This is a genomic window from Rahnella sp. BIGb0236 (assembly GCF_004364755.1).
GTDB classification, from domain to species: Bacteria; Pseudomonadota; Gammaproteobacteria; order Enterobacterales; family Enterobacteriaceae; genus Rahnella; species Rahnella victoriana.
The window spans coordinates 203,436-261,106 of record NZ_SOAO01000007.1 but is presented as its reverse complement, the minus strand read 5'-3'; the positions used below and the strand labels follow the sequence as shown (position 1 = coordinate 261,106).

The following is a 57,671-nucleotide window of genomic DNA, read 5'->3' as shown; positions in this document are numbered from 1 at the left end:
CATTCCTGCGTTGTGGAACAGTAAAATGAAGGAATATCTGGGCATCGACACCGTCGGTAACTACCGCGACGGCTGCATGCAGGACATTCACTGGACCGACGGCGGCTTCGGTTATTTCCCGACCTACACCCTCGGCGCGATGTATGCCGCACAGTTATTCCAGACCGCCAACAAAGCCATTCCGACCTTGCAGGATGACATCGTCCGCGGCGACCTGACCGCGCTGTTCCAGTGGTTGCAGCAAAACATCTGGCAGCACGGCAGCCGGTTCACGACGGATCAGCTGATGAAAAACGCCACCGGCGAGACACTGAATCCGGCGTTCTTCCGGGCGCATCTGGAAGGGCGATACTTGTAGGGAATAGCCTTAAGGTCAAGGTCAAGACCGTGGGTTGCCACCCACACTGGCCTTAAGGTCAAGACCGTGGGTTGCCACCCACACCGGCCTTAAGGTCAAGACCGCGGGTTGCCACCCACACCGGCCTTAAGGTCAAGACCGTGGGTTGCCACCCACACCGGCCTTAAGGTCGAGACCGTGGGTTGCCACCCACACCGGCCTCAAGAGGCGCCTATCGCCGCGCCTCTTAAGAATCTCCGGCTCTTTCACTGCGCGCTACCGCTGAAGGCTATGTTTCAGAAAGTCATGTGATAGCCGCAAAATCCCGCCGCTGCGCGGTACCCTCCCATCGGGTTACAACCCGCGCAAAATACCGCGCGGTTTTCCACCTCTCGTCCGGCGTGATTTTGGAACCGGCCTTAAGTTTCTACTGCGCAACCTTACTGATTTTGTCTTTTAAAAAAAGCCTGAGGCGATTCAGAAATCTTGCTGAACGGAGCGGCTTCGAGACCTGTGGCTCGAAGACCGAGAGAAGGCACCGCGCAGCGGCAAGATTTCCAGCCTGTCACTGTGGTATCTGAAACATAGTGTCCAGCGATAGCGCGCAGTTAAAAAAGCGCGGAGTCCAGAGGCCCGCGCGTTACCGGGTCTCTGGTCGGTGTGGGCCGACGCCCACGGTTTTAAAGTTGAAGTTGAAGTTAAAGCTGAAGCTGAAAGACGCCCGCCCCCCCCAAACCACCCGTAATCCCCTGATTTTATTACCCTCCCCTCCTTTGTACATTCCGTTACACGCCGAAACCAATCACTCACGGACAACCTGATCTAACGCGCCTAGTATTCTCCATACCGGCCCCGCAGTGGGGTGGACACATAAACTAAGATTCTTGAGGAATTAAACATGAAAAAAGTATTAGCTCTGGTTGTAGCCGCTGCAATGGGCCTGTCTTCTGTCGCGTTCGCTGCTGAAACTACCGCTACTCCGGCACCTGCCGCTGCTGCGACAACTGCTGCTCCGGCACCTGCTGCCAAGCACGTGACTAAACACAAGACTCACAAGAAAGTCGCTCAGAAAGCGCAAGCGGCTAAGAAACACAAAAAACACGCTAAGAAAGCAGCACCTGTTGCTCAGAAAGCGCAAGCGGCTAAAAAACACGTAAAACACGCTAAGAAAGCGGCTCCGGTTGCTCAGAAAGCGCAGGCTGCCAAAAAACACGTGAAACACGCTAAAAAAGCCGCTCCGGTTGCTCAGAAAGCGCAGGCTGCTAAAAAACACGTGAAACATGCTAAGAAAGCTGCACCGGCTGCGAAAGCAACACCAGCAGCATAAGAAGTAAATAAGACGTCTTTGTGAGCGTATCTACTCACCATTATCAAGACTGATGATTTGACACCCGGTTCGCCGGGTGTTTTTTTCTCCGGTTCTCTATCTTGAGGTACAGATGGAAGATGCTGCGCCGCTACCTGTTCGAAATCACCCTGTGTTCCCTGATCCTCTGCGGTCTGATCACCCTGTTCTTCTACTTCTGAATGTTCTGCGATGACGCCCGTCATCGGCTCAATAGATTGAGTTATCAGACAAATATATCCAACACGAAAGATAACCGACTATAATCATTCCACAATAACGGGTTTTCGGGTTCTCCCTGTTTTCAAGGTCAGAATGTTATGCGCATCGCGTTACCGCTATTTTTGTGCTTTTTCTGTTTTACCGTCAGTCCACTTGTTCATGCAGATTCCCCGGATGATGCAGATACCGACGCACCTTCCATCAGCGTAAAAGAAAAAACGGCCCTCTTTTTTGGTCATGATCAGCGCACGCCGGTCGCGGCAACGTCCCGCTGGCCGTGGCAGGCTATTGGTCAGATTGAGACGGAGAGCGGCAATTTATGCACCGCCACCCTGATTTCCAAACATCTGGCTCTTACCGCAGGCCATTGTGTGCTGGCGCCGCCGGGCAACATAGACAAAGTCATCGCCCTGCGTTTTATTTCTCATCATCAGAAATGGCGCTATCAGATCACCGCGTTACAAACGCTGGTTGACCCAAAACTCGGGAAAAAACTGAAAGCCGATGGTGATGGCTGGATCGTGCCGCCAAAAGCCGCACCCTTCGATTTTGCGCTGATCCGCCTTACCGACGAAAAACTGGCGTTACCTATCAGGCCGCTACCGTTATGGGAAGGATCACGTGATGATCTGACTGCGGTGCTGAAACAGGAAGGCCGAAAAGTGACACAGGCGGGTTATCCGGAAGATCATCTTGATGATTTGTATGTGCATCAGGATTGTCTGGTAACCGGCTGGGCGCAACCCGGCGTGTTATCCCACCGCTGCGATACGCTGCCTGGTGATAGCGGTTCCCCGCTGCTGCTGAAAAACGCCGACGGCTGGTCTCTGGTGGCCATTCAGAGTTCCGCACCTGCCGCGCAGGACCGGTATCTGGCCGATAACCGCGCACTGGCCGTTCCGGCCATCCGCGACGCCCTGAACACCCTGTCTTCCGGCGTGATCAGCGCCAGCGGCCCGGTGACGGCGCCCGCTCAGTAACCCACAGAATCACCGTTAGCGAGCAAAAAAAAACCGCCTTAGCGTATAAGGCGGTTTTGTCGTGTTGAGAACCGGTTAAACCAGCTGTTCCATAGTCTGCAAAATACGTTTATCCGATATCGGATACGGTGTGCCCAGTTGCTGAGCGAAGTAGCTGACGCGCAGTTCTTCAATCATCCAGCGGACTTCCTTCACGTCCTCGCTTTGCTGACGCACCGGCGGCAGTTTGTTCAGCCACTGCTGCCATTGCTGCTGGATGTTTTCCACTTTCAACATCTGCGCACGATCGCGGTGCGGATCCATGGCCAGTTTGTCCATCCGGCGTTCAATCGCCTGCAAATAGCGCAGGGTATCCGGCAGACGTTTCCAGCCATTTTGCGTCACGAACCCCCGATAAATCAGGCCGGACATCTGCGCTTTAATGTCAGAAAGCGCCAGCGCCATGGTGATATCAATCCGCCCTTTCAGCCGCTTGTTGATGCTGAAGACAGTCGTCAGGATCTGCTCCACCTGAATGGCGATTTGCACCACCGTATCATTCAGATTGGCGCGCACATGCTCATGCAGTCTGGCGAAATCTTCTTCACGCCACACCAGCCCGCCGGATTCAGCGATCAGTTTGTCAATGCCACAGGAAATGCAGTCGTCGATCAGATCCAGCACTTTGCCATACGGATTGAAGTACAGCCCCAGTTTGGCTTTGTTCGGCAACTTCTCGTGCAGGTATTTGACCGGCGACGGGATGTTGAGCAACAGCAGACGCCGCATCCCGGTGAGCATTGCCTGTTGCTGTTCGAGTTCGCTGTCGAACAGACGGATTGCCACACTGTCTTTCTCATCGACAATCGCCGGATAGGCTTTCACTTCGTAGCCACCGCGCTTTTGCTCATAACGTTCCGGCAAGGTGCCAAAACTCCAGACATGCAGGTTGCGCTGTTCGATGCCGTCATCCGCGACGGCGGAAAGCGTCTGCTGCACCTGCTCTTTCAGGCCGGATTTCAGTGCGTTCAGATCTTTGCCTTCCCGCAGCGTTTTGTTTTTATCGTCAACGATGCGGAAGGTCATTTTGAGATGATCCGGCACCTGTTCCAGCTGCCAGTCGTCACGTGACACCGTCACGCCACTCATCTTGCGCAGCTCTTTTTCCATGGCATCCAGCAGCGGCATCTCAAACGGTTTGATGCGGCCCAGCAAGGCATCGGCGTAATTCGGTGCAGGCACAAAATTACGACGTACCGGCTTAGGCAAGGATTTAATCAGCGCCATGATCAGCTCGCGGCGGATCCCCGGGATCTGCCAGTCAAAGCCCTCTTCGCTCACCTGATTTAGCAGCGGCAGCGGAATATGCACGGTCACGCCGTCAGCATCCGTCCCCGGTTCAAACTGGTACGTCACGCGCAGTTTGAGATTGCCCTGATGCCAGAAATTCGGGTAATCATGGGCGCTGATATTGCCCGCGCCCTCTTTGATCAGCATGCTTTTTTCAAAGTTCAGGCTGTCCTGCGGCTGCGTTTTCCACCAGGTATCAAAGTGCCGTGCCGACACCACTTCCTGCCCGATACGCTGTTCGTAGAACAGGAACAGGGTTTCGTCATCGACCAGAATGTCGCGGCGACGGGATTTATGTTCCAGCTCTTCCACTTCGGTACGCAGACGCAGGTTAGCGCGGAAGAACGCATGGCGCGTTTGCCAGTCGCCTTCCACCAGCGCATGGCGGATGAACAGCTCGCGTGAGACGACCGGATCAATCGTGCCGTAATTCACCCGACGCGCGGCCACGATCGGCAGGCCGTACAACGTGACCTTTTCCGTCGCCATCACCGCGCCCTGTGCTTTTTCCCAGTGCGGCTCGCTGTAACTGCTTTTCGCCAGATGCTTCGCCAGCGGCTCAATCCATTCCGGTTCGATACGCGCGGCAATACGCCCCCACAAACGGCTGGTTTCCACCAGTTCGGCGACCATCACCCATTTTGGCGGTTTTTTAAATAACCCAGAGCCAGGGAAGACGGCAAAACGTGCGTTGCGCGCGCCGGTATACTCCTGTTTATCCACATCTTTCTGACCGATATGCGACAGCAAGCCGGTCAGCAGCGAGCAGTGAACTTCGCGATATTCAGCCGGTTCACTGTTCACCGGTAGGCCAAGTTCTTTCACCACCTGACGGAGCTGGGTGTAAATATCCTGCCACTCGCGAACGCGCAGATAGTTGAGGAAATCACTGCGGCACAGCTTGCGGAACTGTGCGGAAGACAGCTCTTTCTGCTGAACTTTCAGGTGATCCCACAGGTTCACAAATGCCAGAAAATCAGAATCCTTGTCGGCAAAACGACGATGTTTCTCATCGGACGCCTGCTGTTTGTCCATCGGTCGTTCACGCGGATCCTGAATCGACAGCGCGGCGGTGATGATCATCACTTCCCGCACACAGCCGTTTTTCTGCGCTTCCAGCACCATGCGTGCCAGACGCGGATCCACCGGCAACTGCGCCAGCTGGCGGCCAAGCGGTGTCAGCGTATAACGGCCATCGACGGCATTATTGATGGCGTTCAGTTCTTCGAGCAGACGCACGCCGTCCTGAATGTTGCGTTTATCCGGCGCTTCCACAAACGGGAATGCGGCGATATCGCCCAGCCCCAGCGAGGTCATTTGCAGAATGACGGACGCCAGGTTGGTGCGCAGGATTTCAGGATCGGTAAATTCCGGGCGAGACAGGAAATCCTGTTCCGAATACAGACGGATACAGATGCCCTCAGACACACGTCCGCAACGCCCTTTACGCTGGTTGGCCGACGCCTGTGATACCGGCTCGATCGGCAGGCGCTGCACTTTGGTTCGGAAGCTGTAACGGCTGATACGCGCGGTGCCGGGGTCAATCACGTATTTAATGCCCGGCACGGTCAGCGAGGTTTCGGCGACGTTGGTCGCCAGCACGATACGACGGCCGGAATGCGACTGGAATACGCGGTTCTGTTCGCTGTTCGACAGGCGCGCATACAACGGTAAAATCTCGGTATGCGGCAAATCCAGACGGTTCAGCGCATCCGCGGTATCACGAATTTCACGTTCCCCGCTCATGAAGATCAGGATGTCGCCCATGCTTTCGCGACCCAGTTCATCGACGGCGTCGAAAATCGCCTGTAACTGGTCACGATCCACATCGTCGGCGTCATCGACAATCGGGCGATAACGCACGTCAACCGGATACGTCCGGCCGGAGACTTCAATGACCGGCGCATTATTGAAATGGCGCGAGAAACGCTGCGGATCAATCGTCGCTGAGGTGATGATGACTTTCAGATCCGGGCGTTTCGGCAATAACTGACGCAGATAACCGAGAATAAAGTCGATGTTCAGACTGCGTTCATGCGCTTCATCGATGATCAGCGTGTCGTACTGCATCAGCATGCGGTCCTGCTGGATTTCCGCCAGCAGAATACCGTCGGTCATCAGCTTCACCAGCGTGTTTTCACTGACCTGATCGTTAAAACGGACTTTATAACCGACGGTGTTGCCGAGCGTGGTATCCAGCTCATCGGCGATACGGTTAGCGACGGTGCGCGCCGCCAGACGTCGCGGCTGGGTATGACCAATCACGCCTTTGATCCCGCGTCCGAGTTCCATACAGATTTTCGGGATCTGCGTGGTTTTACCGGAGCCGGTTTCGCCCGCCACAATCACCACCTGGTGATCGCGGATAGCGTTATAAATGTCGTCTTTCTTCTGGCTGACCGGCAGGTTTTCCGGATAGCTGATTTTTGGCCGCGAGGCTTCACGGGCACTGACTTTCTTCAGGCTCTCGGTGATAGCGGTCTGGATTTCGGCACTTAACGCGTCGAGTGCGTCGGGTTTATCCAACTTTCTGGCACCCTGCAAACGACGTTGCAGGCGTTGCCGGTCACGTAGCATCAGCCCGTCTAACTGCGCTGATAATGCCGCGAGCGGTGATTTCACGATCGGAATTCCTTGTTGCATGTCAGCCGGAGAGCAAATCATCTGCGCCAGCTGAATCTGAATGGGGGATGAGGAAGGTTCACGCCTTGCCTGCTTGTGTCTATGTTAACACAAGGTATTGAAGATGCTGAAAACGGGTGATTTTGCGACCGGATTTCAAGTTGTTCAAAAAAATCGATGATAGGTCTCTAAATATTGCGCTATCACTGCATAAGCTTTCTGAATAAAGTAAGTTCCATTCGGGGAACGTTCTGGTTATAAAAACCAACACCCTATGTACCACACACTTAAGGAACTCACTCATGAGCAAAGTACTCGTCCTGAAATCAAGCATTCTGGCTAACTTCTCTCAGTCTAACCAACTGGCCGATTACCTGGTTGCAGAGTATCAGTCTGCCAACAGCGGCTCTACCGTGACCGTTCGCGACCTGGCTGCGGATCCGATCCCTGTCCTTGACGGCGAACTGGTTGGCGCACTGCGTCCATCCGATGCTCCGCTGACTCCACGTCAGGAAGAAGCACTGGCGCTGTCCAACACCCTGATTGAAGAACTGCAGGCGCATGACGTGATCGTCATCGCTGCACCTATGTACAACTTCAACATCCCGACTCAGCTGAAAAACTATTTCGATCTGGTAGCACGTGCTGGCGTGACCTTCAAATACACCGAGAAAGGCCCTGAAGGTCTGGTGAAAGGCAAACGCGTTATCGTTCTGACCAGCCGCGGTGGCATCCATAAAGACACCCCGAGCGATCTTGTTGCCCCATACCTGTCTCTGTTCCTGGGCTTCCTGGGCATGAGCGACGTAGAATTCGTTTACGCGGAAGGTATTGCGTACGGTCCTGAAGTGGCGACCAAAGCACAGACTGATGCGAAAGCAGCCATCGATGCGGCCATCAAAGAACTGGCTGCGGCATAATTACCCCTATCACAATCTGAGCACCCATTCACTTAAGAATCTGTCCGTTCCGCTCAGATGATGTTGTGATAACGCTATTGCGCGCTGAAAAGCGCGCTTTTTTTTATTGATAATATGTCATTTCAAAAAACGCTAATTTCTTTACTTTTGTCACTGGTTTCCCAGGTAACAAATGAAATTGAATACGTGTTTAGGGAAACATCAGATTTGACTCTTTCATCATCAGGGGTGAAATGCATACTCACGTGGTAAGCCCTTCCCGTCTCAAACTTATAACCCAGGGTAGGAATGCAGGTGTCTTTTTTGACAGTAAGATATTCATCCTGGTTATTAAAAAACTGACTAAATCCGGGTGACTCCCCTTTCCTCGTAACAGATATTCCTTTCAGCTTTTGCTTTTCCGTTCTTCCTGGCGTCAGCAGACAAAGCGCATCTCCGGTAAAATAGGCATGAGCGTGAGCGGGCATTATGGGTGTGTAACTTGATATACACCCTGCCAGCGACAGAGTGAGAAATAAAAATGAGAGTACTCTCAACATTACGAATTCCTTCAAAAATTTGGAAAATCTGTCAGCAGCAATTTATAGTACGAATAAGTATTCTCAAGATATTCACTGTTGTAATATAAGTTCCTGTTACCCAGCCATTCCGCTTCCCCGAGCGCGCTTTTTTATTGATAACTTACGTACTTATCTTTATCGCTATTTTCCCAAACGATAAAGGTTGCCGAATAATAATTCGAATTATAATCACTTTTGTTTCTATCAGTATCCTCAGTGAAATTCATAGTAATATGATAAGCATAACCCGCTTCAAATTTATAACCGAACAATGGGATACAGGTATCTTTTTTTATGACTTTATATTCAGCCGAATTATTAAATTGCTTTATAAAACCCGGCGATTCCCCCCACTGTTCAATATGAATTTTTTTTAGCTTTTGTTTTTCCGTTCGCCCTGGTGTCAGCAGACAAAGCGTATCTCCGGTAAAATAGGCGTGTGTTTCAGAAGGAAGGGTTGGTGTATAATCTGAAACACATCCTGACAGAGAGAGAGACAGCACTACCATTATGGATTTTTTGAACATTATCAGCTCCTTTGATCAATGATTTAAAAATTTACAGATACTCTACCTGCTTCTCTTTCTTGCTCGTCTCCCAGATAACAAAAGATGCGGTATAAAAATCAGTATAAAAATGAGTTTCTTTCCTTTCTGGATCTTTAGTTAAAAATATAGACACATGATAAGCACTGCCAACTTCAAATTTATATCCAAGCAAAGGCATGCAGCTATCTTTTTTTATAGTGAGATATTCACCTTCATTTTTAAAAAACGTTGAGAAACCGGGTGATTCACCCACCTTCTGAACAGACATACCGGTTAATTTTTGTTTTTCTGTTCGTCCTGGCGTCGTCAGGCAAAAATTTCCACCTACAAAAAATGCCTGCGCATGAGCTGGAGGGGTAAAATGATCCCCTAAAAAACATCCGGAAAGAGATAGAGACAAAGAAATAACAGCAGCTTTTTTTATCATTATTGAATCCTTCAATAAGTTGGAAAATTGGTTAATATCAATTTGTAATATGATAATGCGCTATCTAATTTATCACCCTTATAGTTCCGATACTGGTTCTTATACCATTCAGACTCTCCAAAATTCACAAGGAAAAAATAATCAGCCACAATTGAAGCCTGTTGCTCCATTGAATATTCATTAACCCTTGTTTTTCCTTCAAAATTATAGTGATAATCAGCGGCCCAACTCATACTCCCTCTCAGCTTAACCCACATACCATTTTGATATTGCCAGACATGCGTCATCTCATGGATAAACAGGTGTTGATGACGATTGCTCGCTGTCGAAAAATCATCAACATAATTCTCCCCTCGAAAATAAAGCTCGCCACTTGGCGTCATTGCTGCCGACTCCATTTGCAACCCGAACGGCAGATAACTGCCTAAGTGGATCCACACTCTTGAGTAGTCGATATAACTGCCAAAGACTGTGCGGGCGAGCGCAATCTCACCCAGAGTTAATCTTCTTACCTGCCCCTCGCGGGTCAGTTTCTTCATTTCTGCCGGTTTATGAAATTTCACAAGCCAACTCCCTGTTAGTCAGTGTCAGAAAACCGTCTCGCTCCAGATGCTGTAGCCAGATGTTCCTGCTGTGTGGTGCTTCCATGTTATTGACTCGTAGACCACGGATATCATTTCCTCAGCCTCTTTATCGGGATTGTCTAATGCATGCGCGGTTCGGACGCTCTGCCGTTCCAGGGTGGCGCCTCTGACTTCTACTGAAAAGTATTTTTCCTGTACACCAGTCGATGATGTTCGGTAAAAATCGAAAAACAGGTCGATCTTCTCATTATTAGAAATGGCCATGCCTATTAACGGCGTCGACTTATCGATCAGCTTAGTAAAACTGACCGGACGATGTTTTACGTTCTGGCTTCTGACAATTTCATGATCAAACTGAACCACAAAAATTTGGTCGCGATGTCCGGATTGAAATTTATTACCAATGGAGTCATAGGTTGAACAACCTGCTGAAATTAACCCTTGTTTCTTACCGGTAATTTTTACATAGATGGCGTTTGCCATATCCCACATCCTTTTGGTTGACGTTATATGAATAGTATCAGGACTGATAAAAATGGATGACTGTCGAGATATTTATTCATCACATGAATAAATTAAAAAATCACAACAGGTTTTTATAACAGGAGAAGTAATGATGGGCAATGCAAATAAATATCAGCGACGTCTCTATATTCCTTCGCCTTATTTATTTGATTTATTGAGTTCAGGAAATAAAAAGCCGAAAAAGATTATTTCATTGAGAATGGCATTTCTCATTATAAAGACGGAATCAATAATTCCGTCTTTACCGGGAGGGGAACCTTACTTCTGCAACCACTTACCATTAATGCCGCGGACGTATTCGCCCTTCCCGGCTCTGGCGACCAGCTTTTGTCCGGCGAGTTTTGCCACATCGTCGGTGCTGACGTTATTGTCCCGCGCCACCTGTTCGTATTGCTGTTTGCGCCCTTCGTTAATTTTTGTCGCCAGCGCGACACTGTCGGCGTCTTGTTTCAGCGGTGCCAGATAGCCGGACAAGGTTTCGCCCACGCGTCCTTGCTGCTTGGCTTCATTGAGCGTTAACGCGAAAGCCTGACTGCAAAACAGCACACCACCGGCCAGCAGCATCAGGCTGATTCTTTTTATGCTGATAGTGTTGAAAAACATCCCGGACATACGCGCTCCTAGAATAAATCGCTCTGATTTTTCAGCAGATTTTCCACGTCTTTATCCACTTTGATATGGATCTCGTGCTCAATTTTCACGTTCATATTGATGGTGATCGGCTCTTTCGGCGCGGCCAGTTCGATACGCGGCACGCAGCCGCTGAGCATCATCACACCAAGCGCCACGCACGGGCCGGCAAGTCGCAGTTTCATTGTTCCTTCCTCACTGTTGGATCCTTTTTCTGCCCGGATGTCGCGGGGGTTTTTGACAGCGCATCAGCAGGCAAAGACATCTGCTGTTGCAGCCATTCCTGAAGATTGTCGCCAAAGCGCAAGCTGCGCCACAGCTGGTAGATATTTTCCTCATGGGAATAATTGAGGGCGATTTCACGTTTTACTTTGTCGCCGCCATGCGTGGTGTCGGTGTAGTTCACCCCGTCCACTTTGGCATTCATGGTCAGCACACCGAGATTATCCAGGCTCACCAGTGCATCCGAACGGCTGATTTCCAGATAACGCAGCAGGCCAATCACCATGTTGTTGGCAAAATTGCCGCTGGCCATGGCATCCGCAAATTGCGGATCCAGACGCAGCGTCAGGCCGCCGTCATTTTTGATCCAGCCGTTATGGATGATCCATTGCGGGTTTTCCACGTACAGCGGCAGTTCACCGTAGACGACGCCGGACATCGCCAGTTGTTTCGGTTTCAGCGCCGTGAAGAGTTCGCTGAGGTTGATCTTGTCGAACTTCAGCACCGCCGCGTCGTGCTGCGGCATCCGCAGCGCGGAAAGACTCAGGTGCCCGCGCAACATATCCACGCCCAGATTACTCAGCGTCAGCGGTGTCTTCTCGCTCCACGGATAATGCCCCTGTAAATCCGCCGTCACGTTCTGCATTTTGACCAGATTGTTCACTTCACCAATGCGCAGTGTGACCGGTTTTTTCACCCCGAGCTGCCAGACCTGATCCTGCAAACGATACGGCAGACTGAAATCCAGCCCGCTCAGATCGCCGTCTTTCATCCAGAAACCGCCATTTTTCACCACCCAGTGACCACCGGCCACGAAGCCCTGTTCGCGTGCCGCCGAAAATGCCGACTGCGCGTAGAAGGATCCTTCACGTAATTTGATGTTCAGATCCGGCGTCAGCAGCGTCTGAAATGCGGTGAGTTGCTGTTTCGGCCACCAGCCTTCACCACGCAGGCGTTCGCCGTCCCAGCGGCCATTGAGCCGGATCGGGCCAATCGGTTTGGCATCGAGCATACCGCGCATGTTGAAACTGTCGGGACTGATGCCCTTCAGTTGTAAGGCCAGCGTGGCGGGCGGCAGATAACCGCCGTTGGCGAGAGCGATTTTTTTCGCCACCAGCCGGATGTCGCCCTTAAATTCGGTCGGCTGTTCCGGGTACTGCTTTTTGAAGCGCGACACGGGCGGACGCAACCACGCCAGCGGATGTTCCAGCGTCAGGCGTGGCGCATCAACATCCACCAGCCCGTAATGCAGCCGGTCGAATCCGGTCGAGAGCGAATTAAGGGTGATGAGATTATCGTGCCACTGGCCTTTACCGGACATGTCCCAGCGACCGTTCAGCGGCGGCAGATGGCCGTTGCCCCAGTAATTGAAATTCCACAGCCCGACGTCCGGCCAGAAGGCCAGCGATTTACCGCTCAGATGCAGATCAAACGCACCCCAGAAACGGTGACGGGCTTTGAGGATCGCCTGCAACGGCCCGCTGACACCTTCTGCCGAGACCCTGACACCCGCCAGCGGCCAGCGCGCATCCGTGATGGTCAGTTCAGGTGTCGGTTTGCCCCACGCCCGCAGCAGCGATCCGCTGCGCAGTGAAAGGGTCGGATTGAGCACCGAACCGCTCAGTTGCCCCGGCAGTGACGCACTCAGGGAAGTGGCCTGTAAATTGGCCTGTCCGGTCAGACGGAAACCTAAATCGCTGTCGAGCAGGCCGATACGCCCCGGCCCCAGCGTCAGCACCACATTGGCCTTGCCGTTATGCCCCTGCGTCAGCACGTTCAGCCGCGCCGTGATGCTGGTCTGATCAAACGCAGGCGACCAGTCGCTGAGCGTCAGGTTGATGCCACCGGCCAGCGGCTGTGTGGCATAAGGCCAGCGCCACTGACCCTGGCTAATCTGTAATTCGTTGTTGTTGAGTTTCCACGGCAGCGTGGCAAGCGGCTGTTCGCTGCCCTTCTCCGTCAGGGTTATCACGCCTTCCGTCGCCTGCCAGTTGAGCGTGATGTCCAGAGGTTGCGGCACCTGTGCAGTTTGTATTTCCGCGTGCAGTTCACCGGATTCCGGCAGCATATCGAGCGTCGCGGGCAACAACAGTTTGCCGCTCAGGGTCACCGGCTGTGTGCTGCCCGGTGGCGTCAGGCTGAACGAATGAATCGCCAGCAGACGGTTGCTGTCGAGCACCGCGTCGAGTGTCAGGGATTCACCGTTGAGGGAAAGATGCTGCTGACCGCCGGCATTACTGATCACCAGTTTACCGGCGTAACGCTGCCACGGCGTGACGGAAAGATGATCGATACTGACCGCACCGGCAGGCAGCCTGTGCTGAATATCCGCGAGGGAAAGCGTGGACTGACTGTCACTTTTCGGCAACTGAGCCAGACAGGCGGTATCGACAGTCAGGGCATCGAGTTTCAGCGACCATTGCCCGGAAACCTTGCTGAGGCGGGCATTGCGCGCCGTGGCGAGGGTGCAGTCACCCGCCAGATAGCGCACACCCGGCAGTTGCAACACACCGTGCGACCAGTGTGGCGACCCGGTCAGCACCAGTTGCGTACCGGCAGGCAACCAGTGGCTGGCGACCGGCGGTAACCAGCGCGGCACGGTTTTCCATAACACCCACAACAGCAGCGCTATAATCACCACTATACTCAGGAGTATCTGCGCGCTTTTCTTCAGTCCGTTCCTCATGACGTGCCTTGTCTTATGCTTCACCAAAGTGTCTAACCGCCCGCAAGATATCATAATTAGCGTAACAACTGATGACGGGATTGCCAGAGCCTCCCGCCCAAATAGCACAGGAAAAATTGTCTGGCTTCCTGCGCTCTGCTAGTTTGTGTGCATATTGCGAATTGTTTCTGAAACTGTTTAATCCTTATAAAACAGGCGGAAGCCGTTTCGCCAGAGATTCAAACTCACTGCGGAGAAACACCATGAAAGTGGCTGTCTACAGTACTAAAAATTACGACCGGAAATATCTGGAACTGGTCAACGAGCATTATGGCTATGAACTGGAATTTTTCGATTTTCTGCTGACCCCGCAGACGGCGAAAACGGCGGTGGGAGCAGATGCTGTCTGCCTTTTCGTCAATGACGATGGTGGCCGTGAAGTGTTGCAGGAACTGGCCTCACTCGGCATTAAAACGCTGGCGCTGCGCTGTGCGGGCTTTAACAACGTCGATCTGGACGCTGCAAAAGAGCTGGGGATTTCCGTGGTGCGCGTACCGGCGTATTCGCCGGAAGCCGTGGCGGAACATGCCGTGGGCATGATGATGTGTCTTAACCGTCACATTCATCGCGCTTATCAACGCACCCGTGAAGCTAACTTCTCACTGGAAGGTCTGATCGGTTTTAATATGTATCAGCGCACCGCAGGCATTATCGGTACCGGTAAAATCGGCGTGGCGGCCATGCGTATCCTGAAAGGTTTCGGTATGCGTATTCTGGCGTTTGATCCGTATCCAAGCCCGCTGGCGCTGGAACTCGGTGCCGAATATGTCGATCTGGATACGCTGTATGCGGAATCCGACGTGATTTCTTTGCACTGCCCGCTGACGCCGGAAAACCACCATCTGCTCAACGCCGAAGCGTTTTCCAAAATGAAAGACGGCGTGATGATTGTGAATACCAGCCGTGGCGCCCTGCTGGATGCCACCGCCGCGATTGATGCGCTGAAAAAGCAAAAAATCGGTGCGCTGGGTATGGATGTTTATGAGAACGAACGCGATTTATTCTTTGAGGACAACTCTAACGAAGTGATCCTGGATGACGTGTTCCGCCGCCTGTCATCCTGCCACAACGTGCTGTTCACCGGCCATCAGGCGTTCCTGACCAGTGACGCGCTGACCAGCATTTCAGAAACCACGCTGATGAATATTGATCAGCTGGCGAAAGGCGTCGCCTGCCCGAATATGCTCTGACCTGCTGATCCGCACAGGTTTACAAGGCTCACTCCGGTGAGCCTTTTTACGTTCTGCAACCGCTCAGCGGCTCAGCACCCGGCTGATTTCCGTGCCATAGCCGGTGAGGGTCAGCACATCATCGGCCAGCGTGACGGAGGAAAACGGCAGGCTGCTTTCGCCGTCCACCATGCCTTTCAGGGTAATGAAATCGGTATCCCCGACACGGTCGTAACCGCCACGGTGATCGTGACCGGCAAAATAAGCCCGCACGCGATAGCGGCACAACAACTCCACCAGCGTTTCACAGTTCCACAGATTATGGCTGTTGACCGGCGTCAGCGGGTAATGGCCGAACACCAGCACGATCTCGCGCTGCGCACGGGCTTCCCGCAGCTGTTTCTCCAGCCATTTCAGCTGTACCGGCCCGACCGCGCCGTTCCACGGCTGCGCCTGCGGTTGCTGGCATTCATTCAGTTCATCCAGCATATATTCTGCCATCTGCCGGTCATCCCCATTGGCATGATTGCAATACAGGCTGATGTCGTTGCCGTCGATCACCAGAAAACGGTAGCCCGGCAGGCTGAATGCGTAATAACTTTTCGGTAAACCCAGCGCCGGTGTCTGTGATGCCAGATGCCGGGTAATCACCTCCGCATCGTGATTGCCGATCACTGCCGCATGCGGATGACGCAAGGCCGCGTAGCGCGATAACACCGGATCAAAACTGCCCCAGTCGCGATCGACCAGATCCCCCAGCGTAACCACAAAATCCAGCTTTGAATCATTCAGCTCAGTAATGGCCGTCGCCAGTTTATTCAGGCTGTTGCGGTAATGGCGCTCTTTCTGGCTGTCCGCATCGGCGTATTGCGGATCGGCAATCAGCCCGAAGCGTAAACGCGCACCGTTCACCAGCGCATCATGCATTTCCGGTGGCTGATATAACGCGCTCACGTTGCCGAGCGCCTGTGCCTGTTCGTCAGACAATAAGAGGGATGGCGAGATCACGGTCATAACGTTCTCCTGTCAGGATTTTATCGGATACCTGCCCGCATGAAGGACTGGACAAACTGGCGCTGAAAGATCAGGAACAGCACCAGCAACGGCATCACCGTCATCAGGGTCGCCGCGCTGATCAGCGCCCACTGCACGCCCTGCTCCGGCGCGGAAAACAGTTGCAGCCCGACGGTGACCGGCCGCACGGTCACCGAATCGGTGATCACCAGCGGCCAGAGAAAATCGTTCCAGTGGAAGCTGACGGACACCAGTGCGAACGCGACATACACCGGTTTCGCCAGCGGAATATAAATTTTGCGCAGGATATACAGGCGGCTGGCACCTTCCACAATGGCGGCTTCCTCCAGCACCAGCGGAATACTTTTGAAGGTCTGACGCAGCAGAAAAATGGCAAACGCTGAGGCGAAATACGGCAGCGCGATGCCGGTCAGCGTGTCGCGTAATCCCAGCGCGCCGATGGTTTTGTAATTATTCAGGATCAGCACATCGGGGCTGATCATCAGTTGCAGCAGGATCAGCGCGAAGATCAATCCTGCGCCTTTCAGTTTGAACCGCACCAGCGCATAAGCGGCCAGCGTCGCCAGGATCAGCTGGCAGACCACAATCATCAGCACCAACAGGGTCGTGTTGAAGAAATAGCGGGCAAAGGGTGCCGCCTGCCAGGCATTGATAAAGTTCTGCACGGTCAGCGGTGCAAACAGCGAAAAACTGCCCTGCGCCGACGCCGGGTGGATAGCGATCCAGACCGCCACCAGCACCGGTAACAACCACAGCACCGCCGCCAGCCAGATGGCGAGATCCAGGAACAGACGGCGGTAAGAAAAGGGTTTCACTGATAGTGCGTCCTTTTGTCCAGCAGGTTGAATTTGATCAGCGCGATGGCCGCGAGGATCACCAGTAACACCACGGTCATCGCCGACGCCGCCGGTAAATCCCAGTAACTGAATGCCGTGCGGTAGATGTAAAACAGCAGCAAGCTGGTGCTGTTGTTCGGGCCGCCGTTGGTCATGGCAATCACCTGATCGACAATCCTGAAGGCGTTCATCGAGGCATTGATCAGCACGAACAAGGTCGTCGGCATCAGTAACGGCCACTGCACGCGCCGGAAGAAATAACGGCGCGACGCCCCTTCGATGTCTGCCGCTTCGGCCAGTCGCGGATCGATTTGCTGCAATGCGGCAAGATAGAAAATCATGAAGAATCCGGCTTCGCGCCACACCGATACCGCCATCAGGCTGTAAAGCGCCGTGCCCGGTTCGCCGAGCCAGTTGACGGCAGGCAGCGAAAACAGCGCCAGCATTTTATTAAGCAAACCCAACTGCGGGGTATAGAAAAACAACCACAGATTGGCAATCGCCACCATCGGCAGCAGTGAAGGGATAAAGAACGCCGCGCGGGTCAGTGCGTTGCCGCGCAGACGGCGGTTCACTGCCAGCGCCATCAGTAAAGCCAGAGCCACCGACAGCGGAATGGTGATCAGGGCGTACAGCAGATTGTTGCGTAACGACAACATAAACACGTCGTCATCCAGCAGCGCCCGGTAATTATCCAGCCCGACAAACTGAGCCGCATGGCCGCTGCGGGCGGCGCTGAACAGGCTTTCCCACACCGTTGCCAGCGCCGGATAGTGGGTAAACAGCAGCAGAAAACTCAGCGCAGGCAGCAGCAACAGATAGCCGTAAAGCTGTAAAGACAACCCGCGTGTGCGGGTGGCGGGAAGGAATGCGTGAAGTGTGCTCATGCCCTTCCTTACTGATAGGGTTTCAGCAGGCGGTCTGCTTGTTTCTGCGCCGAACTCAGCGCCTCGGCAGGCGTTTTCACCTGCGTGACGGCCGCTTCAATCGCGTGGTTCATCAGTTCCTGGATCTGCACGCTGTTGTAGGTCGAAAGTTCCGGCTGAGAATATTTCAGCTGTTCGCGGGCGACCAGCGCCTGCGGAACCTGCTTCACATATTCCTGCATCACCGGGGTTTCCCACGCGGCAGACGATGTCGCGACATAACCGGTGGCAATGCTCCAGCGCGCCGCCTGTTCAGGTGCGGATACCCAGCGGATAAATTCCAGCGCCGCTTTCTGCTGCGCCGGGGTGGTGTTTTTAAACACGTATAAATTGCCGCCGCCGGTCGGACTGCCGCGCTGCGTTTTCTCCGGCAGCATCGCCACGCCAAACGGGAATTTGGCGTTGTCACGTACCGTCGTCAGGTTACCGGTGGTGGTGACCATCATGGCGGTTTTGCCGTCGATAAAGTCCTGCGGCGTGGTGCCCCAGGCAATGGTGCCTTTCGGTGATACCGCCTCTTTTTGCGCCAGATCCGTTAACCATTGCAAAGCTTCCACGTTGGCAGGCGTGTCAAAGGTCACCGCCGTCCCTTTTCCGTTATCCAGATGACTGCCGTTGGTGGCCGCAATCCCCTGGAAATTCCAGTAACCGTTCGGCGTGGACGGAATTTCAATCCCCCACTGCTTCACTTCGGATCCGTCACGCACCACTAACTTTTTGCCAAAATCCACCACCTGCTGCCAGCTGGCGGGCGGCGTGTCGCCGTTCAGCCCGGCCTTTTCAAACGCCTGTTTGTTCCAGTACAACACCACGGTCGAACGCTGGAAAGGGATGCCCCACACTTTGTCCTGAATGTGACGGATAAACGCCGGATAGAAGCCGTCGATCCACTGCTTACCGTCTGCGTCGTTCGCCAGATCGCTGACCGGCAGAATAGCGCCCGCGTCGATCAGGGAATAAGCCTCGATATCGCCGATCACCGCGATTTGCGGGGCGTTACCGCCACGAAATGCCGTCAGCGCCTTGGTCACCGTCGTGGCGTAATCCCCGGTGTAGACCGGCTGAATACGGATATCCGGATGCGTTTTCTGAAAATCTTCCACCAGCGTATCCACCGTGTGGCTGATTTTTCCGCCGACGGCAATCGGGTAATACATTTGTAATTTCACCGGATCCGCGGCAAAAGCGGAAGTACCGGTAAGCAGCAGAACAGCGCAGGCAAGACGTGAAAAACGGTGAATACGTGACATGGTTTTCCCTTCGGCAATGGAGGTGGTATGAGTCAGTAAAAGTGCAAAACAGCAAAAAACTACACGGCAACCCGTTGCTCTGATGGCAAACAAGTTTGCTCAGCCTGATAACAGCGTTTTCCGTCCGCTGTGTTGAAAAAATATTGCGCGCCCGTGCTCCATTGCAGGCCGACCGTCTGGCCTTCGGCAAAACGCTGCATCCCCGCCACTTTTACCGTCAGCGGTTCCCCATATCCCGGTAACACACAGGCCACCAGCGTATCGGCCCCCATGTATTCGTGGCTCAGCACCTGCGCGGTCAGGCTGGCGTGTGCGGCAACCGTCAGCTGAATGTCTTCCGCGCGCAGGCCGAGGCTGAGGGCGTTGCCGTGGACATTTTCCACCACCGGCAGCGGCATGGCGGCCAGAAAGTGATGATGGCCCTGTTGCGCCAGCGGCAGAATATTCATCGGCGGCGCGCCAATGAATTGCGCGGCGAAAATGCTGGTCGGGTTGTTATAAAGGTTGTCCGGCGTGTCGTGCTGTTCGATGCGGCCATTGTTAAGCAGAATAATTTTGTCCGCCATGCTCATCGCTTCGGTTTGATCATGGGTGACATACAGCAGGGTCAGACCGAGCTTTTTCTGAATCGCACGAATTTCGCGGCGCATACTCTGGCGCAGCTTGGCATCCAGATTGGAAAGCGGTTCGTCCATCAGACACAGTTTATTATTGGCGATCACCGCACGGCCCAGCGCCACGCGCTGTTGCTGCCCGCCGGAAAGCTGCGACGGCAGGCGGTCGAGCAGCGGTTCCAGTTCCATCAGCCTGCTGACGTCCGCCAGCCGCGAGGCAAACTGGCGCTTGTCTTCGCCCCGCGCCCGCAACCCGAAAAGCAGGTTTTCACGGACATTCATGTGCGGGAATAACGCGTACGACTGAAATACCATCGACAGTTTGCGTTCGCCTGGCGTCAGCGCCGTGACATCGGTGTGCTGAAAACGAAGGGTGCCCTGATCGGCCGTTTCCAGCCCGGCAATAGTGCGCAGCAACGTGGATTTGCCGCAGCCGGAAGGCCCCAGCAAGGCAATGAAATCGCCTTCCTGCACATCAAAACTGATGTCGTCGAGCGCCACTTTGTTGCCCCAGGATTTGCGGATGTGATGCAGTGATAGATAGCTCATGCCGCTGTATGTCTCTCTGACCTGTGATGGGCATAACCTAACGGCGTAAAATGACGCTTTTATGATGGGCAGATGACGGGATAAAGATCAGCGATATTTTAAGCGCCTCCCCCTGTGCAGCGGGAGGGCGTTAAGGGCTTAAAATTTCAATTCATTCACGCTATAATGCACCACTAAATATTGCATAAGTCAGTTGAATGTATCGACAGGATGAGTGCTGAAGGAATATTTCTCAGGAGAGAAGATGAAGAAGTCACTGTTTGTTCTGGCCGCCGCTATCACGTTAAGCGCATGCAGCATGAATCAGAATACCGCCATTAAACAAAACGATTTACAGCATCACCGCTTCGAATTGCTGAGTGTGGATGGTCAGACCGTGCCAGCCGCACAGGGGCGCATTCCGGAGATTGAGTTCGGCGCCAACATGCACGTTTCCGGCAAGATGTGTAATAACTTCATGGGTCAGGGCGAGCTGCACAACAATGTGCTGACCGTGAAAGGTCTGGCCTCCACCATGATGATGTGCCCGGATGAGAATCTGAATAAATGGGATCACGTGATCAGCGACGTACTGAACAACGGCGCGGCGCTCAGCTTGCAGGATCGTAAGCTGACCCTGACGCAGGGCAAACATCAGCTGATCTATCGCCAGAAAGACCGGATGTAATCACGGGCTGACCCTGCAAAAAACGCCAGAGATCATTCTGGCGTTTAGCCGGCGGTGCAGCGGCCCTGCATCAGTGCGGCTTCAGAACACTGACGTCCGTTCGCCATCGAACACATGCCGACGCGGCTGCCATCAAGCTGTGGCGCCAGACGCAATTGCCCGCCCGCCATCGAACAGGCCGCATACGCCGGGCTGTCCATATTCACGGCACGCTGACCGACATTGACGCTGTTGCCTTTTTGCACAACCTCAGCCGGCTCATCGTGGCTGCTGCATGCGGCTAACACCAGTACACCTGCGGCCAGTAACACGCGAAACGCAGTGATCATCTGTCCTGCTCCTGAATATAACGGGGATTTTTTTCGAATCGCCATCATATCCGACGTTTTTCGCCCGCGTCGAGTCCTGCGGTGAAATAACATCAACTTTTTCCTAAAATAATCTCAAATCTAAACACTCAGACACATTTTATTTCGTCCGGTTATTTCTTTGACGAATAAAATTAACCGTTATTAACCTCTTTACCCTCTGTATGACCCGGAAAATATAATGATAAAGGAGCAGACATGCTGACAGATTTTTTACTCCGGATTGCCCTCGCCGGTGCCCTGGGAGGATTAATCGGCATTGAGCGTCAGTTACGCGCCAAAGAAGCCGGATTGCGCACCCATATTCTGGTGGGTATCGGCAGCGCCATGTTTATGATTGTGTCGAAATACGGCTTTGCCGATATTCTGCTGCAAACTCACGTCAGCTTCGACCCCAGCCGCGTGGCGGCACAGGTGGTCAGCGGCATGGGTTTCCTCGGTGCCGGGACGATCATTATTCAGAAACAAATTGTGAAAGGATTAACCACCGCCGCCGGTTTATGGGTGACGGCGGCGATTGGTCTGGTGATTGGCAGCGGGCTGTATCAGATCGGCATTTATGGCGCGTTCATGACCTTAATTGTGCTGGAAGTGTTCCGCCAGATAAGTAATCACTGGGTCGGGCATCATCATTTAATAGAAATCCGGCTGCTGCCGGAAAGCGTGCCGGGCGTGCTGATGGCCTTGCAGAAAATGCGTATCCGCCCCGGTCAGATCAAAATCAATCAGCGCGATGAAGAAGATGAAAGAAAATGCGAACTGGTTCTGGATGTGATCCTGCGGCCGAAACAGAGTGTGGATAAATTGTATGAGGCGCTGATGTCGGTGAAAGGAATAAAAAGAATCGATATTAATTAACCCGTTTTTCCCCTTCCCTTATCCGCTGTTTAGCCACCGGCAGAAATCGTTATTTCCCCGGTGGCTAATAATAATCCCAATCTGATCGTTTACAGAGTAACCACTTAAAATATCAGGCGAAATAGCCCTGCACACAATCAGGATAAATCGATTAATCCGCCCTCTGCTAAGCTTTTATCATTCTTGCCAGCAAAAACACTTTCCTGCTGGCCGCCATTGTGAGCAAAGCAAAAGGATATTCCATGATCACCACTGACGGTAATAACGCAGTCGCTTCCGTGGCTTATCGCACCAACGAAGTGATTGCCATCTACCCGATCACCCCCAGTTCAACCATGGCCGAAATTGCCGGTGCCTGGTCAGACGAAGGGAAGAAAAATCTGTGGGGCGATGTCCCGACGGTAATGGAAATGCAGTCTGAAGCAGGCGCGATTTCCACCGTCCATGGCGCACTACAGACCGGTGCGTTATCGACGTCGTTTACCTCGTCGCAGGGTCTGCTGCTGATGATCCCGACGCTGTACAAACTGGCCGGTGAACTGACGCCGTTTGTATTGCATGTGGCGGCGCGTACCGTCGCGACGCACGCCTTGTCGATTTTTGGTGATCATTCTGATGTGATGGCCGTGCGCCAGACCGGTTGCGCCCTGCTCTCTGCCGCCAGCGTGCAGGAAGCGCAGGATTTCGCGCTGATCTCTCAGGTCGCCAGTCTGAACAGCCGCGTGCCGTTTATCCACTTTTTTGACGGCTTCCGTACCTCGCACGAAATCAACAAGATTGCGCCACTCAGCGATGACACGCTCCAGCAGATGTTGCCGCAGGCGCAGATTGACGCGCACCGCGCCCGTGCGCTGTCGCCGGACCATCCGGTGATCCGTGGCACGTCCGCCAACCCTGACACCTATTTCCAGTCGCGTGAGGCCACCAACCCGTATTACAACGCCACCTGCCAGCACGTCATTGACGCCATGGATGCCTTCGCCGCCCTCACCGGCCGCGAATATAAGCCGTTCGAATACGTCGGCGATCCGCAGGCAGAACGGGTGATTGTGCTGATGGGTTCCGGCATCGGCACCGCCGAAGAAGTGATCGACACCCTGAATGCGCGCGGCGAGAAAGTCGGCGTGCTGAAAGTGCGTTTATACCGGCCGTTCAGCGCCGCCCATCTGCTGTCGGTGCTGCCGCAAAGCGTGAAAAGCATCGCGGTGATGGATCGCACCAAAGAGCCGGGCGCGCTGGCCGAACCGTTGTATCTCGACGTGATGACCGCCCTGGCCGAAGCCTACAGCCGTGGCGAACGCGATACGCTGCCGAAAGTGACCGGTGGCCGTTACGGATTATCCTCGAAAGAATTCGGCCCGGACTGCGTGCTTTCGGTGTTCCGCGAGCTGTCGCTGAGCCAGCCGCGTCCGCGCTTTACTGTCGGCATTTATGACGACGTCACCGGTTTGTCATTGCCGGTGGTGGAAGAAGAATTGCCGCAGCACGCGTCGCTCGAAGCCCTGTTTTACGGGCTGGGCAGTGACGGTTCGGTGTCGGCCACCAAAAACAACATCAAGATCATCGGTAACAGCACGCCGATGTACGCGCAGGGTTATTTCGTTTACGACTCCAAAAAGGCCGGTGGCCTGACAGTGTCGCATCTGCGCGTCAGTGAAAAGCCGATCAAATCTGCGTATCTGGTGAGTCAGGCGCACTTTGTCGCCTGTCACCAGTGGCAGTTTATCGATTTATACCAGATGGCCGAACGCCTGCGTCACGGCGGGATTTTCCTGCTCAATACGCCGTTCAGCGCCGCTGAAGTCTGGGAGCGTTTGCCGCTGGAAGTGCAGGCAACCCTGCTTCAGCGCGAGGCACGCTTCTATGTCATTAATGCCGCCAAAATTGCCCGCGAATGTAAACTCGGTGCACGCATTAACACCGTTATGCAGATGGCGTTTTTCCATCTGACACAGATTCTGCCGGGCGATCAGGCACTGACAGAATTACAGGGCGCGATTGCCCGCAGCTACAGCAGTAAAGGCGAGGAACTGGTCACCCGCAACTGGATGGCGCTGGCCGCCACGCTGGAAGAACTGGTGGCGGTACCGCTGCAACCTGTCCCGGAAAATCCGCGTAAACGCCCGCCGATTGTTTCCGACGCGGCACCGGACTTCGTCAAAACCGTCACCGCCACCATGCTGGCGGGTCTTGGCGACGCACTGCCGGTTTCGGCCTTCCCGCCGGACGGCACCTGGCCGACCGGGACCACGCAGTGGGAAAAACGCAACATTGCCGAAGAAGTCCCCATCTGGAAACCGGATTTGTGCACCCAGTGCAACCATTGTGTCGCCGCCTGTCCGCACTCGGCGATCCGCGCCAAAGTGGTTCAGCCGGAATTTATGGAAAACGCCCCTCCCGCGCTGCAATCGCTGGATGTGAAGTCCCGCGACATGCGCGGTCAGAAGTACGTGTTGCAGGTCGCGCCGGAAGACTGCACCGGCTGTAATTTGTGCGTGGAAGTGTGTCCGGCGAAAGATCGTCAGGATCCGTCCATCAAAGCCATCAACATGGCCGACCGTATCGAGCATCTGGAAGAAGAACGCGCCAATTATGACTTCTTCCTCAAATTGCCGGAGATCGATAAAACTACGCTGGAACGCATTGATATCCGCACATCGCAGCTGATCACGCCGTTGTTCGAGTACTCCGGTGCCTGTTCCGGTTGCGGTGAAACGCCGTATATCAAGCTGCTGACGCAGTTGTATGGCGACCGTTTGCTGATCGCTAACGCCACCGGCTGTTCCTCTATTTATGGCGGCAACCTGCCTTCCACGCCGTACACCACCAACGCGGATGGCCGTGGTCCGGCCTGGGCAAACTCACTGTTTGAAGATAATGCCGAGTTCGGGCTGGGCTTCCGCCTGACAGTGGATCAGCATCGCCGCCGGGTATTACGTCTGGTCGCGTCGCTGGAAGAACATATTCCGGCTGACGTGCTGGGCGGTCTGCGTGATGACAGCGCCACGCCGGAAGTGAAACGCGAACATGTCACCGCGCTGCGCAAAATTCTGGCTGAGATCGACACGCCGGATGCCCGTCAGTTAGCCACGGATGCTGATTATCTGGTGGATAAATCCATCTGGCTGATTGGCGGCGACGGCTGGGCATACGACATCGGTTTCGGCGGGCTGGATCACGTACTGAGTCTGACCGAAAACGTCAACGTGCTGGTGCTCGATACCCAGTGTTATTCCAACACCGGCGGGCAGCAGTCGAAAGCCACCCCGCTGGGTGCGGTGACCAAATTTGCCGAACAGGGTAAACGCAAATCGCGCAAAGATCTGGGTGTCAGCATGATGATGTACGGTCATGTGTATGTGGCGCAGATTTCGCTCGGCGCGCAGCTCAACCAGACCGTCAAAGCCATTCAGGAAGCCGAAGACTATCCGGGACCGTCGCTGATTATCGCCTACAGCCCGTGCGAGGAGCACGGCTACGATCTGGCCCTCAGCCACGATCAGATGAAACAGCTGACCACCACCGGTTTCTGGCCGCTATATCGCTTCGATCCACGTCGCACGGAAGAAGGCAAACCGGCACTGGCGCTGGATTCCAGACCGCCATCCAGCGGACTGACGGATACGCTCAACAATGAGCAACGCTTCAGAAGGCTGAATGCCCAACAGCCGGACGTGGCAGAAATGTTGTATGCCGCAGCGGAGAAAGAATTGCAGGCCAAATATGACTTTTTGGCCATGCTGGCGGGGAAGAAGACCGAACCGGAGTCTTGAGTCTTTAAACTGTGGGTTGAGATAAAAACGTGGTCGGCTCCCTCCCCTGCGAAGGGGAGGGTTGGGGTGGGGTATCATAGACAAATCAAAAAGTTAACCTGAGCTTTGACGGCCGTTTTGTCTGCTAAACCCCCTCCCGGCCTCCCCCTTCGCAGGGGGAGGAGCAAACAAGCTGCCTCACTAAACTAACCGGTATTCCACCCGATATTCCCCCGATCCCACCTCAGCCGTATACCCGTCAGCACAGCGCACAAAATCAATCCCGTCCGCTTCCTGCACAGATTGACCGTCCGTCAGGATCACGGTGGCGGAGGTATTCGCCGGAACCTTGACGTTAAGGAACACGGTCTGACCACTGACTTCCCAGCGCACGCCGATGCTGCCGTAGATTGACTGATAACGGGTATCGAGCCAGCTCAGGCCGCCGCCGGTCAGCGGATTGATGATGAAATGTTTGAATCCCGGCTGCGCCTCGTCGGCTTCAATCCCTGCAGCCACGCGGTAGAGCCATTCGCCCACCGCGCCATAGGCGTAATGGTTGAAGGAGTTCATGTCCGCGCTCCACATGCTGCCGTCCGGTTTGATGCCGTCCCAGTGTTCCCAGATGGTGGTGGCACCGGCTTTCACCTGATACAGCCATGACGGGAAATCGTCTTTCAGCAGTAAATTCCACGCTTCCTTCGTGCGTCCGTTCTGGCTCAGCGCATGGCAGAAATACGGCGTGCCGACGAAACCGGTGACCAGATGTCCGTCGTGCTCATTGAGCAATTCGACCAGCGTGTCGGTGGTGCGCTGGCGGAAATCTTCCGGCACCAGATTGAAATACAGCGCCAGAATGTGCGCGGTTTGGGTTCTTGCCGCCAGGCGACCAGATGGCGTGAAAAACTCCTGCTGAAAACGACGGACAATCGCCTGATGCAACGCCTCGTAATGCTGATGATCTTCCAGCCGGTTCAGTACTTTGGCCGCTTTAGCAAACAGCTGGGTGGAATAGGCGTAATACGCCGTACAGGTCAGGTCGTTAGGCGTGGCACCGAAATAACTGCCCTCTTTCGCATCCAGCGCCACCCAGTCACCAAACTGTAAGTTGTACTGCCAGATATGGTTGTCGGCGTGTGCGGTCATAAAATCGATCCACCCCTTCATACTGGCGTACTGATTTTCCAGCACACGGGTGTCGCCGTACATCAGGTACATCGTCCACGGATTGATCACCGCCGCATCTGCCCAGGCCGATGCCGAGTGGGTGCCGCCCTCGGCCAGCAAACGGTCTTTGGCGCAATATCCGGTGAGGATGTCGGGAATGACGTGTGGCACGCCGCCTTCTTCCGTCTGATCATAACGAAGATCGGTCAGCCATTTGGCGAAGAAATTTCGCGTCTGCATCAGATAGCTCGCCGTGCGGCAAAAAATCTGGGCATCGCCCGTCCAGCCCAGACGCTCATCGCGCTGCGGGCAGTCAGTCGGCACATCGACAAAATTGCCTTTCAGCCCCCACAAGATGTTGTGATGTAACTGGTTCAGATCCGGGTCGGAACAGGCGAAATGCCCGGTCTGTTGCATGGCAGAATGCAGCACAATGGCGGTGAAATTATCCCGGTCCAGCTCCGCCGGATATTCCTCGATTTTCACGTAACGGAAACCCTGCCAGGTAAAGTGCGGATGCCAGATTTCCTCGCCCTCGCCCCGGAGCACGTACTCCGTCCGCTGTTTCGCGGAACGCAGGTTATCCAGATAGACATTGCCCTCTGCGTCCAGCACTTCAAAGTGGCGCAACACCACTTTATCGCCTGCGTTTCCGCGCACCTTAAATTCAACCCAGCCACTTAAATTCTGGCCGAAGTCGAGGACCGTGTCGCCTTGCGGCGTGGTGATCAGCGCGACAGGTTTCAGTTTTTCTATTTGTCTGACAGTGTTGCTACCCTGCGCGACCAGCGTGGATTTGTCGTGCGCCACCACGCTGACCGGCCGCCATGATGCCGCTGAACCCTGCCTGTCGCACCAGCCGGGAATTTCCCTGCGGGCATCATAAATTTCGCCGTCATAGATTTCAGAAAACAGAATGGCGGAATCGTGGCCTTTCCAGCTTTCATCGCTGACCACAGTGTCCTGCGAACCGTCTTTATAATTAATCACCAGCCGTGAAATAAGCGCCGCCCGTTCACCGTAATAATTTCTGTGGCGGGTAAAGCCCATATCCCCTTTATACCAGCCAGCGCCGGTTATCGCGCCGATGACATTCTCGCCGTTTTGCAGATGACCGGTCAGATCGTAAGTCTGATAACGCAAATGGTGGTGATAACTTGTCCAGCCGGGAGTCAGGGCATCTTCGCCGACCTGATGGCCGTTGAGATGTAATTCATAAAGCCCCAGCGCACTGACGTGAATAAACGCAGACTGAATATCCTCGGCGCGGTTCAGGACAAAAGATTTCCGCAATAACATGGCTGCGGAGCGATCTTTATCTTCCGGCGATTCTGCCGTAATAAATTCCGCGTTCCATTCATGGGAATACAGCACGCCGGAAATCATGTGTGCAGGCGGACTCCACGGACTGACCTCGCCGTAATTATCCCGCACCTGAACCCGGATAAAATAACGCTGAGAAGACGTCAGCATTAATTCGGTCAGCTCGAGATTATTTGAACGGGAGGTTTCCTGCCATTCGCCATGATGAATAATGGGGTCAAAATGGTGGTCATGGCTTATCTGGATACGATACGCCGTTTGCTGAATATTTCTGTTATCGCTTTCTATTTCCCAACCCAGAACAGGAAGTTCCTGCACACCCGACAAAGCGGATTCCTGATCCAATGTAACTCTGATGACTGCGAGCATAATGCATGACTCCTCGTGTAATTAACGTTGCGCGATAAAAGGGATAACTAAATTTGTTTTGCCGCTGACGCCGGATATTCAGACGGTTGTTCACGAATAAGCACCCCGCCTTCATCGGCAAATTCATTACGTTGTTTGCCGTGGAAACATATCCAGCCAATGAATAACCCTGACGCCACGGTGGCGGACAAAATGGAATACAACACCAGCGGACCGGCATCAAGTAACAACGGAGTAACAAAGGCCAGCACGCCGCATAATAAACGTGAAATCGCGACGATAATGCCTTGCGCCGTGGAACGCAGCATGGTCGGGAAAGATTCCTGCGACCACACTTTCATGATCCCCTCGAAAGCCAGTCCGCTGCCGAGTGCGGTGAAGAATAAACAACAGAACCAGGAAGCCGGCGAGAAATTAAATAACACCGGCAGGAAGAATCCGCCCGCGAAACAACAGGCACCAAAAATAAAGGCGGGAATACGTTTCGGCGTATCGACGAAGCGCATAAATAAGATCCCCGCCAATACCCCGACCGGCATGGTCAGCAGGTTCCACAAGGAATTTTGCGCGACGCTGATCCCCACGACGTTAACCGCAATATAAGTACCAAACTGCCCGCCGGTATTGGCGGCAAGGTTGGTGAAGGCGTAAAACAGGCACAGGGCAACAAACGGCCACAGGTATTTTCCATGCAGGAGATCTTTAAACCGCGCGTTCTGCGCACGGATGGTCACGATCCCGGCCCGGCGTTCATTGCGGGCAACCAGCCATAACGGCGACTCCGGGATCGTGCAGCGCAGCAACAGTAAAATCGCGGCCACGGCGCAGACATGCAAATACATAATCTGCGCACCGGATCGTCCCCAGCCGCCGACCAGCGCGGAAATCGCCATCGTGGTGCCAATACCCAGAAACCACAGCAGATTCGACAGGCCGATAATTTTCCCGCGATTTTTGTCCGTGGCAGCTTCAGCAATGGTCGCCAGAGAGACCGGTAAATCCGCGCCGGTAGCCAGCCCGACCAACAGCGTGCCGATAAACAGCACCGGGAACGTATTGCCGAAGGCCAGCAGCAAGGTACCCAATATGATCATCACCATGGTGACAATAAACACTTTGCGTCTGCCGTAACAGTCGCCAAGTCTGCCGCCGAGAAATGCGCCCAGCGCAATACTCAGGGTTAATATGCCGGAGAGTATACCGATTTGTACGGCCGTGGTGCCGATCGTTTTCTGATAAATAACCAGCGCGGTCCCGTTGGAAACAATGGCGGCAGAATCAATATATGACGCCATGCCGGAAACCACCCCGACATACCAGGGATTAAGTTTTTTAGCGGTTGACATAATAATGTCCTTCAGAGGTAACGGTGAATAATAAAGGGCGTGAGTGTTCCTTTCTCTTTACTGTTATTATGGTTTTATGTAATTAATTTATATTATTAACGCGAATTACTGATGAACGGTTTCAATCACACTGTTACTGACCCGCATACGTTCCTGAGTAGGTGTGCGGTTAAATTGTTTTTTATAAGCTTCCGTCAGTCGGGATGTGGTAGAAAATCCGCACAGTCTGGCGATCTTTCCTATCGTTAAATCGGATGTGCGTAATAACTCCTGTGTTTTAAGTAAACGGTAACGTTGCTGGAATTTCTCCGGGGTAAACCCGGTGATCTCTTTTATAAAGCGGAACATGGTTCGCTTTGCCACGCCGCTTTCTCCACATAAATAGTCCCAGTTAATATTGCATGTATAATTCTCCCGTAAGTAATTTAACAGATGACGCTTGCCTGAGTCCGCATGGCTGGTACGGCATTCCCTGCGGCGGGCACATTGAAACATCATCACGATCATAGACAATAAATAGGATTCCGCCGTGGCAAAGTAAGAATCATCATAAACAGCATCACACAGGGCATTCATTTTTTCCGTCAGCTCGGTAATTTTGTCTAATTCTTCATTCGTCAGTCCTGCACGCCATTTTTTCAGTGGCGAGGTATGCTGGTGGATCCCCGCGGTCAGCTGACTGATATGATGAATAAAATGAAATGGCCGTGCTTTATGTAGCAGAATATTGGTAATTGACAACTTATTCGTGGATTCATAACAGTGAACGTCATTGGCACTGACAATGAAGAAATCACCTTTATGAATAAATTCCACCTGATCATTAATGATATGAAAGCCGCTGCCATGATGGACAATAACCAGTTCATCAAATTCGTGCCGGTGAACATCTTCCAGCGACTGACGATTCATATCGAATAAACTGAAAGCATGGCGCTCCGAAAGAAAGAAATCACTGACCTTGAGTATTTTCATGTATTCACCGCGTTAATGACTAAAATAAAATCCCTTTGATCACTGTGCGTAATAAAAATACCATTTCCTGATGAAATGATTAGACCGTAATAATTATGACAAGTCTATACGACGAACTGGCACTGTGGCGTAACCGGCCGTGATATTTGTTTCATTTTTGTATCTGAAATCTCATTTCAGCCACAGGACAAAAAAATGCGCAGAATAATCTGCGCATTTTATTGACGTCGGAAAACGTCTGCTATTTCGTCAAGGTTACGGCTTGTGCAAACGATGCTTGTGCCCTTTCATCAGGCTCAGCGAGGCTGAAAATGCTGCGCCTTCATCACCGGCCATGATCGCTTCATAAATCCGTTTATGTTCATTGAGACACATGCCGCCTTCTTTGGAGGAGTATTCAAAGAACCATTTGAAAATCGTGGTCAGCACGTTACCAAAAGGCACATAAAAACAGTTGCCGGAGGAGATGAAAATCATGCGGTGAAACTGGGTATCGATATCCACCCACTGCGCCGCATCGAAATTTTCCGCGACATGACACATCTGGCGATAGATACGTGAAAGTTCGATACGCTGCTCTTTGCTGGCGTTCACTGCGGCCAGCGCGGTGGCGTGGGGTTCGATGGCTTTGCGGAATTCCAGAAACTGGTGATAAATTTCTTCCGTCGCGTCCATTCCCTGCATCCATTCCAGTAACTGCGGATCCAGCATGTTCCACTGCGGACGCTCTTTCACGCGGGTGCCGATTTTCGGACGCGATTCCAGCAACCCTTTGGAGGTCAGCAACTTCAGGGCTTCCCGCAACGCGGTGCGGCTGACGCCAAACTGTTCGCCGAGTTCGATTTCATTGGGCAGGATCGCGCCGCACGCCAGCTCGCCGGAGAGAATTTTACGGGCGATATCACGGGCGATATGGGTGTTCAGGCCACGGGTCATGCCTGCGGCGGTTTCAAACTGCATGCTCATTCGCTTCCCTTTTTCCTGTGCAGAGTGCCGACATCATAGTTCAGGCGACGGTGCGCTGCATGCCCCCGCCGCCATGAATCTCCCGAACTGTGCGCTATGGCGCCATCTGCCCGCCATTGACGTCAAGGATCTGACCGGTGATATAACCGCTGCACGCATGGGAGGCAAAAAACAGGTAAGACGGTGCCAGCTCTTCCGATGTGCCAAAACGTCCCATGGCGATGGTGCCGGAGATTTTTTCACGCACTTCGGCTGTTTTATCCGCATGGAAAACCGTGTCGATGGTCCCCGGCGCAATCACGTTGAAGCGGATATTGTCTTTGGTGAATTCTTTCACCCAGTTGCGGTGCACATTATGCAGCCAGGCTTTAGAGGCCGCATACAGGCTGGCACCGGGGCCGCCGCCTTCACGACCGGCAATCGAACCGGTGCTGATCACCGAGGTGGTTTTGCCGCTCTGTTTCGCGGCGTGGCGCAGATGCGGGATGGCAAATTTGGTGACCATCAGCGCCGAACGGGCGTTAAGATCCATCACATGATCATAAAAATCGTCATCGATGTTTTCCAGCCCCTGACGTCCGCCCAGACCGCCCGCGTTATTGATCAGCACGTCAATGCCGCCGAAGCGTTCGACGAAATTCGCCACCAGCGCCTCGCATTCTGCGGATTGGGTGACATCCGCGCCAAAATACGCCACTTCACCGCCATGTTGGGCGATCTCTGCCGCCAGTTTATCGAGGCTGGCATCGTGGCGATGGCCGTTGATGCCGACTTTGGCCCCTGCGGCGGCGAATGCCTGTGCCGCTGCCAGACCAATGCCTTTGGTGGAACCGGTGATCAGAACACGCTGGCCTTTCAAATCGTTAAACATGGTAACTCCTTTATTCTTCAGGTTTATTCTTCAGGTTTATTCTTCAGGGATACTCAGAGGTGAGACGGATTGCCACGCCACGCGGAAAGCGTCTTCCGCTGCCGGTGCGTCGCCGTTATTGATACGAATATTCAGGATGCGGTTGCCGGTGAGAAATACCTTCAGTTCTGTGCGGACGTCGTCGTGACCGGTCACGCTAACGCGTTCCACCTGCCCGCGCGCACTGAGCGAGGTTTCGGTGGCTTCATCGAAATAGCCGTGGGTCTCAAACACGCTGGCGAAAATGGCGTTGGTGCCGTCCGTGCGTAACAGCAATGCCGGTTCGTTGCGCAGGTTGAAATGCGGATCGCCGGCACCGGTGCGGGCGACAATCAGTTCACCGCCCTCAGGAAACGCGCTGGTCAGCGTCCGGTAACGGTCGCTGTCAAGCCAGCTGAATAAGGCTGACTCTCCCGCCGCAATCTTCGCACGGGCGCAATCCCACAGATGCTGATAACCCTGCTGTTCACCCAGCGGTTTCAGCTCGCGGGCGGCATCCAGCGCAGGGTCGCAACGGACAAACTGGCCGAGATGATGCAGGCAATAATCGTAACGGTGCGGTTGATGACTGGTAAGGCGGAAGACATCGACCATCAGCGGCGACGGTAACCCGGGCAAATTCAGCATCAGCACCGTTCGCTGCTGATTCACACCGGGGTAATAGTCCCGCAGGCGCGCGCTCATGCCCTGTCCCGCCGGATGTTCAGTCACGAAGAAGTGCGACTCGCCCCAGCGGGTTTCCGCTTGCAGGCTGTTTCCGCCATGCTGACTTTGCCCGTCGACCACCACCGTGTTATGCGCGACGGTCTGTTTGCAGTAGGTGTTATTTTCCGGGATGTAGCGCCCGCCGAATTTAGGTTCGACGTTGACCCAGCGGCCAAAACCATAATCGCGCAGATATTCACGCCCGTGGCTGAACAGGCTGAGGTGCAGACCGTCGAAATGTCCGTGATTGAGGGCGGAATGCAGACGCGGAATGCTGCCATGCTGGCCGTACCACATCAGCGCCATGCTCTGATCGTGCGTACCATGACGCAGAATGCCGATACCGCCCTGGGTGCCTTCGGGGCCGTCGCGCAGCGCAACACTGCCCCAGTCAGCGGAGGTTGGCGGGGCATTTTTCAGCGCCGCAGAAAGTGGCAGCGCAGCCGCACTGACCCATATGCTTTGCTGCTGTTGAGTGACAGCGATCCACACCGGGTTCTGTGAATAGCGCGCATAGCAGACGCTGGCGGCAATGACTGCGCCGTCATCGCGGATATTAATGGTTTTTGAGGAGTCGTTCAGCGCAGGCCAGACGCCATCCGGGAAAGCCGTCTGCATCAGGGCTTCGCAGGTTTTGCGGATAATCTGATCGCGGAACTGATAAATCTGTAATTCCGGCTGTCTCCGTTCAATGGCTTCCGCCAGCAACAACAACGGACGCAGGGCGAAACGGTGATAATACGGCCCTTCGATGTAATACCCGTCCGGTGAAAACAGCTGACTGAGCTGGGCAAAGAAGCCGCCGCTTTCCCGGTCGCCCTTGAGGCCATACAGGGCTTTTTCCACCAGCGGGGCATCGCCCAGAACGTAACCACTGATCGCCGCCGCCGCTACCGACCAGATCCCGTGGTTATGCACGATATCAAAATCAGCGGTATGGCGGTTCAGCGCATCGTCCGCCATCACGCGGAACAGGCGGGTTTCAATGGTTTCACGCTGCGCGGCGTCCAGCGAAGCCATCACGCAGTGATACCCTTCGACGGCATACAGCCAGAACATATTTTCATTCAGCGTCTGGTGGAACAGTCTGCCGGGCGCATTGCTGTCTTTGCTGGTCGCGCTGCCGAGCGACGGATACATTTCCGCATACCCGTTGAGCAGCGCCAGCGCCCGCTCGCGGTAACGCGGTTCGCCGGTGATCAGGAATAAGCGTCCGGCAAGATTGAGGGTCAGATAATTTTGTTTATGCTGCGTATGCTCAGGACCGCCCGCTTCGCCGTGACCGGGGATCGCCACCGGCTGTTTCAGCGTGTTTTCCAGCGTGGCGATTTGCGCCCGCAGCGCGTCACCCAGAACCGAGTCCGTTTCACAGGCGGCGCGTAATTTTTTCGCTTCATCGATACTGATCAGCAGCGGTTGCCAGTGATTCATTTTTTCTCCTCCTGCGTCGCCGGGGCGACATACCCTGCCGCGAAGGACGGCAGCGACAGCAGCCAGGTTTCGCGTCCGGCTTCCATCACCGCACCGCGTGTGACGTCCTGATGATAGCCGCCGGAAGCGGACTGACCGGCAGGCGGTAAGGTAAAGGTCGCGCGGCGGATCTGCTGTTCGTAACGTTTTTCGCCGGTGGCGTTATCCGCCCACGACAGTAACGGCACCGGACGCACGCGGATCTGATCAAGCGATTTGTACGGCCACGCCACGCCGGGATCGGTAAAGCGGGCCATAAAATCCAGCGAGGTCAGCACGCTGCCGCCCTGAGGCGTGCGGTAATGCCAGAGATCGATGCCGTTTTTCTGCGCCAGCACCGCCATCATGCTGATGGCCTGTAAGTTGAAATAGCTGTAATGAAATGAGCGGGTGCGCGCCAGTTCGGCAGGTTGGGTGCCGTCGGGTTTCAACTGCACGTCGAGCTTACTTTTCATCAACGTCGCCATTTCACCGATCAGCGGTTTATCACCGAGATACCACGCAATGCCGGACACCTGTGTCACGTACCAGTTACCGTGGTTGTTCTCCGTGCGCCCTTCTTTTTTGGCAATTTTGCTGCCCTGCAACCAGTGCAGATAATCCTGCATCCACGCCCGCATCTGCTGTTCATCGTTTTCCGTCCAGGCCGGATTGCCCTGCAACAACACGACAGAATCCACAATCCGGGTGGAAAAATAGCGACCATCCAGCACGCCCGCGTTACGCCCCGGCGAAATCCCCGGCACGCCCTGAGCAAAATTCAGGTTCGGGTTCATGCGTGTTTCCGGCGTGATAAACCAGGCACGCAGCAGGCTGGCGGCTTTATCGGCATATTTCTGCTCACCGGAGAAATACCAGGCCAGCGTCAGGTTCTGCACCCGCGCGGTGAAATCCGCCAGCCTTACGCCATCACTCTGATCGTTTTTGCTGGCCGGATTCACCTGCCCGTCTTTGCGGATCCACGGCAGCCCGTCGGGTTTGCTGTCATCCGGCCACCAGTAGGCACTCAGGCTGAGGTAATCATGTTTTGACCCGCCCGGCGGCGTCATGCCTTTGTCGGTCACGCTCAGCGCGGGTTTCTTCAGGGCGGAATCCGCGGCAGCCAGCAGTTGCTGATACGCCAGTGCCGTTTGTGGCGCGGCCGTGTGTTGGTGAAGTTGCTGGCGAACCACGACCATTTGCGCCGGGTTCAGAAATGCCGGTTCCGCCGCCTGCGCGCCCGCCATCAGCCCCAGCATCAGGGCGATACCCGCCGTGATTCCCTTCTGCTTACCGCACCGCATTAACGTCATGTTTTCTCCCGGCTTGGCGCCGTTGATCTGTTGAGATTTCACGCTTTAGTCATACTAATAAAGCAATGAACCCCGGGTTTCGCCAGTCAGAAGTGGCTTAAATGCCGACAATAAGCCTAACAAGTGACCAGAATCACAATTTGATAACAAACTAAGCATTTCTTATTTGTCCGACTTTTAATTTCAAATCCCTCTTCTACGCTTGCTCAATACATAACCAAAAACATCTCACCCTACAAACGAGAGAGTAACGACAATGGATATCAACGTTCTGGTCATGATCGGTTACTTCGTCTTAATGATTGCCATCAGTTATGCGTTCAAGAAAATGGCTTCCGGCTCCTCAAGTCACTATTTCCGTGGCGGCGGGCGAATGCTCTGGTGGATGGTCGGCGCGACCGCCTTTATGATCCAGTTCAGCGCCTGGACCTTTACCGGCGCGGCCGGACAGGCTTACCGCTACGGTTTCAACGTGGTCAGCGTGTTCGCCGGTAACGTGTTTGGTTATCTGGTTGCCTGGTGGTGGTTCGCCGCCCGCTTCCGCCAGTTGCGTGTTGATACGGCAACAGAGGCGATTAATCATCGCTTCGGCAAAGGTAATGAACAGTTTTTCACCTGGATGATCATTCCGCTGAGCATTCTCAGCGCGGGGGTATGGCTGAACAGTCTGGCGGTGTTTGCCAGCGCGGTATTCCATCATGACATCACGCTGACGCTGTGGGTCACGGGGATTGTGGTGCTGGTGATTTCGCTGCTCAGCGGCGCATGGGGCGTGGTCGCCAGTGATTTTGTGCAGACGCTGGTGGTGGCGATTATTTCGGTTGCCTGTGCGGTGGTAGCGCTGTTTAAAGTCGGCGGCCCGGTGAAACTGGTCACTGAGTTTCCTTCCGGATTCCTCACCGGCCCGGACGTCGGCCCGCATTACATCTCGCTGCTGGTGGCCTGTTTCCTGTTTTTCTTTATCAAGAATGTGCAGAGCATCAATAACCTGCAGGATTCCTACCGTTTCCTGAATGCCAAAGACAGTTTCAATGCCAAAAAAGCGGCACTCTTCGCGCTGGTGCTGATGCTGGTGGGGACAATCATCTGGTTCATCCCGCCGTGGGCAGTGGCGATCCTGTATCCTGACGCGGCAACCGCACACCCTGAACTGGGCAAAAACGCCACGGATGCGGTGTATCTGATTTTTGCCGAACGCGCCATGCCGATGGGCACCGTGGGTCTGCTGATGGCCGGCTTATTCGCCGCTACCATGTCTTCCATGGACTGCGCACTGAACCGTAACTCCGGGATTTTTGTCCGCAGCTTCTGGACGCCGGTAATCAACCGCAACAGCGAACGCAGCGATAAATATCAGCTGCGCGTCGGTCAGATTGCCTGCGTGGTCAACGGCGTACTGGTCATTCTGGTGGCGCAATACATGCACACCATGCAGACCGTCAGCCTGTTCGATCTGATGATGAAAGTCGGCACGCTGATGCAGGCACCGATTGTCGTGCCACTGTTCCTCGGTGTGTTTATCCGCAAGACGCCGGACTGGGCGGCGTGGGTGACGGTGCTGTTTGGATTGTGCGTGTCGTATGTGGTGGCGAACCTGTTCACCGCGCCGGACGTCGCCCGTCTGCTGGGCATCACCCTGACCTCGCGTGAACTGCTGGATGTGGCGATCATGTGGAATATCTTTGCGCATCTGGTGTTTACCGGCGGGTTCTTCTGCCTGACGCAACTGTTCTGGCGCGAAACCGATTCGGCAAGAAATACCCAGCGTCGTAAATTCTTCACTGACATGGAAACGCCGGTGTATGCCGACCATGAACAGGATGAGTTTGACCGCTTGCAGCGCGATAAAATCGGCCGTATTTCGATGTACATGGGCGCGGGGTTATTGCTGATGGTGCTGGTGCCGAACCCGCTTTGGGGACGGATCCTGTTCCTGCTGTGTGCGCTGGCTATTTTGCTGTTCGGCTGGGTTTTGCACCGCAGCGCGGAGAAAGGCATGAAAGCGGCGCAGGCCGGTAAAGCGGCTAAACGCCATGTGGCGACGTCACAGCGGTAGATAAATGATGCAGGGTTTCTGGTGGAAGCCCTGCTTTTTTTTACAACAACCCACGCTGTATTAACGTTATGCGCGTGGCTTCGTTCAAATCATATCCGGGCAAATCGTCTTTGCGTACCCATGCATAGTCTTCAAATTCATCATTGAGAGTGATCGCGGTATTTTTCGCATGACAGTGGAAAAGCAGGTAAATCATGTAGATTTCCTCTGTCCGTCCATCCGGGTAGGTTTTGGTGCGTATATCATCACGGAACGTCCATGGCGTGATATGCGTCAGTTCCAGCGCCTCACCGAGTTCTTCCCGCACTTCGCGCAGCAAAGCCTGTTCTATGGTTTCGCCCGGTTCAACGCCTCCCCCGGACAATGCCCACTGACCGGGAAATACACCACGGCCGGAGGGCATTTTGCACAACAAATAGGTTCCCTGATGTTCAATTAACGGACAGACAATGGTTCTCTGGCGCACAGTGACTTTCCTTAGTGACAATTTTCAGAAGCCAAAAGTATCATAAAGCCGCCTTCCGCCCTGCGATTCAGGTCATAAAAAAACCCGCTTTGGCAGCGGGTTTTGATGGCAAACAAAAATGATGACGCAGCATATTTATTTGGGAAGCTCTGACACCTGTTTCACTTCCGTTTTGCTGATTTGCTGTTTCACACCATTGGCATCGGTATATTCCAGCAGACCGGAGTCGGCTTCTTTCGGTTTACCGTCACTAATGATGGTACGCGCATCATTGGTTTGAATCGCATAACTTGTACGGGTACAACCCGACAGCGCGGCGACACACATGATGGCGGCTAAAGGTAAAAGCATTTTTTGCGGCAATAAAGTCCTGTTCATCTTTCTCTCCTTTGTCATGATTTCCGGATAAATCAGTTATCCAGTTCACTCATGTTCTTCACCTGGTCGCGGTTAATTTGCTCAGTCTGACCCGTCTCGGCGTTTTTATAAGACACCAGACCGGTATCGTCATCGACCTGCGGTTTTCCGTCGGTGACGATGGTTTTCCCGTCCGTCGTTTTAATCGCCTGATTCGACGCACAACCTGCGACAAAAAGAATGGACACAGCGGCAAGTGATGCGGCAATAAGGTTTGCTTTCTTCATGGTGTTTCTCCTGAAACGGGATTCTGATTAGAAGTATGTGTCAGGTAATTATAGTCGCCCTGCCGGAGCGGTTTTCAAAATAGGACAATTGGAAGTTTTTGGTGAATTATCAGGCAAACACCATAAAATAATAATAACCTCGGGTAATCACGCAGGATAAATACGCTACGGGTATTTTAGTGACCGCAGAAATATTGCGTTTTCATGGCGTAATCCACGTGCAGAACGATGTCATTAACCATTCAGGGCTGTAATTACAGGCGGAGTGGATAAGGTGCCCTGAGAACAAAATTATCCCTGACAAAATAACAAAAAATGCAATCCGGATATGTTGCTGAGTCATTGAGGATGACCTCTTCTAAATACGTTAAATTTTTGCAGGTCAAAGCCTGGGCTTTCAACCTTCCGCTATAGAGTTTATCGGCGCTCCCCCGCTGAGCTTTAGCCTCCGACGGTGCAATGTATGCCTCCTGCCCTCCAGTGCAATAAAACGCGCTGACTTTTTGCGTCTTAATCCGTATCATACGCGCCACACGTACGCGTGCCGGATGCTGACTGCGGGAGCGAAACCGCCTTTTATCATCGGCCAGCGGGAGCATGAACGCGACCCGACCGGCATGCTGAACAAGAAACTCGCGTGGCAGGTTTCCCTGCTTCGCCACCAGACGAATTGAACATCAAAAAATGTCAGATACTCAGTCAGTTAACAAGAAAGAGCAGTACAACCTCAATAAGCTGCAAAAGCGCCTGCGTCGTGACGTAGGGAAAGCGATTGCTGACTTCGGCATGATCGAAGAAGGCGATCGCATCATGGTGTGTCTCTCCGGCGGGAAAGACAGTTACACCATGCTGGAAATTTTGCGCAATCTGCAACAAAGCGCACCGGTGAATTTTTCACTGGTGGCGGTCAACCTTGACCAGAAACAACCGGGCTTTCCGGCGCACATTCTGCCTGAGTATTTAGAAACGCAGGGCGTGGAATATAAGATTGTCACCGAAGACACCTATTCCATCGTTAAGGATAAAATTCCTGAAGGCAAAACCACCTGTTCGCTGTGTTCACGTCTGCGCCGTGGGATCTTGTACCGCACCGCCACTGAACTGGGTTGTACCAAGATTGCGCTCGGTCATCACCGCGATGACATCCTGCAGACGCTGTTCCTCAATATGTTCTACGGCGGCAAACTGAAAGGCATGCCACCAAAACTGATGAGCGACGATGGCAAGCACATCGTGATCCGTCCACTGGCGTACTGCCGCGAGAAAGATATCGAGCGTTTTGCGATTGCGCGCGAATACCCGATTATTCCTTGCAACCTGTGCGGCTCGCAGCCGAACCTGCAACGTCAGGTTATCGGTGACATGTTGAAAGACTGGGACAAAAAATACCCTGGCCGTATCGAAACCATGTTCAGCGCGATGCAAAACGTGGTGCCTTCCCATCTCAACGACATGAACCTGTTCGATTTTAAAGGGATCCGTCATGGCGACGCTGTTGTTGACGGCGGAGACCTGGCGTTTGACCGTGAAGATATTCCGATGCAGCCGGTAGGCTGGCAGCCGGAGGACGAGGAAGCGGCAGTTGCGGTGGAACGTCTCAACGTGCTGGAAATCAAATAACCTGCCGCGACCCGTCTGACGCGTCATTGAAAAGCCCGCTGCGAATGCGGGCTTTTTTGTTTTTCAGGCCAGCGTGACGGTATCTGTCCAGTTGTAATTGGTCATCTTAAGTTTTACCGGCAGGCTGAGTGAGCCGAAGTGCCGGTGCTGATTTTTCAGAAAGAACGTCCGCAACCCTTCCGGTAAATATTGCGCACTGTAACGCAGCACCGTGCTGTGCCAGAAAATCTGCGGGATAGCCCCGTTCGGGTAACGCTGTTTGATTTTCGACGCCCACGGCGTGTCGAGCAGATGATCGACCAGCGACTGTCTGATTTGCAGGCTTTTTTCATCCGGCGTCCCGGCCAGCAGAAGCTGATCCGGTAACGCGACCAGCCGCAGATCACTGATTTGCATGATATGTCCTGCGCAGTGTTGCTCGAAGATCGCGATCAGTTCCGCGCGGCGGGGTTCATCTTGCGGACGCGCATAAAGCGCCTGAGTGACAGCGAAAAAGGTGAAATGCATGCCGTTAAGCGGGGCAATGTCGGCCAGCGGATCGCCCTGCGCGGCGGTGTGCAGTTCCTGCAATAAGCCCGCCATTGCCGCCCCGGCGAGGTTGCCGCTGGTGATGGCCAGCCGGGTCGGATGATAGAAAGGCTCCGTGCGGATGGCGCCGGTCCCGGGGTGGTCATTCCATACAGAAACTGTTTTTTCGTTCGCGCTGTCATACGCCTGATGAATCATTTCCCTGGTATGCAAAGCGGGCTCCTGATAAGTGAAAATGAGATGAAACCGACAGTAACGGCTCTGAATGCACCTTGCAGAGGAAAAACCTCAAAAAGATTGAGCGAAATCAACATTAGAATCGCTGAATCGGTGCAGTATCTATTTCGCAGGTGAATGCAACGTCAAGCGATGGGCGTTGTGCTCCATATTGTCTTATTTCCAAATTTTTAGAATTAATGCATAGCACAATTTAATTCGAACGACGCCGGTCTTATTGACCGGCTTTTTTTTGCATTTTTTTCACAACATCAACCACTACTACGCCTCTACAACCATCTGCTCTTTTTCAGCCACAGCGCCACGCCGCCGCCCAGCGCAATCAGACAGGCGCAGAAAATCCCGAAACCAAAGGGTGAGGTATTTCCCGGAATGCCGCCCAGATTGACCCCAAACAGACCGGTCAGGAATGTCGCAGGCAGGAAAACCATCGCCAGCAATGACATGGTATAGGTGCGGCGGTTCAGGGAATCCGCCATCAGTGAACTGATTTCATCAGAAAGCACCGCCGTGCGCGCAATGCTGGCATCCAGATCATCCAGGCCACGGCCTAAACGGTCGGAGATCTCCTGCATCAGACGCCGGTCATCATCATTCATCCACGGCAGACGTTCACTGGCAAGACGGGAAAACACATCCCGCTGCGGTGCCATGTAACGACGCAGCACAATCAGTTGCTTGCGCAATAAAGCCATCGCGCCGCGCTCCGGCACCTGCTGTTCCATCAGGTCGTCTTCGATATCGATAATTTTATCGTGCAGATCTTCAATGAAATTGCTGGTGTGATCGGTCAGCGCATCGCAAATCTCCACCAGCCAGCGGCCGGTGTTGGTCGGTCCGCTGCCCTGTTTCATATCCCCGATCATCTCTTCCATGGAAAACACTTTCCGGTGTCGTGTGGAGACAATCATTTTATCGGTGAGATAGACGCGGATGGTGACCAGCTGGTCAGGGCGTGCATCGGCATTAAGATTGATGCTGCGCAGGGTGATCAGCGTCCCCTCGCCGACCCGCATGACTTTCGGACGTACGCTGTCACCGGCCAACGCTTCACGCACGGTGTCCGGCAGCACCGGCGTGCTGTTAATCCACTGTTCACTGGCAGGAAGGGTGTAATCGAGATGCAACCAGCAGGGTTTATCTTCGCTGGCAACACACTGCGGGCTGATGTGGTTCACACCGCCCTGTCCGTCCATCTGGAAGGCATAAACTGCATCTGAAACCTGTAACTCTTTTCCCTTGATGACGTCCACGACGTTCCTCACTTTTTCTTCGTTATCTCTGCTGATAGTAGCGTTAAGTGTCTGAAATTCAATTTTATCTACCCGCCGGGTGCCTGCATTTCTGCCAGCGCGGGCATCACTTTACGCATCATTTCAAGGAATTTTCGTAACCGTGCAGGGTAATAGCTGGAATACGGATAGACCAGATAAACCGGCAGCGGCAATGCATTCCAGCCGGGTAAAACCCGTTGCAGACGCCCTTCGGCGATATCTTCTTTCACAATCCACGAGGACACAATGCCAGCCCCCAGCCCGGAAAGCGCGGCCTTGCGTACGGCGTATAAGCTGTCCGTCGCCAGACGCGGCATGATCGTGCAACTGTCCATTCTGCCGTCGATATCATGACGCAGCGTGACCTCGTTACGGTAAAAGGTGCTTAATGCAATCCAGGGTAACTGCGGCAGTTCGCTGACGTCATTCACCGGATGCTGTTGCAGCAACGCGGGCGTGGCGACGGCAATTCGCGGCACCTCGGCCAGTAGAATGGCAACCATCGAGGGATCTGCGACGTTTCCCACCTGAATGGCGCAGTCGATATCTTCAGACATAAAGTCGGGCGTCCGGTCATTGAGCATCCAGTCGACCGAAAGCTGCGGATAACGCTGCAGATATTCCGTCAGCGGCGCGATCAGCTGATCCTGACCAAATGCATGGGGCGCGCGCACCCGCAGGATCCCCACCGGTTCATCCCCCGCACCGTGCAGCTGATCTTCCAGTGCCGTCCAGCGTCCCAGCAATAATTTCGCCTGCTCATAACAGCGTTCGCCGTCATCGGTGAGTTTCATCGCATGGGTGGTTCGCAGGATGAGTTTCGCGCCCAGCAGGCGTTCCAGCGACTGCAACCGGCGGCTGACGGTCGGCTGGCTGGTGCTCAGTTGTGTGGCCGCAGCGGACAGGCTGCCGCTCTCGACGATCCTCACGAAAGTTTGCATCAGGTCGATGCGGTCGATACCGCTGGTGACGGGATTGCTCATACGCCTCACGTATAACAGTTTTACCTTTCTGCAGGCTACCACTTATAACCATTCAGGTGAAGAATGCATTCCACGCAACCGAACATACAAATCAATTCTTCAGGGGTCACGTTATGTCAGAACTTACCAGCACATCCGCTGTTCCGGAATCTGCCCTGTCGGGCAAAATCATTTTCACCCTGGCCGCCGGTGCCGGATTAAGCGTCGCCTCAATCTATTACAGTCAGCCGATGCTCGGCATCATGGGCGGTAATCTTAAAGCCAGCACCACATCGGTCGGGCTGATCCCGACGCTGACGCAGGCGGGCTATGCATTGGGGATCCTGTTTCTTATCCCGCTGGGCGACCGCCATGACCGCCGCACCCTTATCCTGCTGAAAAGTATATTGCTGGCCGCTGCGTTGCTGCTCTGCGGTTTTGTGCCGGGCATTCACGGTTTACTGATCGCCAGCCTGATCACCGGTATCGGCGCGACGATGGCGCAGGATATCGTCCCGGCGTCAGCCCATCTCGCGCCAGCGGCGCAACGGGGGAAAACCGTCGGCACCGTGATGACCGGTTTACTGGTCGGGATTTTGCTTTCCCGCGTTATCAGCGGCTTTGTCGCTGAATATTTTGGCTGGCGGGTGATGTATCAGCTGGCGGCACTCAGCGTGGCGCTGATTGGCGTGGCGCTCTGGCGGGTATTACCGCGTTTCACGCCGGACACCCGTATCAGTTATACCGCTCTGTTGCATTCGATGTTTGGCCTGTGGAAAAACTATAAAACGCTGCGCCATGCCGCTCTGGCTCAGGGGTTGTTATCCGTCGCATTCAGCGCATTCTGGTCTACGCTGGCCATCATGCTCAATGAACATTTCCATCTCGGCAGTGCGGTTGCCGGGGCGTTTGGTCTGGCCGGGGCGGCCGGGGCGCTGGCAGCACCGCTGGCGGGTGCACTGGCGGATAAAAAAGGTCCGGCGCGGGTGACTCAGGTCGGGTCGGCGCTGGTGATGGTGTCATTCGCGGCCATGTTCCTGCTGCCGTTGTTGTCGCCACATGCCCAGCTGGCATTGATTGTGCTGAGTGCCATCGGTTTTGACTTAGGTATTCAGGCCACGCTGGTCGCCCATCAGACGCTGGTGTATGGCCTTGAACCGGCCGCCCGGGGTCGCCTGAACGCCCTGCTGTTCACCGTGGTATTCATCGGCATGTCAGCCGGTGCGGCGCTCGGCAGTAAAGCACTCGACGCCGGGGGCTGGACAGGTGTGGTGGCGCTGGCAACAGCCGCAGCGGGCGCGGCATTGCTGGTGCGTCTGTTCAGCCGTAAAAGCTGAGTGTTGAGATAAAATAAAAGCGCCCGCGGTTTTCACTCCGCGGGCGCTTTTTTGTCTCAGTGAGATCAGTGTTTAATGATGTACATTTCCTGGCTGTAAGCCACGTCTTCCGGATTGGTGATCGGATAGCCTTTCACCCAGGGTTTAATCAGACGTCCGTTGGTGTACTGATAAATCGGCGCAATCGGTGCCTGACCGGCGATAATCTGCTCGGCTTTGTTGTAGTCATCATTACGACGGGCGTCGCTGGTTTCCCGGCTGGCATCGCTGATCACTTTGTCGTATTCCGCGTTGCTGAACTTGCTGATGTTGCCGTTATGGGTGGAAGTCAGCAGTGACAGGAAGGTAGAGGCTTCATTGTAATCGCCGATCCACGAGGCGCGGATCACATCAAAATTGCCGGTGTTGCGGCTGTCGATATAGGTTTTCCATTCCTGATTCACCAGTTTCACTTCCGCACCCAGCGTCTTTTTCCACATCGAGGCCACTGCAATAGCGATTTTCTGATGGCTTTCTGAGGTGTTGTACAGCAGCGTCAGTCGCAGTGGTTTCGCCGGGCCGTAACCCGCCGCCGCCAGCAGGCTTTTCGCCTGCGCATTCAGCTCTTCCTGCGAATACTGTTGCAGCTCACTTTCGGTCGGTTTGAAGCCATTGGTCACGTCCGGCGTGAAACGCCACGCCGGTTTTTCACCGGTGCCCAGCACTTTTTCCGCGATGATTTTACGGTCGATACTCAGGGAAAGCGCCTGACGCACGCGCGCATCGTCGGTCGGTGCGCGGCGGGTATTGAAGGCGTAGTAGTACGTGCCAAGCTGATAGGGTGTAAACACCTGCCCCGGCAGATCGCGCAGCAGCTTTTGGTACTGATCTTTCGGGAATGACTCGGTGATATCGATATCATCGGCCAGATAGCGTTTCGTCGCATTCGACTCTTTGTTGATCGGCACGAAAGTGACTTTGGTCAGCACCGTGCGGGCGTGATCCCAGTAGTGAGGATTGGGTTCCAGCACCAGTTTTTCGTTGACCACGCGATCTTTCAGCACATACGCGCCGTTACCCACCAGATTGCCCGGTTTGGTCCAGTCGTTACCGTATTTTTCCACGGTGGCCTGATGCACCGGAAACAGACTGAAATTCGCCAGCAGGCTGACAAAATAAGGCACCGGTTTATCCAGTGTCACCCGCAGCAATGTCGGGCTGACGGCGGTGACGCCCAGTTTATCCACCGGCATTTTACCGGCGATGATAGCGTCGGCATTGGAAATGCCCGCCAGCCCGGCAAACCACGCGCCGGAGGACGAGCCTTTCGGATCGACCAGACGCTGCCAGCTGTAAACGAAATCCTGCGCCGTGACCGGATCGCCATTCGACCATCTGGCGTCTTTGCGTATCGTGAACAGGAATACCTGATTGTTCTGGTTTTGCCAGCTTTCGGCCACGCCCGGAATACTTTTGCCGCTGGCATCCTGATTCACCAGCCCTTCGAACAGGTCACGCGCGACCTGCGCTTCCGGCAGGCCGACCACTTTTGCCGGATCCAGTGAAGCGGGTTCATCTTTGATATGGCGGACAATTTCCTGTCTGGCGGCGAGTTGCGTACCGGCCGGCACCTGCGCAGCGAAGGCCTGACCGGCAGTCAGCGCGACCAGCGCAGCGCATAAGGAAGAGGATAAAAGCGGAAATGATTTTCCCTGCGGCATAAATTCTCCTGAACAGACAAAGGGCTACGCCCTGAAACATTCAGGAGTTTTATCATTATCGGGAATAATCCCCTATAAGAAATCATTCCAGATTTGCCTTCGCGCACAAAACCGCAGGAATTGACGAAAAAATGCCGGGTGAAATCAGGCTGAACCGGCGATGTCGATGCCGCCGCAATGGAATTTCAGGGCGGGATCCACATCCTGCGCCAGCCAGGTCGGGCCATCGAGATCAATAAACTTCGCGCCCGCCGTCAGCGGTAAGGCGGCGCGAACCGCCCGCGAAGTGCATAACATGCAGCCAAGCATGATCTCAAACCCCTGCTCACGTGCGGCGTCGGCCAGCGCCAATGCTCCGGTCAGGCCGCCGGTTTTATCCAGCTTAATGTTGATCATGTCATAGCGGTTTTTCAGTGCCGGCAGCCCTTCCACGGTATGGCAGCTTTCGTCAGCGCAAATGGGCAGCGGATGGATAAAGTTTTCCAGCGCCGAATCTTCACCGGCGGGCAGCGGCTGTTCCAGCATCAGGATGCCGAGATCTGCCAGCAGCTGACAGCGCGCCACCAGTCCGTCGCTTTGCCAGGCTTCATTGGCATCGACAATCAGCGAGGCGTTCGGCACGGCGGCGCGCACCGCCACCAGCCGTTCAGCAATCAGACGGTCATCGAGTTTGATTTTCAGCAGCGTCGCGCCCTGCTGCTGGAGGGCCAGCGCCGCTTGCGCCATGGCTTCCGGCGATCCGATGCTCACGGTTTGCGCCATGCTGATGGAAGGCAGCGGTTCAGTGCCGGTCAGTTGCCATAAATTCAGACCAAGGGTCTGGGATTCAAGATTCCACAGCGCGCAGTCCAGCGCATTACGGGCAGCGCCCGCCGGGAGTAAGTGTTGCAATTGTTCGCGGCTGGCGCCCTGTTCGACCGCAGTCACCACACTGGCGATCTGCGCCATGACTGAGGTTTCACTTTCGTCATAACGTGGATACGGCGTGCATTCTCCGACGCCACGGATGCCATTTTCTTCAATTTCGACCGCCACCACCCGCGCTTCGGTGCGGCTGCCACGGGAAATAACAAACGGCGTATGTAACGGCCAGGCTTCCGGATAAAAGCGAACACTTCTCATAGCAGTTCCTTTTGTTATGCATAATGGATACAACTATTTAGCAATTATTATATATCCAACCTACAAATGTTACCCTAAACTGAAAGCCGTTTGACTCCAATGGAAATAGGAAATAATCATGACCCAGACAGTACACTTTCAGAGCAACCCGGTGAGCGTTGCAGGCAAGATCCCTCAGAAAGGCGACGTGGCCAAGCCTTTCAGCCTGGTCGCTAAAGACCTTTCTGATGTCAGCCTGAGCAGCTTTGCGGGTAAACGTAAAGTCCTGAACATTTTCCCAAGCATTGATACCGGCGTTTGCGCCACGTCCGTGCGTAAATTCAACCAGCTGGCAGGCGAAATCGACAACACCGTTGTGCTGTGCATCTCTTCTGATCTGCCTTTCGCCCAGTCACGTTTCTGCGGCGCGGAAGGGTTATCTAACGTGATCACCCTCTCCACCTTGCGTGGCGGTGATTTCAAATCTGAATACGGCGTGGGCATCACCGACGGCGCGTTGTCCGGTCTGACTGCCCGTGCGGTAGTGGTTCTGGATGGTCAGGACAACGTGTTGTACAGCGAACTGGTGAACGAAATCACCACCGAGCCTGACTATGAATCTGCCCTGGCTGTGCTGAAGTAATTCCTTCTTAGCAGACAGCAGATGAAAAAAAAGCAACGGCTGAGTCCGTTGCTTTTTTATTGGGCGCTCTTCCTGAGACGCGAATTATTCTTCGCTTTCACCCGTTTCACCGCGACGGCTGCTGAGACCGTATTCGCGCAGTTTGTTGGCGATAGCCGTATGCGACACGCCCAGACGTTTCGCCAGTTTACGCGTACTTGGATAAGTGCGGTAAAGACGGGTCAGCACCGAGCGTTCGAAACGTTTGCTGATGTCGTCCAGCGAGCCGTTTAGCGCTTCTTCACCTATCGTCACTTCGGCGTCGAAGTCCGGCAGCACGATATCCTGCGGACGTAGCTCGCCGCCTTCCAGTTGCGTCAGTGCACGATAAATGGCGTTTTTCAGCTGACGGACGTTGCCCGGCCAGCCGTAATGCGTCAGGTAATTCGCCAGTTGCGGGGACAGTTTCGGACGCGGCATGCCCTGTTCATCAGAGAAGCGCGCCACAAACAATTCGGTCAGCGGCATCACATCCGCAGGGCGGTCACGCAGCGGCGGCAGTGTCAGGCTCAGCACATTCAGGCGGTAATACAAGTCTTCACGGAATTCACCGCGCTGCACCAGTTCCACCAGATTTTTCTGCGTGGCGCACATCACCCGGACATCCACTTTCACTTCATGCTCTTCACCCACGCGACGGAAAGTGCCGTCATTGAGGAAGCGCAGCAGTTTGATCTGCATTCTCGGCGACATCTCACCGATTTCATCAAGCAGCACCGAACCGCCGTTAGCCTGTTCGAAGAAGCCTTTTTTGCCCTCAAGGGCATTCGGATAGGCCCCTGCGGCATAGCCGAACAGTTCACTTTCCACCACGTCATCCGGCAGTGACGCACAGTTGAGGCCGAGGAACGGCTTTTTACCGCGTGCGCTGCGCAGATGGCAGGCATGAGCCAGCAAATCTTTCCCGGTGCCGGTGTCGCCGACAATCAACAGCGGCGCATCCAGCATGGCGAGTTTACGCGCCTGATCCAGCACATGACGCATTTTCGTGCTGACCGCCACGATGTGGTCAAACTCGCTGTCATCGTTCACCGTCAGATCCTGCAACTGACGTCCCATACGGGCCGCCGATTTCAGCATCACCACGGCACCGGCGATTTCGCCTTGCTGGTCTTCGTTATCAATGCGGATCGGCGTGAGATCCATCAGGAAATCCTGACTGCGGATCACAATGCGCTCGGTATGCGGTTGCGCGTTGCCGCTTTCCAGCCAGCGCGTGACGTTGTAACCGGTGATCAAGCTGGCCGCGGTTACATTGCGGATTTTGTCTTCATCGAGTTCAAACAATGCCAGCGCGGCCGGGTTGGCCTGCTCGACTTTGCCTTTCATATCAATGGAAAAAACCGGTTCCGGCATGGAAACCAGTAACGCGCGCAGTGCGCGATGCTCCCGTTCGGAAGGCAGGAAAGACACGGTACGGACATCGGTCACGCCATCGATACGGCGGATTTCAGCCATCAGGGCGCGAAAAGTATCAAAATCCAGTTGGGAAAAATTCAGGTAAATGCGGCCGATCGAGGCAATCTCGATCCCGCGTAAATCAATACTGCGTAAAACCAGTAAATCGAGGAGTTCACGGGTGAGACCCAGGCGGTCTTCGCAAAAAACTTCCAGACGCATCAGTGTTGACCTTTTTCTGCCGGTGCGGAAATCGCTGCAGGCATAATACTCTTTCATGTACACCGGAAGAAGAGACTGTCACGAAAAGTTGACAAAATAATTCGCTGGCAGATATCCGGCTGTCATGATGATCCTGCATGCCTTGCGCTGTCACAGTGATTTCTGCTGGCCGCAACAGGCGGATGCCGGTTTCTCACTTCGCCCTTTTTCTGCTACTATCGCCCTTCTGATTTCATCGCCAAATGGTTCCCGACTATGAAGTTCGTCTCCTTTAATATCAACGGATTGCGCGCACGTCCGCATCAGCTTGCCGCCATTATCGAACAGCACCAGCCTGACGTAATTGGTTTGCAGGAAACCAAGGTGCATGACGACATGTTCCCGCTGGAAGAAGTCAGCCAGCACGGTTATCACGTGTTTTATCACGGCCAGAAAGGCCATTACGGCGTTGCCATGCTGACGAAGCAGGAACCGGTGGCTGTACGCCGTGGTTTCCCGGGTGATGACGAAGAGTCTCAGCGCCGGATCATCATGACCGATATCGAGACACCGCAGGGCATTCTGACGGTGATCAACGGCTACTTCCCGCAGGGCGAAAGCCGCGACCATCCGACCAAGTTCCCGGCCAAAGAGAAGTTTTATCGCGATTTGCAGGAGTATCTGACTACAAGTTTGTCCGTGAGTAATCCGGTCGTGGTGATGGGCGATGTGAATATCAGCCCGACGGATCTGGATATCGGTATCGGCGAAGACAGCCGTAAACGCTGGCTGCGCACCGGCAAATGTTCTTTCCTGCCGGAAGAACGTGAATGGATGGATCGCCTGAAAGGCTGGGGTCTGATCGACACCTTCCGCGCCGCGAATCCTGAAACTGCCGATAAATTCTCGTGGTTTGATTACCGTTCACGCGGCTTTGATGAAAACCGGGGTCTGCGTATCGATCTGATCATGGCAAGCACACCGCTGGCCGCGCGCTGTACCGCAACCGGTATTGATTACGATATCCGCGCCATGGAAAAGCCTTCTGATCATGCGCCAATCTGGGCAACGTTCGACCTGAAATAATGACCATGAAGACGATTGACGTGGTCGCCGCCCTGATCGAGCGGGAAGGCAAATTGCTGCTCGCCCGTCGGGATGCGTCCGGCGATCAGGCCGGTTTGTGGGAATTTCCCGGCGGAAAAGTCGAAGCCGGAGAAACTCAGCCCGCCGCACTGGTGCGCGAGTTGCAGGAAGAAATGGGCATTACGGCGACGGTGGAAGAGTTCATCGCCACCAGCGTGATGCAGCAACCGGCGCGGTTAATCCGTTTGCATGGCTGGCGGGTCAGCGGCTTCAGCGGCGTGATAACGTTACAGTGTCACTCAGAATACTGCTGGGTTTCGCCGGATGAGGTGCGTTCGTTTGAACTGGCTCCGGCAGATATTCCGCTGATCAATGCGTATCTGACGAAATCCACCCCGTCATCCTCGCGGTAAATAAAAAGGCGCGGAAGGTTTCCCGTTCCGCGCCTTTCTTTTCACGTTTCAGTCACGTTTCAGAAAGCGTTATTTCTTTAACACTTCCCATTTGAGTTCATTGGTACCCACCACATTCGGATCGCGTGAGCACTGTAATACCACGCTGTCAGCGGTGACCACCGCCCCCTCGCTGTAACTCTGGTTGTTGTAGATACAGCAATTGTGGCAGGTCGGCGCGCTGTTATTGTTGTTGCCGCTGTTCTCCCAGATCTGCGGCGGCAACGGCACCACGACATCCGCACCGTTGCCAATATTGCTGCGGTTCGCCATGGCCGGTACCGCCAGCAGCGCGCAGCCTGCCAGCAATGCCATCAGCAGGTTATTCATCAATACGTTTTTCATCACTGTTTGCTTCCTTCCCTTTGGTGCTCGCTTTGCGTCGTTTAGGGGCGCTTTTGCTTTTCGCTGCGCCCCCCGCCGGTTTGGAAGGCAGGCTGCGGAAAGCCGAAGACACGCGGTTCGTTTTGGCCTGTATGATGAGATTCTGCAACGTGGCGACCAGCGGTTGCATAAAGTCCTGATAACGGCAGCTCTTTTCACTGATACGCGTCAGCGTGGATTCCCAGTCAGCGGTCATATCAGGGCGCGCGGCAATGTCCGGCAGCGAATGGATCAGCGCGCGGCCGGTGTCGCTGGAATGAATGTAGCGCCCTTTTTTGTACAAAAATTCGCGGCGGAACAGCAACTCGATAATCCCGGCACGTGTGGCCTCCGTACCCAGCCCGTCGGTCGCGCGCAGAATTTTTTTCAACTCTTTATCCTGCACAAAACGCGCAATACCGGTCATGGCTGAAAGCAATGTGGCGTCAGTAAAAGGCCGTGGCGGCTGAGTCTGACGTTCAACCACTTCCCCGCGTTCGCACAGCAGTTCGTCACCTTTGGCGACCACCGGCAGCGGCGTGCCTTCGTTTTCCTCGTCGCGTTCTTTACTGCCCAGTAAAGTGCGCCAGCCCGCTTCGGCCAGAAAACGCGCCTTGGCGATAAATTTACCGCCCGCGATATCCAGGTCGATCACGCATTTGCGGTAAACCGCATCAGGGCAGAATTGCATCAGATATTGTCGCGCCACCAGACCATAGATCTTGCGTTCATCGTCGGTCAGGTTGACGTTGCTGCTGCGCGCCGTCGGGATAATCGCATGGTGCGCATCCACCTTTTTGTCGTCCCAGCACCGGTTGCGTATATCGGTATCCACCACCGGTTGCGGCATCAGATCAGGCCGGTGAACGCCGATGGCGTTGATGACGGCATGACGCCCGGCAAAATGCTCCTCTGGCAGGTATCGGCTATCCGAACGCGGATACGTAATCAATTTGTGCGTTTCGTATAATTTCTGGCAGATATCGAGGATCTGCTGGGCGCTGAAACCAAAGGCTTTCGAACCTTCAATCTGCAAAGTGGAGAGCGAAAACGGCAGCGGCGCGATGTCGTTCTCACGTTTATCATTATAGCCGGTGACCATCGCCGGTTGTCCGGCAATGCGCGCCACCACATGATCGGCCAGCGGACGGTGCAGCAAACGCCCTTCTTCATCCTGATACGGCTCGCAGGAATCACTCGGCTGCCACAGCGCCACAAAACGCTCTTCGGCAGGCGTCACGATATGCGCTTTCACTTCAAAGAAATCTTTCGGGATGAAGTTTTCGATGTCTTCATCACGTCGCACCACCAGCCCGAGCACCGGCGTTTGCACGCGGCCAACGGACAGCACGCCGTTGTAACCGGCATTACGCCCGAGAATGGTGTAGGCGCGGGTCATGTTGATGCCGTACAGCCAGTCGGCGCGGGCACGGGCCAGCGCCGACACACACAGCGGAATAAAGTCGCGGTTGTCACGCAGGCGGTCAATGGCACGTTCCACGGCCTGCGGGTTAAGATCGTTAATCAGGCAGCGTTGGGTCGCCTGCCGTTTTTCCGGCGTCAGTTCGAGGTAATCGAGCACTTCATCTACCAGAAGTTGCCCTTCGCGATCCGGGTCACCGGCGTGGACGACCTGCGTCGCTTCGAGCAGCAAACGTTTGATGACGTTGAGTTGTTTGGCGACAGAAGAGCGCGGCTGAAGTTGCCACTTTTCCGGAATGATCGGCAGATCGGCCAGCGACCAGCGCGCAAAGCGGCTGTCGTAGGCGTCGGGCTGCGCCTGTTCGAGTAAGTGACCGACGCACCAGGTCACCACCTGATCGTTGCCACAGGCAATATAACCGTCGCCGCGACGATGAGGTTTCGGCAGGACATCCGCGATGGCGCGGGCAAGGCTGGGTTTTTCGGCAATGAACAGACGCATCAACATGCACCCGTTTGCGGTGTGATCGCTACAGAGATTTCCATTGTCCCATCCTTCATTTCACTACGTCCTCATCATGCAGAGGGGGCTATGTTAGCCGCTGGCGGCGTAATTAGTAAGACGGTTAGAAGCTTCTGAGACAGCAGTCGCTCATTATGGCAGCAAAAAACCGGTTTAATCGGAAAACGCCGATTAAAACCGGTTAATAAATGCGCCGCCAGGATTTAGAGGTGGCTGACGAAAGGTGTGCTGTCGGCCGGGATCACCTGCAGGCTGGCTTTCAGCTGTGGCGTGCCGAGGTAGAGAAATCCGACGATTTTGTCGTTTTCACCGCATTTGAATGCCTTGCGCACATCCGCATGGTCGGTCCATGCGCCGGTGCGCCAGATGCCGTTAAAGCCCTGCGCCAGCGCGGCCATCTGCATGGCGTGAACCGCACATCCGGCAGACAGCAGTTGCTCCCACTGCGGCACTTTCGGGCTGTCTTTGCAGGTGGCAATCACGGTAATGATTTGTGGCGCACGTAATGGCGCCTGCGTGGCCTTTTCAATGGCTTTTTCATCCGCGCCGTCTTTAATGGCCGCTGCACGCAGCACTTCACTGAAACGGGTCAGGCCGTCGTTTTCAGCAATCACGAACCGCCACGGCTGTAATGCCCCATGATCCGGCGCGCGCATACCGGCATGAATGATGTTTTGCAGCGCTTCGCCCGCCGGTGCAGGAGCAGCCAGACGGGAAGCAGAACGGCGGTTAAGTAATAAGTCCAAAGCATCCATGATGTTCTCCTGAGAATAAGGGCTATTTGGATTACGTTAACATAAGCGTAACGCCTTTTTCCAACGTACACATGGCTTTCAGATAATGCATCACTGCCAAATCCTGACATGATTTAAAGCTGACATTTTTCCGGCAGGTCATTAGGATAGCGGGACTTATCCGTCTTGTTGGAGAGACCATGCGCACATTGTGGCGAATTATCGCCGGTTTTTTTAAGTGGACCTGGCGTCTTCTTAATTTCGTCAGAGAATTTATTCTCAACGTATTTCTTATTCTGATTATTCTGGCCGGTGTCGGCATCTGGTACGCCGTGCAGGACAAACCGGTAGAAACGACCAAAGGTGCGCTGCTGGTTGATCTCAGTGGTTCCGTGGTCGACAAACCGTCGGTCAATAATAAAGTCCGTCAGTGGGGCCGCGAATTGCTTGGCACCTCAAGCAGCCGTTTGCAGGAAAACTCGCTGTTTGATTTAGTCGATACGATCCGTGCCGCGAAAGACGATAAAGACGTCACCGGTATCGTGTTGCAACTGACCGATTTCACCGGTACTGACCAGTCATCCATGCAATATATCGGCAAAGCACTGCGCGAATTCCGCGACGCAGGCAAACCGGTGTATGCCATCGGCGACAGCTATAATCAGTCGCAATACTATCTGGCCAGCTATGCCAATAAAATCTATCTGTCGCCACAGGGCGCGGTCGATCTGCACGGTTTTGCCACGAATAATCTCTATTACAAATCGTTGCTGGATAAGCTGAAAGTCACCACCAATATCTTCCGCGTAGGTACCTATAAATCCGCCGTAGAACCGTTGATCCGTGATGATATGTCCCCTGCCGCACGCGAAGCTGACAGCCGCTGGATTGGCGGATTGTGGACCAACTATCTCAATACCGTTTCCGCTAACCGTCAGATCACCCCTGAACAGTTGTTCCCGGGCGCGGCGGGCGTGCTGGCCGGTATGCAGGCCACCGGTGGCGATATGGCGCAATACGCGCTGAAAACCAAACTGGTGGATGCGCTGGCATCACGCACCGAAGCGGACAACGAGATGGTGAAAGCCTTTGGCTGGAACAAAACCACCAAAGACTTTAATTACACCAGCATTTACGATTACTCGCCGAAACCAAAACCGGACAATAACGATCCGCAAATCGCCGTGATCTTCGCGACGGGCGCAATCAACGACGGTGAAGAACAGCCGGGTGCAGTCGGTGGCGACACCACGGCACAGCAAATTCGTGAGGCCCGTCTGGATCCGAAGGTGAAAGCGATTGTCCTGCGCGTCAACAGCCCTGGCGGCAGCGTCAGCGCATCTGAAGTGATCCGCTCTGAACTGGCTGCGGCCAAAGCCGCAGGCAAACCGGTGGTGGTTTCTATGGGCGGCATGGCGGCTTCCGGCGGTTACTGGATCTCCACGCCAGCTAACTACATCATCGCCAGCCCGAGCACCCTCACCGGCTCCATCGGTATCTTCGGCGTGATCAACACTTACCAGAACACGCTGGATTACGCCGGTGTGCATACCGACGGTGTGGCGACGTCACCGCTGGCGGATATTGCGTCCACCAAAGCGCTGCCGCCGGAGTTCTCCCAGATGATGCAGCTGAACATTGAGAACGGTTATAAAACCTTCCTCGGTCTGGTGGCGGATTCCCGTCATAAAACGCCTGAACAGATTGATCAGATTGCACAGGGGCATGTGTGGCTCGGCTCTGACGCCAAAGCCAACGGTCTGGTGGATGAACTGGGCGATTTCGATGACGCGGTGAAGAAAGCGGCGGATCTGGCGAAACTGCCAAAATGGCAACTGAACTGGTATGTCAGCGAACCCGGTCTGGCTGATCTGCTGTTCTCGCAAGTGAGCGCGTCTGTTCATGCGATGTTGCCAGCGGCGATTCAGGCCTATTTGCCTGAGCCAGTCAGCAAGATGGCGATGGCGCTGAAATCACAGGCCGACCTGTTCAGCAACATGAACGATCCGCAAAACCGTTACGCACTTTGCCTGACCTGTGGTGACGTGAAGTAACATCCCGATTTGGCATAAAGATTCACCGGAATGCACAGCCCGACGCTTCTCGCTGAGAACGTCGGGCTTTTTTAGGGTGGGACACCTGCAGATAAGCCTTTATACTTAGCGCAGTGGCTTTCACCTTTCTAAAAAAAGAACATCTTTAATGACTAAAAAATCTATTTACGTTGCCTATACCGGCGGCACCATTGGTATGCAGCGTTCTGAACAGGGTTACATTCCGGTTTCCGGCCATTTGCAGCGCCAGCTGGCGCTGATGCCTGAATTCCACCGCCCTGAGATGCCTGAATTCACCATCAAAGAAT

General features: G+C 54.3%; 50 protein-coding genes and 1 pseudogene (2 of these 51 cut by a window edge). 17 read left to right on the top strand and 34 right to left on the bottom strand.

Features of this window, described 5'->3' with window-relative positions:
* From EDF78_RS16205 to EDF78_RS16195, 3 genes are all read left to right on the top strand, one after another.
* On the top strand, positions 1 to 358 hold the 3' end of the coding sequence (locus tag EDF78_RS16205; protein WP_119827110.1) for a carboxypeptidase M32. Its footprint begins 1,124 nt before the window's first position; 358 of the gene's 1,482 nt are visible here — the last part of the coding sequence; the start codon falls outside the window, past its left edge; it ends in the stop codon at positions 356 to 358.
* A gap of 877 nt (positions 359 to 1,235) precedes the next feature.
* Positions 1,236 to 1,664 (top strand): acid resistance repetitive basic protein Asr, encoded by a 429-nt coding sequence (asr, locus tag EDF78_RS16200; RefSeq protein WP_095921925.1) that lies wholly within the window; start codon positions 1,236 to 1,238, stop codon positions 1,662 to 1,664.
* Between the two features lie 338 nt (positions 1,665 to 2,002).
* The gene (locus tag EDF78_RS16195; RefSeq protein WP_095921924.1) at positions 2,003 to 2,884 is read left to right on the top strand and encodes a serine protease; all 882 of its coding nucleotides are present in this window, start codon (positions 2,003 to 2,005) and stop codon (positions 2,882 to 2,884) included.
* A gap of 75 nt (positions 2,885 to 2,959) precedes the next feature.
* Here EDF78_RS16195 and hrpA read toward each other — a convergent pair whose 3' ends face one another.
* Positions 2,960 to 6,835, bottom strand: coding sequence for an ATP-dependent RNA helicase HrpA (hrpA, locus tag EDF78_RS16190; RefSeq protein WP_133823483.1), 3,876 nt, complete (start codon positions 6,833 to 6,835; stop codon positions 2,960 to 2,962).
* A 302-nt stretch (positions 6,836 to 7,137) separates the two neighbouring features.
* Between hrpA and EDF78_RS16185 the strand changes: the two genes are divergently transcribed.
* On the top strand, positions 7,138 to 7,755 hold the full coding sequence (locus tag EDF78_RS16185; protein ID WP_095921922.1) for an FMN-dependent NADH-azoreductase: 618 nt from the start codon (positions 7,138 to 7,140) through the stop codon (positions 7,753 to 7,755).
* Positions 7,756 to 7,877: 122 nt separating this feature from the next.
* Here EDF78_RS16185 and EDF78_RS16180 read toward each other — a convergent pair whose 3' ends face one another.
* From EDF78_RS16180 to EDF78_RS16145, 8 genes are all read right to left on the bottom strand, one after another.
* Positions 7,878 to 8,294 (bottom strand): putative T6SS immunity periplasmic lipoprotein, encoded by a 417-nt coding sequence (locus EDF78_RS16180; protein WP_133823482.1) that lies wholly within the window; start codon positions 8,292 to 8,294, stop codon positions 7,878 to 7,880.
* A 131-nt stretch (positions 8,295 to 8,425) separates the two neighbouring features.
* Entirely contained in the window at positions 8,426 to 8,842 is a 417-nt protein-coding gene (locus EDF78_RS16175) for a putative T6SS immunity periplasmic lipoprotein (protein ID WP_119827118.1), read from the bottom strand.
* Between the two features lie 31 nt (positions 8,843 to 8,873).
* Positions 8,874 to 9,290: a putative T6SS immunity periplasmic lipoprotein gene (locus tag EDF78_RS16170; protein WP_133823481.1), complete on the bottom strand. Its 417-nt coding sequence runs from the start codon at positions 9,288 to 9,290 to the stop codon at positions 8,874 to 8,876.
* A gap of 11 nt (positions 9,291 to 9,301) precedes the next feature.
* Complete coding sequence (locus tag EDF78_RS16165; RefSeq protein WP_232769772.1) at positions 9,302 to 9,853, bottom strand: type IV secretion protein Rhs; 552 nt, start codon at positions 9,851 to 9,853, stop codon at positions 9,302 to 9,304.
* Between the two features lie 24 nt (positions 9,854 to 9,877).
* Complete coding sequence (locus EDF78_RS16160) at positions 9,878 to 10,357, bottom strand: Hcp family type VI secretion system effector (RefSeq protein ID WP_133823480.1); 480 nt, start codon at positions 10,355 to 10,357, stop codon at positions 9,878 to 9,880.
* Positions 10,358 to 10,657: 300 nt separating this feature from the next.
* The gene (locus tag EDF78_RS16155; protein ID WP_195817061.1) at positions 10,658 to 11,011 is read right to left on the bottom strand and encodes a YdbL family protein; all 354 of its coding nucleotides are present in this window, start codon (positions 11,009 to 11,011) and stop codon (positions 10,658 to 10,660) included.
* A gap of 8 nt (positions 11,012 to 11,019) precedes the next feature.
* Positions 11,020 to 11,214 (bottom strand): YnbE family lipoprotein, encoded by a 195-nt coding sequence (locus EDF78_RS16150; RefSeq protein WP_095921918.1) that lies wholly within the window; start codon positions 11,212 to 11,214, stop codon positions 11,020 to 11,022.
* Positions 11,211 to 13,937: a YdbH family protein gene (locus tag EDF78_RS16145; protein WP_133823479.1), complete on the bottom strand. Its 2,727-nt coding sequence runs from the start codon at positions 13,935 to 13,937 to the stop codon at positions 11,211 to 11,213. Before EDF78_RS16145 ends, EDF78_RS16150 begins: the two co-directional genes overlap by 4 nt.
* Positions 13,938 to 14,179: 242 nt before the next feature.
* Between EDF78_RS16145 and EDF78_RS16140 the strand changes: the two genes are divergently transcribed.
* A complete protein-coding gene (locus tag EDF78_RS16140; protein ID WP_095921916.1) occupies positions 14,180 to 15,166 on the top strand; it encodes a 2-hydroxyacid dehydrogenase in 987 nt (328 codons plus the stop codon).
* Positions 15,167 to 15,229: 63 nt separating this feature from the next.
* On the opposite strand, the gene EDF78_RS16135 is transcribed toward EDF78_RS16140, so the two are convergent.
* From EDF78_RS16135 to EDF78_RS16115, 5 genes are read right to left on the bottom strand one after another with little or no spacing between them, the layout of a single operon-like run.
* On the bottom strand, positions 15,230 to 16,159 hold the full coding sequence (locus EDF78_RS16135; RefSeq protein ID WP_095921915.1) for a metallophosphoesterase: 930 nt from the start codon (positions 16,157 to 16,159) through the stop codon (positions 15,230 to 15,232).
* A 20-nt stretch (positions 16,160 to 16,179) separates the two neighbouring features.
* A complete protein-coding gene (locus tag EDF78_RS16130; protein ID WP_133823478.1) occupies positions 16,180 to 16,995 on the bottom strand; it encodes a carbohydrate ABC transporter permease in 816 nt (271 codons plus the stop codon).
* On the bottom strand, positions 16,992 to 17,903 hold the full coding sequence (locus EDF78_RS16125) for a sugar ABC transporter permease (RefSeq protein ID WP_133823477.1): 912 nt from the start codon (positions 17,901 to 17,903) through the stop codon (positions 16,992 to 16,994). Before EDF78_RS16125 ends, EDF78_RS16130 begins: the two co-directional genes overlap by 4 nt.
* A gap of 8 nt (positions 17,904 to 17,911) precedes the next feature.
* The gene (locus EDF78_RS16120) at positions 17,912 to 19,192 is read right to left on the bottom strand and encodes an ABC transporter substrate-binding protein (protein WP_133823476.1); all 1,281 of its coding nucleotides are present in this window, start codon (positions 19,190 to 19,192) and stop codon (positions 17,912 to 17,914) included.
* 59 nt (positions 19,193 to 19,251) lie between these two features.
* Positions 19,252 to 20,355, bottom strand: a complete 1,104-nt coding sequence (locus EDF78_RS16115; protein ID WP_133823475.1) for an ABC transporter ATP-binding protein — start codon at positions 20,353 to 20,355, stop codon at positions 19,252 to 19,254.
* 244 nt (positions 20,356 to 20,599) lie between these two features.
* On the opposite strand from EDF78_RS16115, the gene hslJ reads away from it, so the two are divergent.
* Positions 20,600 to 21,022 carry a heat shock protein HslJ gene (gene hslJ / locus EDF78_RS16110; RefSeq protein WP_095921910.1) on the top strand — a complete coding sequence of 141 codons (423 nt, stop codon included), beginning with the start codon at positions 20,600 to 20,602 and terminating at the stop codon, positions 21,020 to 21,022.
* Between the two features lie 44 nt (positions 21,023 to 21,066).
* Here the strand turns inward: hslJ and EDF78_RS16105 are convergent, their stop codons facing one another.
* Complete coding sequence (locus EDF78_RS16105; RefSeq protein WP_095921909.1) at positions 21,067 to 21,351, bottom strand: DUF333 domain-containing protein; 285 nt, start codon at positions 21,349 to 21,351, stop codon at positions 21,067 to 21,069.
* A gap of 237 nt (positions 21,352 to 21,588) precedes the next feature.
* Here EDF78_RS16105 and EDF78_RS16100 point away from each other — a divergent pair, with 237 nt between their 5' ends.
* Entirely contained in the window at positions 21,589 to 22,248 is a 660-nt protein-coding gene (locus tag EDF78_RS16100) for an MgtC/SapB family protein (RefSeq protein ID WP_095921908.1), read from the top strand.
* Between the two features lie 242 nt (positions 22,249 to 22,490).
* Positions 22,491 to 26,021, top strand: a complete 3,531-nt coding sequence (nifJ, locus tag EDF78_RS16095) for a pyruvate:ferredoxin (flavodoxin) oxidoreductase (protein WP_133823474.1) — start codon at positions 22,491 to 22,493, stop codon at positions 26,019 to 26,021.
* Between the two features lie 180 nt (positions 26,022 to 26,201).
* Here the strand turns inward: nifJ and EDF78_RS16090 are convergent, their stop codons facing one another.
* The 7 genes from EDF78_RS16090 to EDF78_RS16060 form a co-directional block, all read right to left on the bottom strand.
* The gene (locus tag EDF78_RS16090) at positions 26,202 to 28,859 is read right to left on the bottom strand and encodes a glycoside hydrolase family 78 protein (protein ID WP_133823473.1); all 2,658 of its coding nucleotides are present in this window, start codon (positions 28,857 to 28,859) and stop codon (positions 26,202 to 26,204) included.
* Positions 28,860 to 28,906: 47 nt separating this feature from the next.
* Positions 28,907 to 30,205 (bottom strand): MFS transporter, encoded by a 1,299-nt coding sequence (locus EDF78_RS16085; protein ID WP_119827140.1) that lies wholly within the window; start codon positions 30,203 to 30,205, stop codon positions 28,907 to 28,909.
* A 105-nt stretch (positions 30,206 to 30,310) separates the two neighbouring features.
* Positions 30,311 to 31,180, bottom strand: a complete 870-nt coding sequence (locus EDF78_RS16080; RefSeq protein ID WP_133823472.1) for a helix-turn-helix domain-containing protein — start codon at positions 31,178 to 31,180, stop codon at positions 30,311 to 30,313.
* A gap of 255 nt (positions 31,181 to 31,435) precedes the next feature.
* On the bottom strand, positions 31,436 to 32,146 hold the full coding sequence (locus EDF78_RS16075; protein ID WP_133823471.1) for a FadR/GntR family transcriptional regulator: 711 nt from the start codon (positions 32,144 to 32,146) through the stop codon (positions 31,436 to 31,438).
* Positions 32,147 to 32,240: 94 nt separating this feature from the next.
* Positions 32,241 to 33,017 (bottom strand): SDR family NAD(P)-dependent oxidoreductase, encoded by a 777-nt coding sequence (locus EDF78_RS16070; protein WP_095921902.1) that lies wholly within the window; start codon positions 33,015 to 33,017, stop codon positions 32,241 to 32,243.
* Positions 33,018 to 33,053: 36 nt separating this feature from the next.
* On the bottom strand, positions 33,054 to 35,192 hold the full coding sequence (locus tag EDF78_RS16065; protein ID WP_133823470.1) for a heparinase II/III family protein: 2,139 nt from the start codon (positions 35,190 to 35,192) through the stop codon (positions 33,054 to 33,056).
* The gene (locus EDF78_RS16060) at positions 35,189 to 36,523 is read right to left on the bottom strand and encodes an alginate lyase family protein (RefSeq protein ID WP_133823469.1); all 1,335 of its coding nucleotides are present in this window, start codon (positions 36,521 to 36,523) and stop codon (positions 35,189 to 35,191) included. The genes EDF78_RS16065 and EDF78_RS16060 overlap by 4 nt, the downstream gene beginning before the upstream one ends.
* A gap of 256 nt (positions 36,524 to 36,779) precedes the next feature.
* On the opposite strand from EDF78_RS16060, the gene EDF78_RS16055 reads away from it, so the two are divergent.
* Positions 36,780 to 38,579: a transporter gene (locus EDF78_RS16055; protein ID WP_133823468.1), complete on the top strand. Its 1,800-nt coding sequence runs from the start codon at positions 36,780 to 36,782 to the stop codon at positions 38,577 to 38,579.
* A 40-nt stretch (positions 38,580 to 38,619) separates the two neighbouring features.
* Here EDF78_RS16055 and nudI read toward each other — a convergent pair whose 3' ends face one another.
* The 3 genes from nudI to EDF78_RS16040 all read right to left on the bottom strand — a co-directional run bounded on the left by nudI (position 38,620) and on the right by EDF78_RS16040 (position 39,689).
* Entirely contained in the window at positions 38,620 to 39,045 is a 426-nt protein-coding gene (nudI, locus tag EDF78_RS16050) for a nucleoside triphosphatase NudI (RefSeq protein ID WP_095921898.1), read from the bottom strand.
* 135 nt (positions 39,046 to 39,180) lie between these two features.
* The gene (locus EDF78_RS16045; RefSeq protein ID WP_195817515.1) at positions 39,181 to 39,408 is read right to left on the bottom strand and encodes a YgdI/YgdR family lipoprotein; all 228 of its coding nucleotides are present in this window, start codon (positions 39,406 to 39,408) and stop codon (positions 39,181 to 39,183) included.
* Between the two features lie 47 nt (positions 39,409 to 39,455).
* Complete coding sequence (locus EDF78_RS16040; RefSeq protein WP_095921896.1) at positions 39,456 to 39,689, bottom strand: YgdI/YgdR family lipoprotein; 234 nt, start codon at positions 39,687 to 39,689, stop codon at positions 39,456 to 39,458.
* A gap of 476 nt (positions 39,690 to 40,165) precedes the next feature.
* Between EDF78_RS16040 and EDF78_RS25825 the strand changes: the two are divergent.
* Both EDF78_RS25825 and ttcA read left to right on the top strand, forming a co-directional pair.
* Positions 40,166 to 40,270 (top strand): annotated as a pseudogene (locus tag EDF78_RS25825) (site-specific integrase); the annotation flags it as partial.
* 103 nt (positions 40,271 to 40,373) lie between these two features.
* Positions 40,374 to 41,309 carry a tRNA 2-thiocytidine(32) synthetase TtcA gene (ttcA, locus tag EDF78_RS16035; protein WP_133823467.1) on the top strand — a complete coding sequence of 312 codons (936 nt, stop codon included), beginning with the start codon at positions 40,374 to 40,376 and terminating at the stop codon, positions 41,307 to 41,309.
* A 63-nt stretch (positions 41,310 to 41,372) separates the two neighbouring features.
* Here ttcA and EDF78_RS16030 read toward each other — a convergent pair whose 3' ends face one another.
* The 3 genes from EDF78_RS16030 to EDF78_RS16020 all read right to left on the bottom strand — a co-directional run bounded on the left by EDF78_RS16030 (position 41,373) and on the right by EDF78_RS16020 (position 44,331).
* Positions 41,373 to 42,050, bottom strand: coding sequence for a hypothetical protein (locus EDF78_RS16030; RefSeq protein ID WP_133823466.1), 678 nt, complete (start codon positions 42,048 to 42,050; stop codon positions 41,373 to 41,375).
* 293 nt (positions 42,051 to 42,343) lie between these two features.
* Entirely contained in the window at positions 42,344 to 43,327 is a 984-nt protein-coding gene (gene zntB, locus EDF78_RS16025; protein ID WP_095921893.1) for a zinc transporter ZntB, read from the bottom strand.
* 68 nt (positions 43,328 to 43,395) lie between these two features.
* Complete coding sequence (locus EDF78_RS16020; RefSeq protein WP_133823465.1) at positions 43,396 to 44,331, bottom strand: LysR family transcriptional regulator; 936 nt, start codon at positions 44,329 to 44,331, stop codon at positions 43,396 to 43,398.
* A 113-nt stretch (positions 44,332 to 44,444) separates the two neighbouring features.
* On the opposite strand from EDF78_RS16020, the gene EDF78_RS16015 reads away from it, so the two are divergent.
* A complete protein-coding gene (locus EDF78_RS16015) occupies positions 44,445 to 45,647 on the top strand; it encodes an MFS transporter (protein WP_133823464.1) in 1,203 nt (400 codons plus the stop codon).
* 65 nt (positions 45,648 to 45,712) lie between these two features.
* Here EDF78_RS16015 and EDF78_RS16010 read toward each other — a convergent pair whose 3' ends face one another.
* Positions 45,713 to 47,347 (bottom strand): ABC transporter substrate-binding protein, encoded by a 1,635-nt coding sequence (locus EDF78_RS16010; protein WP_095921890.1) that lies wholly within the window; start codon positions 47,345 to 47,347, stop codon positions 45,713 to 45,715.
* Positions 47,348 to 47,491: 144 nt separating this feature from the next.
* Positions 47,492 to 48,469 (bottom strand): L-Ala-D/L-Glu epimerase, encoded by a 978-nt coding sequence (gene ycjG / locus EDF78_RS16005; RefSeq protein ID WP_133823463.1) that lies wholly within the window; start codon positions 48,467 to 48,469, stop codon positions 47,492 to 47,494.
* 118 nt (positions 48,470 to 48,587) lie between these two features.
* Here ycjG and tpx point away from each other — a divergent pair, with 118 nt between their 5' ends.
* Complete coding sequence (gene tpx / locus EDF78_RS16000) at positions 48,588 to 49,091, top strand: thiol peroxidase (protein WP_095921888.1); 504 nt, start codon at positions 48,588 to 48,590, stop codon at positions 49,089 to 49,091.
* Positions 49,092 to 49,175: 84 nt separating this feature from the next.
* Here tpx and tyrR read toward each other — a convergent pair whose 3' ends face one another.
* Complete coding sequence (gene tyrR, locus EDF78_RS15995; RefSeq protein WP_095925130.1) at positions 49,176 to 50,750, bottom strand: transcriptional regulator TyrR; 1,575 nt, start codon at positions 50,748 to 50,750, stop codon at positions 49,176 to 49,178.
* 255 nt (positions 50,751 to 51,005) lie between these two features.
* Between tyrR and xthA the strand changes: the two genes are divergently transcribed.
* Positions 51,006 to 51,815 carry an exodeoxyribonuclease III gene (gene xthA, locus EDF78_RS15990; protein ID WP_095921887.1) on the top strand — a complete coding sequence of 270 codons (810 nt, stop codon included), beginning with the start codon at positions 51,006 to 51,008 and terminating at the stop codon, positions 51,813 to 51,815.
* Positions 51,815 to 52,228, top strand: a complete 414-nt coding sequence (locus EDF78_RS15985) for a pyrimidine (deoxy)nucleoside triphosphate diphosphatase (RefSeq protein ID WP_119827166.1) — start codon at positions 51,815 to 51,817, stop codon at positions 52,226 to 52,228. The genes xthA and EDF78_RS15985 overlap by 1 nt, the downstream gene beginning before the upstream one ends.
* A 69-nt stretch (positions 52,229 to 52,297) precedes the next feature.
* Here the strand turns inward: EDF78_RS15985 and EDF78_RS15980 are convergent, their stop codons facing one another.
* The 3 genes from EDF78_RS15980 to EDF78_RS15970 form a co-directional block, all read right to left on the bottom strand.
* The gene (locus EDF78_RS15980; RefSeq protein WP_119827168.1) at positions 52,298 to 52,612 is read right to left on the bottom strand and encodes a DUF1496 domain-containing protein; all 315 of its coding nucleotides are present in this window, start codon (positions 52,610 to 52,612) and stop codon (positions 52,298 to 52,300) included.
* The gene (locus EDF78_RS15975; protein ID WP_166654464.1) at positions 52,590 to 54,554 is read right to left on the bottom strand and encodes a DNA topoisomerase III; all 1,965 of its coding nucleotides are present in this window, start codon (positions 54,552 to 54,554) and stop codon (positions 52,590 to 52,592) included. Before EDF78_RS15975 ends, EDF78_RS15980 begins: the two co-directional genes overlap by 23 nt.
* Positions 54,555 to 54,778: 224 nt before the next feature.
* Positions 54,779 to 55,330, bottom strand: a complete 552-nt coding sequence (locus EDF78_RS15970) for an NAD(P)H nitroreductase (protein ID WP_095921884.1) — start codon at positions 55,328 to 55,330, stop codon at positions 54,779 to 54,781.
* A 179-nt stretch (positions 55,331 to 55,509) separates the two neighbouring features.
* Between EDF78_RS15970 and sppA the strand changes: the two genes are divergently transcribed.
* Positions 55,510 to 57,363, top strand: a complete 1,854-nt coding sequence (gene sppA, locus EDF78_RS15965; protein ID WP_095921883.1) for a signal peptide peptidase SppA — start codon at positions 55,510 to 55,512, stop codon at positions 57,361 to 57,363.
* Between the two features lie 148 nt (positions 57,364 to 57,511).
* A protein-coding gene (ansA, locus tag EDF78_RS15960; protein ID WP_095921882.1) for an asparaginase crosses the window boundary here: on the top strand, positions 57,512 to 57,671 show its beginning. It continues 854 nt past the right edge of the window; the window shows 160 of its 1,014 coding nt (coding positions 1-160); the start codon lies at positions 57,512 to 57,514; its stop codon lies beyond the right edge, outside the window.

Excerpts from the sequence above, each read along its gene's own strand:
- EDF78_RS16135 (WP_095921915.1), bottom strand. The coding sequence starts at position 16,159 with ATGACCGTGATCTCGCCATCCCTCTTATTGTCTGACGAACAGGCACAG.
- EDF78_RS16100 (WP_095921908.1), top strand. The coding sequence starts at position 21,589 with ATGCTGACAGATTTTTTACTCCGGATTGCCCTCGCCGGTGCCCTGGGA.
- ycjG (WP_133823463.1), bottom strand. The coding sequence starts at position 48,469 with ATGAGAAGTGTTCGCTTTTATCCGGAAGCCTGGCCGTTACATACGCCG.
- tpx (WP_095921888.1), top strand. The coding sequence starts at position 48,588 with ATGACCCAGACAGTACACTTTCAGAGCAACCCGGTGAGCGTTGCAGGC.
- EDF78_RS15985 (WP_119827166.1), top strand. The coding sequence starts at position 51,815 with ATGACCATGAAGACGATTGACGTGGTCGCCGCCCTGATCGAGCGGGAA.
- EDF78_RS16065 (WP_133823470.1), bottom strand. The coding sequence starts at position 35,192 with ATGAATCACTGGCAACCGCTGCTGATCAGTATCGATGAAGCGAAAAAA.
- EDF78_RS16015 (WP_133823464.1), top strand. The coding sequence starts at position 44,445 with ATGTCAGAACTTACCAGCACATCCGCTGTTCCGGAATCTGCCCTGTCG.
- EDF78_RS16090 (WP_133823473.1), bottom strand. The coding sequence starts at position 28,859 with ATGCTCGCAGTCATCAGAGTTACATTGGATCAGGAATCCGCTTTGTCG.
- EDF78_RS16170 (WP_133823481.1), bottom strand. The coding sequence starts at position 9,290 with ATGATAAAAAAAGCTGCTGTTATTTCTTTGTCTCTATCTCTTTCCGGA.
- xthA (WP_095921887.1), top strand. The coding sequence starts at position 51,006 with ATGAAGTTCGTCTCCTTTAATATCAACGGATTGCGCGCACGTCCGCAT.
- EDF78_RS16060 (WP_133823469.1), bottom strand. The coding sequence starts at position 36,523 with ATGACGTTAATGCGGTGCGGTAAGCAGAAGGGAATCACGGCGGGTATC.
- nifJ (WP_133823474.1), top strand. The coding sequence starts at position 22,491 with ATGATCACCACTGACGGTAATAACGCAGTCGCTTCCGTGGCTTATCGC.
- EDF78_RS16155 (WP_195817061.1), bottom strand. The coding sequence starts at position 11,011 with ATGTCCGGGATGTTTTTCAACACTATCAGCATAAAAAGAATCAGCCTG.
- EDF78_RS16085 (WP_119827140.1), bottom strand. The coding sequence starts at position 30,205 with ATGTCAACCGCTAAAAAACTTAATCCCTGGTATGTCGGGGTGGTTTCC.
- EDF78_RS15970 (WP_095921884.1), bottom strand. The coding sequence starts at position 55,330 with ATGGATGCTTTGGACTTATTACTTAACCGCCGTTCTGCTTCCCGTCTG.
- EDF78_RS16080 (WP_133823472.1), bottom strand. The coding sequence starts at position 31,180 with ATGAAAATACTCAAGGTCAGTGATTTCTTTCTTTCGGAGCGCCATGCT.
- EDF78_RS16150 (WP_095921918.1), bottom strand. The coding sequence starts at position 11,214 with ATGAAACTGCGACTTGCCGGCCCGTGCGTGGCGCTTGGTGTGATGATG.
- hslJ (WP_095921910.1), top strand. The coding sequence starts at position 20,600 with ATGAAGAAGTCACTGTTTGTTCTGGCCGCCGCTATCACGTTAAGCGCA.
- EDF78_RS16070 (WP_095921902.1), bottom strand. The coding sequence starts at position 33,017 with ATGTTTAACGATTTGAAAGGCCAGCGTGTTCTGATCACCGGTTCCACC.
- EDF78_RS16075 (WP_133823471.1), bottom strand. The coding sequence starts at position 32,146 with ATGAGCATGCAGTTTGAAACCGCCGCAGGCATGACCCGTGGCCTGAAC.
- tyrR (WP_095925130.1), bottom strand. The coding sequence starts at position 50,750 with ATGCGTCTGGAAGTTTTTTGCGAAGACCGCCTGGGTCTCACCCGTGAA.
- EDF78_RS16040 (WP_095921896.1), bottom strand. The coding sequence starts at position 39,689 with ATGAAGAAAGCAAACCTTATTGCCGCATCACTTGCCGCTGTGTCCATT.
- EDF78_RS16140 (WP_095921916.1), top strand. The coding sequence starts at position 14,180 with ATGAAAGTGGCTGTCTACAGTACTAAAAATTACGACCGGAAATATCTG.
- EDF78_RS16145 (WP_133823479.1), bottom strand. The coding sequence starts at position 13,937 with ATGAGGAACGGACTGAAGAAAAGCGCGCAGATACTCCTGAGTATAGTG.
- ttcA (WP_133823467.1), top strand. The coding sequence starts at position 40,374 with ATGTCAGATACTCAGTCAGTTAACAAGAAAGAGCAGTACAACCTCAAT.
- EDF78_RS16175 (WP_119827118.1), bottom strand. The coding sequence starts at position 8,842 with ATGTTCAAAAAATCCATAATGGTAGTGCTGTCTCTCTCTCTGTCAGGA.
- EDF78_RS16195 (WP_095921924.1), top strand. The coding sequence starts at position 2,003 with ATGCGCATCGCGTTACCGCTATTTTTGTGCTTTTTCTGTTTTACCGTC.
- EDF78_RS16055 (WP_133823468.1), top strand. The coding sequence starts at position 36,780 with ATGGATATCAACGTTCTGGTCATGATCGGTTACTTCGTCTTAATGATT.
- EDF78_RS16185 (WP_095921922.1), top strand. The coding sequence starts at position 7,138 with ATGAGCAAAGTACTCGTCCTGAAATCAAGCATTCTGGCTAACTTCTCT.
- EDF78_RS15975 (WP_166654464.1), bottom strand. The coding sequence starts at position 54,554 with ATGCGTCTGTTCATTGCCGAAAAACCCAGCCTTGCCCGCGCCATCGCG.
- EDF78_RS15980 (WP_119827168.1), bottom strand. The coding sequence starts at position 52,612 with ATGAAAAACGTATTGATGAATAACCTGCTGATGGCATTGCTGGCAGGC.
- EDF78_RS16120 (WP_133823476.1), bottom strand. The coding sequence starts at position 19,192 with ATGTCACGTATTCACCGTTTTTCACGTCTTGCCTGCGCTGTTCTGCTG.
- EDF78_RS16010 (WP_095921890.1), bottom strand. The coding sequence starts at position 47,347 with ATGCCGCAGGGAAAATCATTTCCGCTTTTATCCTCTTCCTTATGCGCT.
- EDF78_RS16125 (WP_133823477.1), bottom strand. The coding sequence starts at position 17,903 with ATGAGCACACTTCACGCATTCCTTCCCGCCACCCGCACACGCGGGTTG.
- EDF78_RS16160 (WP_133823480.1), bottom strand. The coding sequence starts at position 10,357 with ATGGCAAACGCCATCTATGTAAAAATTACCGGTAAGAAACAAGGGTTA.
- EDF78_RS16115 (WP_133823475.1), bottom strand. The coding sequence starts at position 20,355 with ATGAGCTATCTATCACTGCATCACATCCGCAAATCCTGGGGCAACAAA.
- EDF78_RS16180 (WP_133823482.1), bottom strand. The coding sequence starts at position 8,294 with ATGTTGAGAGTACTCTCATTTTTATTTCTCACTCTGTCGCTGGCAGGG.
- EDF78_RS16105 (WP_095921909.1), bottom strand. The coding sequence starts at position 21,351 with ATGATCACTGCGTTTCGCGTGTTACTGGCCGCAGGTGTACTGGTGTTA.
- sppA (WP_095921883.1), top strand. The coding sequence starts at position 55,510 with ATGCGCACATTGTGGCGAATTATCGCCGGTTTTTTTAAGTGGACCTGG.
- EDF78_RS16020 (WP_133823465.1), bottom strand. The coding sequence starts at position 44,331 with ATGAGCAATCCCGTCACCAGCGGTATCGACCGCATCGACCTGATGCAA.
- asr (WP_095921925.1), top strand. The coding sequence starts at position 1,236 with ATGAAAAAAGTATTAGCTCTGGTTGTAGCCGCTGCAATGGGCCTGTCT.